The organism is Streptomyces sp. NPDC005962 (genome assembly GCF_040629205.1).
Taxonomy (GTDB): Bacteria; Actinomycetota; Actinomycetes; order Streptomycetales; family Streptomycetaceae; genus Streptomyces.
The window spans coordinates 574600-632270 of the sequence record NZ_JBEXVE010000002.1; the positions used below are offsets into that span (position 1 = coordinate 574600).

Annotated in this window: 50 protein-coding genes (2 of these 50 only partly in view); 32 read left to right on the forward strand and 18 right to left on the reverse strand. The window is 72.0% G+C overall.

All coding sequences use genetic code 11. The features are described 5' to 3' along the window. The 4 genes from ABZ370_RS06055 to ABZ370_RS06070 all read right to left on the reverse strand — a co-directional run. On the reverse strand, positions 1-415 hold the start of the coding sequence (locus ABZ370_RS06055) for a SpoIIE family protein phosphatase (protein ID WP_358617059.1). 2096 nt of this gene lie to the left of the window's left edge; only the first 415 of its 2511 coding nucleotides appear in the window; it begins with the start codon at positions 413-415; its stop codon lies off the left edge, out of view. Between the two features lie 200 nt (positions 416-615). After that, positions 616-972 carry a hypothetical protein gene (locus tag ABZ370_RS06060; RefSeq protein ID WP_358617061.1) on the reverse strand — a complete coding sequence of 119 codons (357 nt, stop codon included), beginning with the start codon at positions 970-972 and terminating at the stop codon, positions 616-618. 54 nt (positions 973-1026) lie between these two features. Next, positions 1027-1887, reverse strand: coding sequence for an SAM-dependent methyltransferase (locus ABZ370_RS06065; protein ID WP_358617064.1), 861 nt, complete (start codon positions 1885-1887; stop codon positions 1027-1029). Between the two features lie 164 nt (positions 1888-2051). Further along, positions 2052-2717: a hypothetical protein gene (locus ABZ370_RS06070; RefSeq protein ID WP_358617067.1), complete on the reverse strand. Its 666-nt coding sequence runs from the start codon at positions 2715-2717 to the stop codon at positions 2052-2054. Positions 2718-2811: 94 nt separating this feature from the next. Here ABZ370_RS06070 and ABZ370_RS06075 point away from each other — a divergent pair, with 94 nt between their 5' ends. After that, positions 2812-3423, forward strand: a complete 612-nt coding sequence (locus ABZ370_RS06075) for a GPP34 family phosphoprotein (RefSeq protein ID WP_358617069.1) — start codon at positions 2812-2814, stop codon at positions 3421-3423. 22 nt (positions 3424-3445) lie between these two features. Here the strand turns inward: ABZ370_RS06075 and ABZ370_RS06080 are convergent, their stop codons facing one another. Both ABZ370_RS06080 and ABZ370_RS06085 read right to left on the reverse strand, forming a co-directional pair. Next, positions 3446-4597, reverse strand: coding sequence for a carboxylesterase family protein (locus tag ABZ370_RS06080; RefSeq protein WP_358617071.1), 1152 nt, complete (start codon positions 4595-4597; stop codon positions 3446-3448). Next, the gene (locus ABZ370_RS06085; protein WP_358617074.1) at positions 4588-5481 is read right to left on the reverse strand and encodes an MBL fold metallo-hydrolase; all 894 of its coding nucleotides are present in this window, start codon (positions 5479-5481) and stop codon (positions 4588-4590) included. Before ABZ370_RS06085 ends, ABZ370_RS06080 begins: the two co-directional genes overlap by 10 nt. 73 nt (positions 5482-5554) lie before the next feature. On the opposite strand from ABZ370_RS06085, the gene ABZ370_RS06090 reads away from it, so the two are divergent. Further along, positions 5555-8272: an AAA family ATPase gene (locus ABZ370_RS06090; RefSeq protein WP_358617077.1), complete on the forward strand. Its 2718-nt coding sequence runs from the start codon at positions 5555-5557 to the stop codon at positions 8270-8272. Positions 8273-8283: 11 nt separating this feature from the next. Here the strand turns inward: ABZ370_RS06090 and ABZ370_RS06095 are convergent, their stop codons facing one another. Continuing rightward, positions 8284-8919 carry a helix-turn-helix domain-containing protein gene (locus ABZ370_RS06095; protein WP_358617079.1) on the reverse strand — a complete coding sequence of 212 codons (636 nt, stop codon included), beginning with the start codon at positions 8917-8919 and terminating at the stop codon, positions 8284-8286. A 50-nt stretch (positions 8920-8969) separates the two neighbouring features. On the opposite strand from ABZ370_RS06095, the gene ABZ370_RS06100 reads away from it, so the two are divergent. The 7 genes from ABZ370_RS06100 to ABZ370_RS06130 all read left to right on the forward strand — a co-directional run bounded on the left by ABZ370_RS06100 (position 8970) and on the right by ABZ370_RS06130 (position 18593). After that, positions 8970-9530, forward strand: coding sequence for a hypothetical protein (locus ABZ370_RS06100; RefSeq protein WP_358617081.1), 561 nt, complete (start codon positions 8970-8972; stop codon positions 9528-9530). A gap of 137 nt (positions 9531-9667) precedes the next feature. Beyond that, entirely contained in the window at positions 9668-11992 is a 2325-nt protein-coding gene (locus ABZ370_RS06105; RefSeq protein WP_358617084.1) for an ATP-binding domain-containing protein, read from the forward strand. Between the two features lie 494 nt (positions 11993-12486). Next, positions 12487-13248 (forward strand): GNAT family N-acetyltransferase, encoded by a 762-nt coding sequence (locus ABZ370_RS06110; RefSeq protein ID WP_358617086.1) that lies wholly within the window; start codon positions 12487-12489, stop codon positions 13246-13248. A gap of 404 nt (positions 13249-13652) precedes the next feature. Beyond that, entirely contained in the window at positions 13653-14441 is a 789-nt protein-coding gene (locus ABZ370_RS06115; protein ID WP_358617089.1) for a CAP domain-containing protein, read from the forward strand. Positions 14442-14678: 237 nt separating this feature from the next. Further along, positions 14679-16265 (forward strand): phospholipid carrier-dependent glycosyltransferase, encoded by a 1587-nt coding sequence (locus ABZ370_RS06120; RefSeq protein WP_358617439.1) that lies wholly within the window; start codon positions 14679-14681, stop codon positions 16263-16265. Between the two features lie 262 nt (positions 16266-16527). Next, the gene (locus tag ABZ370_RS06125) at positions 16528-17415 is read left to right on the forward strand and encodes a hypothetical protein (protein ID WP_358617091.1); all 888 of its coding nucleotides are present in this window, start codon (positions 16528-16530) and stop codon (positions 17413-17415) included. Beyond that, the gene (locus ABZ370_RS06130) at positions 17412-18593 is read left to right on the forward strand and encodes a S8 family serine peptidase (protein ID WP_358617094.1); all 1182 of its coding nucleotides are present in this window, start codon (positions 17412-17414) and stop codon (positions 18591-18593) included. Before ABZ370_RS06125 ends, ABZ370_RS06130 begins: the two co-directional genes overlap by 4 nt. Positions 18594-18660: 67 nt before the next feature. Here ABZ370_RS06130 and ABZ370_RS06135 read toward each other — a convergent pair whose 3' ends face one another. Further along, positions 18661-19326, reverse strand: coding sequence for a helix-turn-helix domain-containing protein (locus tag ABZ370_RS06135; RefSeq protein WP_358617097.1), 666 nt, complete (start codon positions 19324-19326; stop codon positions 18661-18663). A gap of 91 nt (positions 19327-19417) precedes the next feature. On the opposite strand from ABZ370_RS06135, the gene ABZ370_RS06140 reads away from it, so the two are divergent. Beyond that, positions 19418-20491: a DUF3533 domain-containing protein gene (locus tag ABZ370_RS06140; RefSeq protein WP_358617099.1), complete on the forward strand. Its 1074-nt coding sequence runs from the start codon at positions 19418-19420 to the stop codon at positions 20489-20491. 4 nt (positions 20492-20495) lie between these two features. Here the strand turns inward: ABZ370_RS06140 and ABZ370_RS06145 are convergent, their stop codons facing one another. Then, positions 20496-21272 carry a class I SAM-dependent methyltransferase gene (locus ABZ370_RS06145; RefSeq protein ID WP_358617101.1) on the reverse strand — a complete coding sequence of 259 codons (777 nt, stop codon included), beginning with the start codon at positions 21270-21272 and terminating at the stop codon, positions 20496-20498. A 335-nt stretch (positions 21273-21607) separates the two neighbouring features. Here ABZ370_RS06145 and ABZ370_RS06150 point away from each other — a divergent pair, with 335 nt between their 5' ends. The 6 genes from ABZ370_RS06150 to ABZ370_RS06175 all read left to right on the forward strand — a co-directional run bounded on the left by ABZ370_RS06150 (position 21608) and on the right by ABZ370_RS06175 (position 28514). Beyond that, positions 21608-22756, forward strand: a complete 1149-nt coding sequence (locus ABZ370_RS06150; protein ID WP_358617442.1) for a sensor histidine kinase — start codon at positions 21608-21610, stop codon at positions 22754-22756. A 73-nt stretch (positions 22757-22829) separates the two neighbouring features. Next, positions 22830-23492 carry a response regulator transcription factor gene (locus ABZ370_RS06155; RefSeq protein WP_358617103.1) on the forward strand — a complete coding sequence of 221 codons (663 nt, stop codon included), beginning with the start codon at positions 22830-22832 and terminating at the stop codon, positions 23490-23492. Positions 23493-23981: 489 nt separating this feature from the next. Then, positions 23982-25199 (forward strand): sugar ABC transporter substrate-binding protein, encoded by a 1218-nt coding sequence (locus ABZ370_RS06160; RefSeq protein WP_358617105.1) that lies wholly within the window; start codon positions 23982-23984, stop codon positions 25197-25199. 143 nt (positions 25200-25342) lie between these two features. Then, the gene (locus ABZ370_RS06165; protein ID WP_358617107.1) at positions 25343-26269 is read left to right on the forward strand and encodes a sugar ABC transporter permease; all 927 of its coding nucleotides are present in this window, start codon (positions 25343-25345) and stop codon (positions 26267-26269) included. Positions 26270-26315: 46 nt separating this feature from the next. Next, positions 26316-27194 carry a carbohydrate ABC transporter permease gene (locus tag ABZ370_RS06170; protein ID WP_358617109.1) on the forward strand — a complete coding sequence of 293 codons (879 nt, stop codon included), beginning with the start codon at positions 26316-26318 and terminating at the stop codon, positions 27192-27194. Positions 27195-27227: 33 nt separating this feature from the next. Continuing rightward, positions 27228-28514, forward strand: a complete 1287-nt coding sequence (locus ABZ370_RS06175; protein ID WP_358617111.1) for an alpha-L-fucosidase — start codon at positions 27228-27230, stop codon at positions 28512-28514. 58 nt (positions 28515-28572) lie between these two features. Here the strand turns inward: ABZ370_RS06175 and ABZ370_RS06180 are convergent, their stop codons facing one another. The 3 genes from ABZ370_RS06180 to ABZ370_RS06190 all read right to left on the reverse strand — a co-directional run bounded on the left by ABZ370_RS06180 (position 28573) and on the right by ABZ370_RS06190 (position 34945). After that, positions 28573-29496 (reverse strand): endonuclease/exonuclease/phosphatase family protein, encoded by a 924-nt coding sequence (locus ABZ370_RS06180; protein ID WP_358617113.1) that lies wholly within the window; start codon positions 29494-29496, stop codon positions 28573-28575. A gap of 113 nt (positions 29497-29609) precedes the next feature. Next, positions 29610-31007, reverse strand: a complete 1398-nt coding sequence (locus tag ABZ370_RS06185) for a M1 family metallopeptidase (RefSeq protein WP_358617115.1) — start codon at positions 31005-31007, stop codon at positions 29610-29612. Beyond that, positions 31004-34945 (reverse strand): Pls/PosA family non-ribosomal peptide synthetase, encoded by a 3942-nt coding sequence (locus ABZ370_RS06190; RefSeq protein WP_358617117.1) that lies wholly within the window; start codon positions 34943-34945, stop codon positions 31004-31006. The genes ABZ370_RS06185 and ABZ370_RS06190 overlap by 4 nt, the downstream gene beginning before the upstream one ends. A gap of 622 nt (positions 34946-35567) precedes the next feature. Between ABZ370_RS06190 and ABZ370_RS06195 the strand changes: the two genes are divergently transcribed. Together ABZ370_RS06195 and dapE are read left to right on the forward strand one after the other, a co-directional pair. Then, complete coding sequence (locus ABZ370_RS06195; RefSeq protein ID WP_358617120.1) at positions 35568-37004, forward strand: amino acid permease; 1437 nt, start codon at positions 35568-35570, stop codon at positions 37002-37004. Beyond that, on the forward strand, positions 37001-38074 hold the full coding sequence (gene dapE / locus ABZ370_RS06200) for a succinyl-diaminopimelate desuccinylase (protein ID WP_358617123.1): 1074 nt from the start codon (positions 37001-37003) through the stop codon (positions 38072-38074). The genes ABZ370_RS06195 and dapE overlap by 4 nt, the downstream gene beginning before the upstream one ends. Before the next feature lie 15 nt (positions 38075-38089). On the opposite strand, the gene ABZ370_RS06205 is transcribed toward dapE, so the two are convergent. Next, on the reverse strand, positions 38090-39676 hold the full coding sequence (locus ABZ370_RS06205; RefSeq protein WP_358617125.1) for a helix-turn-helix domain-containing protein: 1587 nt from the start codon (positions 39674-39676) through the stop codon (positions 38090-38092). A gap of 125 nt (positions 39677-39801) precedes the next feature. On the opposite strand from ABZ370_RS06205, the gene ABZ370_RS06210 reads away from it, so the two are divergent. Together ABZ370_RS06210 and menC are read left to right on the forward strand one after the other, a co-directional pair. Beyond that, positions 39802-40677, forward strand: a complete 876-nt coding sequence (locus ABZ370_RS06210) for a chorismate synthase (protein ID WP_358617127.1) — start codon at positions 39802-39804, stop codon at positions 40675-40677. Beyond that, positions 40674-41795, forward strand: a complete 1122-nt coding sequence (gene menC, locus ABZ370_RS06215) for an o-succinylbenzoate synthase (protein WP_358617129.1) — start codon at positions 40674-40676, stop codon at positions 41793-41795. The genes ABZ370_RS06210 and menC overlap by 4 nt, the downstream gene beginning before the upstream one ends. A gap of 1 nt (position 41796) precedes the next feature. On the opposite strand, the gene ABZ370_RS06220 is transcribed toward menC, so the two are convergent. Further along, on the reverse strand, positions 41797-42807 hold the full coding sequence (locus ABZ370_RS06220; RefSeq protein WP_358617131.1) for a LuxR C-terminal-related transcriptional regulator: 1011 nt from the start codon (positions 42805-42807) through the stop codon (positions 41797-41799). A gap of 339 nt (positions 42808-43146) precedes the next feature. On the opposite strand from ABZ370_RS06220, the gene ABZ370_RS06225 reads away from it, so the two are divergent. From ABZ370_RS06225 to ABZ370_RS06275, 11 genes are read left to right on the forward strand one after another with little or no spacing between them, the layout of a single operon-like run. Beyond that, complete coding sequence (locus tag ABZ370_RS06225) at positions 43147-44502, forward strand: FAD-binding oxidoreductase (protein ID WP_358617134.1); 1356 nt, start codon at positions 43147-43149, stop codon at positions 44500-44502. Between the two features lies 1 nt (position 44503). Further along, positions 44504-45859 (forward strand): AMP-binding protein, encoded by a 1356-nt coding sequence (locus ABZ370_RS06230; protein WP_358617136.1) that lies wholly within the window; start codon positions 44504-44506, stop codon positions 45857-45859. Next, a complete protein-coding gene (locus ABZ370_RS06235) occupies positions 45856-46125 on the forward strand; it encodes an acyl carrier protein (protein ID WP_358617139.1) in 270 nt (89 codons plus the stop codon). The genes ABZ370_RS06230 and ABZ370_RS06235 overlap by 4 nt, the downstream gene beginning before the upstream one ends. After that, on the forward strand, positions 46122-46499 hold the full coding sequence (locus ABZ370_RS06240; protein WP_358617141.1) for an ectoine synthase: 378 nt from the start codon (positions 46122-46124) through the stop codon (positions 46497-46499). The genes ABZ370_RS06235 and ABZ370_RS06240 overlap by 4 nt, the downstream gene beginning before the upstream one ends. A 12-nt stretch (positions 46500-46511) precedes the next feature. Next, entirely contained in the window at positions 46512-47672 is a 1161-nt protein-coding gene (locus ABZ370_RS06245) for an acyl-CoA dehydrogenase family protein (protein WP_358617144.1), read from the forward strand. Then, entirely contained in the window at positions 47662-48423 is a 762-nt protein-coding gene (locus ABZ370_RS06250) for a transglutaminase-like domain-containing protein (protein ID WP_358617147.1), read from the forward strand. Before ABZ370_RS06245 ends, ABZ370_RS06250 begins: the two co-directional genes overlap by 11 nt. Further along, a complete protein-coding gene (locus ABZ370_RS06255) occupies positions 48410-49777 on the forward strand; it encodes a TrpB-like pyridoxal phosphate-dependent enzyme (RefSeq protein ID WP_358617149.1) in 1368 nt (455 codons plus the stop codon). The genes ABZ370_RS06250 and ABZ370_RS06255 overlap by 14 nt, the downstream gene beginning before the upstream one ends. Beyond that, positions 49774-50784: a DMT family transporter gene (locus tag ABZ370_RS06260; protein WP_358617152.1), complete on the forward strand. Its 1011-nt coding sequence runs from the start codon at positions 49774-49776 to the stop codon at positions 50782-50784. Before ABZ370_RS06255 ends, ABZ370_RS06260 begins: the two co-directional genes overlap by 4 nt. Further along, complete coding sequence (locus ABZ370_RS06265) at positions 50781-52028, forward strand: ATP-grasp domain-containing protein (RefSeq protein WP_358617154.1); 1248 nt, start codon at positions 50781-50783, stop codon at positions 52026-52028. The genes ABZ370_RS06260 and ABZ370_RS06265 overlap by 4 nt, the downstream gene beginning before the upstream one ends. A 3-nt stretch (positions 52029-52031) precedes the next feature. Then, on the forward strand, positions 52032-52541 hold the full coding sequence (locus ABZ370_RS06270; RefSeq protein WP_358617156.1) for a hypothetical protein: 510 nt from the start codon (positions 52032-52034) through the stop codon (positions 52539-52541). A 47-nt stretch (positions 52542-52588) separates the two neighbouring features. Continuing rightward, a complete protein-coding gene (locus tag ABZ370_RS06275) occupies positions 52589-53413 on the forward strand; it encodes a methyltransferase domain-containing protein (RefSeq protein WP_358617158.1) in 825 nt (274 codons plus the stop codon). A 15-nt stretch (positions 53414-53428) separates the two neighbouring features. On the opposite strand, the gene glpK is transcribed toward ABZ370_RS06275, so the two are convergent. Both glpK and ABZ370_RS06285 read right to left on the reverse strand, forming a co-directional pair. Further along, positions 53429-54928, reverse strand: coding sequence for a glycerol kinase GlpK (gene glpK, locus ABZ370_RS06280; protein ID WP_358617160.1), 1500 nt, complete (start codon positions 54926-54928; stop codon positions 53429-53431). Between the two features lie 67 nt (positions 54929-54995). Further along, entirely contained in the window at positions 54996-55763 is a 768-nt protein-coding gene (locus ABZ370_RS06285; RefSeq protein WP_358617162.1) for an IclR family transcriptional regulator, read from the reverse strand. Between the two features lie 153 nt (positions 55764-55916). Here ABZ370_RS06285 and ABZ370_RS06290 point away from each other — a divergent pair, with 153 nt between their 5' ends. After that, a complete protein-coding gene (locus tag ABZ370_RS06290; protein ID WP_358617164.1) occupies positions 55917-56351 on the forward strand; it encodes an ATP-binding protein in 435 nt (144 codons plus the stop codon). Between the two features lie 23 nt (positions 56352-56374). Here the strand turns inward: ABZ370_RS06290 and ABZ370_RS06295 are convergent, their stop codons facing one another. Both ABZ370_RS06295 and ABZ370_RS06300 read right to left on the reverse strand, forming a co-directional pair. Then, on the reverse strand, positions 56375-57520 hold the full coding sequence (locus ABZ370_RS06295; RefSeq protein WP_358617166.1) for a PP2C family protein-serine/threonine phosphatase: 1146 nt from the start codon (positions 57518-57520) through the stop codon (positions 56375-56377). Between the two features lie 2 nt (positions 57521-57522). After that, on the reverse strand, positions 57523-57671 hold the 3' portion of the coding sequence (locus ABZ370_RS06300; protein ID WP_358617445.1) for a ferredoxin. Its footprint extends 64 nt past the window's final position; only the last 149 of its 213 coding nucleotides appear in the window; its start codon lies beyond the right edge, outside the window; the stop codon is at positions 57523-57525.

A 57671-nucleotide genomic window follows, 5' to 3' on the forward strand; every position in this document is an offset into this window, starting at 1 on the left:
GCAGAAAGCCCCGCTGCTCCGCCTCGAAACCGTCCGCGGCGCTGCCCACGATGAGCAGACAGCCCAGCCTGCCGCCCTCGGCCCCGAGCGGCAGCGCGCCCAGCGAGGCACCGGGCCACCGCGCCGCCGACCCGTCCCGCTGGTACGCGGCCACGCCGTCGGAGTCCAGCCACAGGGGGCGCCCGGTGCACAGGGCGTCGGCGGCGGGGGAGCGGTCGGAGAGCGCGTAGTGCTTCGGCAGGGCATCCGGAGCCGTGCCGGTCCCGGCCGCCCTCGCGGTCTCGACCAGCCGCAGGCCGTCGCTCCCCTCGCCCAGCACATAGACGGCCGCCAGCGACACCCCGGCGAACGCGAGAACCCGCTCCCTCCCGGTGGGTTCCGGCGCCGGGGACATCGCACCGGCGTTGTGGGGCATGTTCCCGTCTGCCTCCCCTCCGTGCCGCAGGTACGGGCAGGTGGAAGTCCCCGGAACACGGGCGGCGGGGGCAGGGGTGCCGTATCCGGCGATGCCGGACCGCGCCGCCCAGGAGTGGCAGGGCACCCACCCACCAGAATGTCACAGCTCAGGGAAGCCGCAGGGCGGGCCGGACGGCGGGCCGGAGGGCGGCGAGCGGACTACAGCATGTGGACGATGCTGGGCGGTGCGAAGAGGTGGCGGGCGCGGTGCTCCAGGGCGAGCACGGCGGGAAGGCTCCCGGACGCGTCCGACACGCACCGCTCGCAGTTCTCGTCGGCCTCGGGCAGCTCCGCGACATGGCGGGTGGCGATGTGCCGGGCCAGCCGGATCTGGGTCGACACGATGGAGTCGTGGGGATCGCAGTCGGTCCCCGGCCCCAGCTCCTCCAGCGCGGCGTCCACCAGCTTGGGGGCCTGCTTCATCGCCCGGTACAGATCGGTGCACTTGTCGCACCCCCACATCCAGGGCGGAGGCAGCGGCCACTCGTCGGCGGGGTCCACGTTCCTGGCGCTCATGTCGTCACAGTAGCGAACTGCGGGGGCACGCACAGTGACTTGACGTAAATCCCCTCACTTACGGGCGACACCCGCCCAGAAGGACACCTCCTCGTCGGTCACATCGCCGGTCTCCACCCCCGGGTCCCCGGCGGCCAGGTCGGTGCGCCAGCGGTGCGGCACCACCAGGCCGGGCTCGACCATCTCCAGACCGGTGAAGAACCGTTCCACCTCGTCCCGGGTACGGATTTTCCCCTGAATGCCCCCGCTGTGGTAGATCTGCACGGTCCGCTGGGTGGCCTCGGGGTCGAAGTCCGGGGTGATGTGGCTGAGGACGAGATACGAACCGGGCGCGAGCGCGTCGACCAGCTTGCCCACGATCCCGTACGGCTCCCAGTCGTCCGGCACGAAGTGCAGCAGCGCGCACAGGCTCAGGGCCACCGGCTGGGACAGATCCAGCACCTCGGTGACGCCGGGGGAGGAGAGGATCGTGTCCGGGTCGGCGACATTCGCGTCGACATACGCCGTGCGCCCCTCGGGGCTGCTGGTGAGCAGCGTCTGCGCGTGGGCCAGCACGATCGGGTCGTTGTCGGCGTACACCACCCGGCTCTCCGGGGCCACCGACTGGGCGACCTCGTGCAGATTGGGCCGGGTGGGAATGCCGGTGCCGATGTCGAGGAACTGGCGGATGCCCCGCTCGGCGGCGAGGAACCGGACCGCGCGCTGCATGAACGCCCGGTTGGTGCGCGCCGCGACCATGACCCCCGGCCACAGCGTGAGCACCTTGGCGGCGGCTTGGCGGTCGGCGACGTAGTTGTCCTTGCCGCCCAGGAAGTAGTCGTACATCCGGGCGCTGTGCGGACGTCCCTGGTTGAGCGGGGTGTTGGGGGGCTCCGGCCCGCTCCCGGTCTGGGGTGCTACACCTTGCGTGGCCACGTGGCGTCCTCCTCCGTTTCCGGGCGCGATGCGGGGCGATCGCGGCGCCTCTCCGCAAGGATCGTAGGCTGCCCGGCACGGCCGGTTACTCGCGGGTCCGGATAACTGTTCGCGGTGGAGCGGTCATTGACGGGCCGTTCATCATGTCCCCGGCGCGCATCCCGTCAGCGGACGCGCACGCGGCCGCCCGAGAAGTGGCCGAGCGCCTGGTCGATCTCGCTCTCGCTGACCGGCTGGAGGGGAGAGTGGACGGCGAGGTGGAGGCGCGATACGCCCTTCCGGTTCCGCCGCGTGCGGCTCTTCACCTCGGGCTGGTTCAGCCCGCTGACCCCGGGGGTGGTGGGGGCGCCGGGGGCGAGCGCCACCAGCAGCACACTGAGGCGACCGCGGCCCTTCACCTGGACGTTCGCGACTGCGGCCCAAGGAAGGAAAACGGGCTCGGGCGCCGCGTCGACGACACACCACAGCCCCTCATCGGTCACCCGCATCGCGACCGGGGAGATCTCCTTCACCGCCCAGGTCTGCTTCAGCCGCCGTAGCGCGGCGAACCGGCGTGTGGAGTCGCGCAGGTAGATCGGCACGAAACACGTGATCATCAACAGGGTTATCAGCAGGGTGGTGGTGGCGTGGACAGCGGTGGTGTAGACGAAGTAGACGGTGCCGACCATGACCACGAGCATGAACACGGAGCCGACCACCCCGCTCCACGCGGACCACGGCAGGCTGCGCAGCGATGCGGCCCGCATCCGGGCCACCGCTCCCGGGTCGGTCGTGACGACGTACTCCTGGCCCGTCCCCTGCTCCATGTCCATGACCACAGTCTCGATCACCGTTCCAGGGAAGCCAAGTCCCGACCTGGGAGGATGCATCCGTACGACACCGGGAGGACACTGGTCGTAACGGACGCCTGACAGGGAGCCCTTCATGACCACATCCCGGGACCTGTTGATCGTCACCATGGACGGGGAGCCCAGCCGCCTGGTGGAGCGGGGCGATCTGTCGCTCGGGCTCGCCGGGGCCGAGCTGATCGACCTCTTGGGCGCCCAGGAAGCAGGGCTGCACGGCGAGCGCGTCGTGCCGGGGCTCGCGGGCATGCCGGACGACCCGCTGCTGCGCCAGGCCGCCTCGTCGCTCGTGCGGGAGGAGCCGTACGAGTCCGTCGGCGACTGGCTGTGGCGCAGGGGCCGCGGGCTGTCCGCCGCCTATCTGTCCGCGCTGGAGGCGGACGGACAGCTCGTCCGGCAGCGCAACCGCCGCTGGAAGGTGTTCTGGACCCGCGAACTCGTCCTCGTCGACACCGAAGCCCGCCGCCACGCGGCGAACCGCTATCGGTCGGACGAGCCGGTCCTCGCCGCGCTGACGGAGGCCATCGGCGTCCGGGAGCCGGGCGGCGAGCCCCCGAAGGTGTCCGACGACGCGGTGGAGCGGGTGCTCGCCGCCCTTGAGGACGCGCTCGCGGAGCTGGCGGCCGAACGGCAGCGGCGGGACCGGCGCCGCGGCGAGGCGGCCGTGGACAACGTCCGCCGCGGCTACTGAACTCCGGTGGCCGCCGACGCGGTTAGCCGAACCGGTGCGTCCCCGACCAGCCGGGCTCGCCGGTGGTGGCGAAGCGCACCCACGCGCCGTGCATCTCCGCGGCGAGCGACGGCGGGATGTCCGGCCCGAGCAGCCCCTCGGGCGTACGGAGGGCGGGCAGGGCGGTGTTGTCGAACACGAACGGGAGTTCCGCGGTGTGGCAGGCGCCGTATGGACCGTCCCGCCAGTCGAAGTCGTAACGGAACGCCTTGCCGTGCAGGGACACCAGCCGCTGACTGCCGCCCCGGAACATCGCGTCGATGGCCGCGCTGTACCGCGGCTGCTGGTAGAGCCGTGATTCCTGGCTGTTCGTGCCCACCAGCAGGTCCACCGGACGCGCCTCGGGTACGTCGTCGAGCACCACCCCGAACGGGGTCAGCCGGGCCCCGACGGGCAGATCGGCCACCGCGGACAGCAGCCGTTCGTCGGGGATGTCGGCGAAGCCCGCCACCGTCGCCGGAACGCCCAGCCGGTCGGCCAGCGCGCGGGTCGTCTCCGCCGCCTGCTCGCCGGTCAGCGTGTGCAGTCCGCCGCTCTGGCTGATGGCGCGCCGGAACAGCCCGGCCGCCTCGGGCGTCACCAGCAGCGCGCTGACGATCATCGCGCCCGCCGACTGCCCGAACACCGTGACCCGGTCCGGGTCCCCGCCGAACTCCGCGATGTGGTCCCGCACCCACCGCAGCGCGGTGACCACGTCCAGCAGGCCACGGTTGCGCGGCGCGTCCGGCAGATCGAGCCAGCCGGGCGCGCCGAGCCGGTAGTTGAGCGTGACGAGGACGACACCGTCGCGGGCGAAGGACGTCCCGTCGTACAGGGGCGCCTGGCCGGTGCCGGAGAGGAAGCCGCCGCCGTGCACGAAGACCATCACCGGCGCGTCGGCCCGCTGCCCGGCCCGCTCCTGCCCGGCCCGCTCCTGCGGGGCCCAGACGTTGAGGGTCAGATAGTCGTCGCCGCGCACCCAGCCCGAACCCATCACCGGGCTCAGGTCCAGCGGGAAGCGCCGCGCCGGGGCGGGGGCGGTCGGGCCCGGCCCGTCGGAGCCGCGTACGCCGTCCACCGGCGTCGGCGCCGCGAACCGCGCGGCACCGGTCGGGGCGGCGGCGTACGGGATGTTGCGGAAGACCGTCACCGCCATGCCGCCCACTCCTTCACCGCGAACCGGTCGCCGTCGCGCCGTACTTCGGCCGCGCCCGCGCCGGGGAAGTGCGCGGGGAACAGCAGGGCGCCCTCGTCCGCCGCCGACTCCAGCACTCGGCGGCGGGCGATCCGGGCCTGGTCCTCGTCCTCGTCGAAGCAGGGGCTGTCATGCGGTTCGGCGAACTGCAGCGGGCTGTGCAGCAGATCGCCCGCGAACAGCGCCCGGTCCGTGCCCGACCGCAGCCGTACGACGGTGGAGCCGGGCGTGTGGCCGGGGGCGGGTTCGAGGCGCAGCTGGGCGTCGATGTCGTAGTGGTCGCCCTCCCACAGCACGGTCTGCCCCGCCTGGTGGACCGGGGCCACGCTGTCCTCGAAGACGTTCGCCATGCCCGGGCCCGAGCGGGTGCGGTGGCCGTTCTCCGGGTTCCAGTAGTCGAAGTCGGCGCGTGAGATCACGTACCGCGCGTTCGGGAAGGTCGGCCGCCACTCGCCGTCGACCAGCGTGGTGTTCCAGCCGACGTGGTCGCCGTGCACATGCGTGCAGATCACCGTGTCGACGTCCTCCGGGCGCACGCCCGCCGCGGCCAGCTCGCCGAGGTAGTTGGTGTCCAGGTGGTGGAAGAGCGGCATGTGCCGCTCGCGGCCGTTGCCGATGCCGGTGTCGACGAGGATGGTCCGGCCCTCGCTGCGCAGCACCCAGGTCTGGATCATCGTGCGCACCGTGTCGGCGGCCAGGTCCAGAAACTCGGGAGCCAGCCAGCTCTCGTGTGCGCGCCAGTGCTCCATGGGTACGTCGGGAAAGATGATGTCGCGGGGGAGGCCCGTGGAGGGCAGCTCGACCACGCGGGTGATGCCGACGTTGCCGAGTGTCATGGTGTCCATGCGTCCAGCCTGCTCCCCGGTCCCGGTCCGGCGGTATCCGTCACATGACTGCACCGGCGGATACAGTCGGGTGATGACCATCGTGGGGAGGGAGAGCGAGAGCGCGGCCGTGCTCGGCCTGACCAGCGGCGTGCTCATCGTGACGGGAGAACCGGGCGTGGGCAAGAGCACCCTGCTCGAGCTGGCGGCGGACCGGCACCGGGGGCGGGTGCTGCGGATGACGGGCAGCGAGAGCGAGGCGAACCTGCCGTTCGCCGGACTGCACCAACTGCTGCGGCCGGTCCTCGGTGACACCGCCCGGCTGCCCGCCCGCCAGCGGTCGGCCCTCCTCGGCGCCATCGGCGCGGGGAGCGAGGGCGACGGGCCTCCCGACCGGCTGCTGCTCGGGGTCGCGCTGCTCGCCCTGCTGTCCGACCTCGCCCAGCGGTCGCCCCTGCTCGTGCTCGTCGACGATCCGCAGTGGATCGACACCGGCTCGCTGGAGGCGCTGGCTTTCGCCGCCCGGCGCGTCGACGACGAACCCCTCGCCGTCCTCGCGGGGGCCAGGGACACGGGGGCCAGGGACACGACGGGCGCGGCCCCGGCGGCGTTCTCCGGGTTTCCCACGCTCGCCCTGGGCCCGCTGGACGGCTCCGCCGCCGCCCGGCTGCTGGACCGGCAGCCCCATCCGCCCACCGGCGGCCGCCGGATGCGCATCCTCGGCCAGGCCGCCGGAAACCCCCTGGCCCTGGTCGAACTGGCCCGCGCGTACGGGAGGGACGAAGCGTACGGTGTGGACAGGGCGTACAGCGCGAACGGGGCGTACGGCGTGGACGTCCAGCACATCCAGCACATCCAGCACGTTCCGGACGCCACCGGCGAGGAGCTGCTGCCGCCCACCGACCGTCTGACGCGGCTCTACGCCGCCGACCTCGACGCCCTGCCCGAGGCCACCCGCCACGCCCTGCTCCTGGTCGCCGCCGACGAGCGGGCCGTGGCGGGCCGGATCGAGGCGCTGGCCCCGGCCGAGGCCGCCGGACTGCTCCGGATCACCGGCGGCGGCAACGCCCGGCGGGCCCGCTTCCGGCATCCGCTGATCCGGTCCGCGGTCTACCACTCCGTACCGCTGGCCGCCCGGCGCCGGGCGCACCGCGACCTCGCCGCGTCGCTCACCGGGGAACCCGACCGCCGCGCCTGGCACTTGGCCGCCGCCGCGGAGGGCCCGGACGAGGAGATCGCCGCCGCGCTGGAGGAGTCCGCGGGCCGGGCCCGGACCCGCGGCGGATACACCGCCGCCGTCACCGCGCTGGAGCGCGCCGCCGAGCTGAGCCCCGCGACCCACGACCGCGCCCGCCGCCTGGTGGCGGCCGCCCGCGAGGCCGTCGCCACCGGTCAGCCCCACTGGGTGCGCGAACTCGCCGCCCGGGCCCACGCCCTCACCGACGACCCGGCGCTGGTGGCCGAGGCGTCGCTGCGGGTCGGACAGGTGCTCACACTGAGCGCCGAACACGACACCGCGCTGACGCTGCTGACGCGCGCGGCGGAGGACCCCCGGCTGCGCCGGACCGCCACCGTCCTGGCCTCCGTGGCCGTCTTCTACTCCGGCGACGAGGACCACCGGCGCGCCATACGGGCACGGGCGCACGGCGATCCCTGGACGCTCACCGTGACCGACCCCGCCGACGCGCGCTCCGCCCACGTGGCCGCGCTCCCGGAGCTGGTGGAGCGGGCGGACGGCGACCCGGCGCTGCTCAACTCGCTCGGCGCGATGGCCTGGCTGCTCGACGAGACGGCCCTCGCGGTACGGATCTTCGACGACGCCCTCGACCGCTGGCGGCTGCGCGGCGCTCTGCCCACCGGCCTCGGCTGCACCGCGGGGTGGGCGTACCTGGACCACGGGCTATGGGCGCAGGCCCGGCTCGCCGCCGCCAACACCTCTTCCTCCGTCGCCGGGCTGCCCCACCTCGAAGCCGCCGTGCGGTCCCTCGAAGCCGCCCCGCTGGCCCTGACCGGTCGGACCGCCGAGGCCCGCACCGCCGCGTCGGCCGCGCTGTCCCTGGTCGACCCGGACCGCAGCCGCGCCGTCGCCGTCCGCGCCCGCTGGGCGCTCGGCATGGCCGCCGTCGCCGAGGGCGACCAGGTGACCGCGTACGAACAGTTCCGCCTGCTGTTCACCGCCGACGGCGACCCCGTCCACTACGCGTGCTCCCACACCGGCCTCGCCGAACTCGCCGCCGCGGCCGTACGCACCGGCCATCACGCGGAGGCCGCCGCCATCGTGGAGCGCACCGAGAAGCGGCTCGCCGACGACCCTTCACCCCGGATGCGCGCACTGATCCACCGCGCCCACGCCCTGCTCGACCCGTCCCGAGCGGAACCGCACTTCGAAGCCGCCCTGGCCGACCCCGCGGGCCGTCAATGGCCCTTCGAACGCGCCCAGATCCTCCTTGACCACGCCGAATGGCTGCGCCGCGCCCACCGCATCACCGACGCCCGCCCCCGCCTGCACACCGCGCTGGAGACGTTCCGCCGCCTCGGCGCCCACCCCTGGACCGACCGCGCCCAAGCCGAACTCCGCGCCGCCGGTGTCGCCCCGGCCCCCGCCGCCCCGGACGCCCTCACCTCCCTCACACCCCAGCAGCAGCACATCATCCGCCTCGCCGCGAAGGGCCTGAGCAACCGCGAAATCGGCGAACGCCTCTTCCTCTCCCCCCGCACCGTGGGCTCCCACCTCTACCGCAGCTTCCCCAAACTCGGCGTCACGGCCCGCTCCCAACTCCGCGACGTCCTGGAGGCTTCCGGGCGGACGTAGACCCCGGCATCTCAGGGTCGAGACGTCAGCAGTTCGCGGGCCAGGGCCTCGCCCCACCATCGCTCGACGGCGTCGGGGAGCCAGCCGCGTTCGACGGTGAGCGTGGTGTAGACGTCGATGCTGCACAGCGCCGCGTAGACGTCGACCGCGGTCGCGATGCCCAGGCCGCTGCGCAGCGTGCCGATTGGCCAGGACGAGAACACCCGCACCCGGGTCTCGTCGCCCCGGGCCCGGCCGTCGCGGTACGCCGTGGCCAACTCGGTCTCGGTGCGCGCCGCTTCGCGCATCAGCGTGATCACATCGCCCGCGCGCTCGAACAGCCGCCGGTCGTAGCCGGCCATCGCGGCGAGCTGCCGGGCGGGCCCGGTTCCCGGGGCCTCCAGCTCGGTGAGCATCCGCGTCGCGTCGGCGGAGAGACCGGCCGCGTCCGCCACCGCCCGCATCAGGCCCGTCTTGTTCCCGTACGCCGCGTACACCGTCGGCACCGAGACGCCCGCCTCCCGGGCCACCTCGCGCACGGTCGTCCCGGACCAGCCCTGGGCGACGAAGCAGGTGCGGGCGGCGCGGGCGATCTCCGCCCGGGTCTGCTGCGCCTGCGCCGTACGGCGGATCGACTCGTAACGGCGTCGGCCCGGCTCTGAACTCACGGCTTCCCCTTCGGTGTTGCCACTGACTTGTCGCTACCTATAATGAATATATGCTGCGTAAAATCAATGAGGCAACCACCATGGGCTTCCCCCGTATCTGCGGTCTCGCCGCCCTCGGGTTCGCCGCGATGATCAGCCTGAGCAATGTGATCCAGGTGCCCGCCGGGCTGCCGGTCGCCGGCGCCGGGCTCGGCGAGGTCATCGCGTTCTTCGGCACCGAGAGCCGTATCGTCGGCATCGGCTCCGCCCTCACCCCCGCCGCCTGGGTGCTGGCCACGATGTTCGGTGCGGGCGTGGTCTCCGTGCTGTGGCGGTCCGAGCGCCGCCGGGGCGAGGCGTGGTCCCTGCTCGGCCTGGCCGGTCTGGTCCTGCAGAACGCCGCGTTCGCGGGCGTCATCGCGATCCGGCTGGCGCTCACGTCCACGGCCTCGGAGGACACGGCCCCGGACGGCAATGGCACGGCCGCCTCGGACTGGTCTCGGCCGCGCTGCTCTTCGGCTCGGCCACCCTCACCACGTGGTTCTTCGGCCGGAGTGACGCTTTCGGGCTGCTCGGGCTCGTCGGGTGGTTGCTGTGGGTGGTCTGGCTCGTCGCGTACGGCGTCACCTTGATCCGGTGGAACCCACGGCCGGGAATTACGTGAGGATAAGAAAAGGAAAAATCCCCGGCCGCCTTGACGACCAGGGACTTCCGCTGAGTATATTGGGGATTTGTGTGCCTGCACGCATTCGGGGCACATGGAAACTCGATGAAGTCATCATATCCAGCGGGAGTTGAATTGTCAAACGCGGAATTGCGTCAGGAGCAGGAATTCATCGACCTGCTTCACGCGCGTCTCGCCGAACTGCGGGCCGGGGCCGAGGAGGCGGTGGGTGACGCCCTGTCGATGGAGGGGCGGAACTTCCAGGCGCGGCTGGAGCGCGATGTGCTGGTGGCCGAGCGGTCCGGGCTGCTCGCCGCGTTCGACGCGGGGGAGAGGGGGCTGTGCTTCGGGCGGCTGGCGTTCCGCGACGGCCGCGACCACCACATCGGGCGCATCGGCATCCGGCGCGACGACGTGGAACGCACCCCGCTGGTCATCGACTGGCGGGCCGATGTGGCGCGCCCGTTCTACCTGGCGACCGGGCACACCCCGATGGGGCTGCGCCGCCGGCGGCACATCACCACCGAGCGCGGGCAGGTCACCGCCCTGCACGACGAGATCCTGGACCTGTCCGACGCCGTACGGACCGGGCATGAGAACAGCGACGCGGACGCCGTGCTGCTCGCCGCGCTCGACTCGGCCCGAACGGGCCGGATGCATGACATCGTGCAGACCATCCAGGCCGAGCAGGACCGGATCATCCGCGCCCCGCACCACGGTGTCCTCGTCGTCGAGGGCGGCCCCGGCACCGGGAAGACCGTGGTCGCCCTGCACCGCGCCGCGTATCTGCTCTACGCGCAGCGCGAGCTGCTGGCCCGCCGCGCGGTGCTGGTCCTGGGGCCCAACCCGGCGTTCCTCGGGTACATCGGCGAAGTGCTGCCCGCGCTCGGCGAGACCGGTGTGCTGCTGGCCACGCTCGGCGAGCTGTTCCCCGGCGTGACCGCCACCGGCACCGACACCCCGGCGGCCGCCGAGGCCAAGGGCCGCGCCACCATGGCGGATGCCCTGGCCCGCTTCGTACGGGACCGGCAGGCGCTGCCCGACCCGGCGATCGTGATCGACCACGACGACGGTGAACTGATCCTGGACGCGGACATCGCGAGCGACGCGCTGTGGCGGGCGCGCGAAACCGGGCTGCCGCACAACCTGGCCCGCCCGCACTTCGCCTTCAGCGTCATCGACGGGCTGACCGCCCAGCTCACCGACCGGATCGGCGCGGACCCCTACGGCGGCCCGAACCTCCTTGGCCCGGACGACATCGCCCAGCTCGGCAAGGCCATCGCGGCCAGCCCCGAGGTGCACGCCGCCATCGACGAGCTGTGGCCCGAACTCACCCCGCGGCAGCTCGTCGCGGACTTCCTCACCGACCCCGTCCACCTCTCCGACGCCGACGCCGACGCGATCCGCCGCACCGGCGGCGAGTGGACCGCGGCGGACGTACCGCTGCTGGACGAGGCCGCCGAACTGGTCGGCGAGGACGACTCCGCGGCCCGCGCCGCCGCCGAGGGCGCACGGCTGGAGCGCATCGAGTACGCGCAGGGCGTGCTCGACCTCTCCTACGGTTCCCGCACCCAGGAGTTCGAGGACCGCGAGGACGACGACTCGGAGGTGCTGGCCGCCCACAACCTCATCGACGCCGAACGCCTGGCGGACCGCAACGAGGAGGCCGACCACCGCACCGCCGCCGAACGCGCCGCAGCCGACCGCACCTGGGCCTTCGGCCACATCATCGTGGACGAGGCGCAGGAGCTGTCCCCGATGGCGTGGCGGCTGCTGATGCGCCGGTCCCCGACCCGTTCCATGACGCTCGTCGGCGACCCGGCGCAGACCGCGGAGCCGGGCGGCTGCGGCTCCTGGTCCTCGATCCTCGCCCCGTTCGTCGAGGACCGCTGGGAACACACCCGGCTCGGCGTGAACTACCGCACCCCGGCCGAGATCATGGCGGTCGCGGCGGAGGTGGCCCGGTCCGCGGACCCCGCCTTCGAGCCGCCGAGTTCGGTCCGCGCCACCGGCGTACGGCCCTGGGCGCGGCACACCGCCGACCCGGCCGACCTGCCGGGCGCGGTGGCCGACGCCGTGGCGCGCGAGTCGGGGACGGAGGGCCGCCTCGCGGTGATCGCCCCGCCCGCCCACCACGACGCCCTCGCGGCCGCGCTACCGGACGCGTCCACGGGCCGGTCCCCGGACCTGACCAGCCCGGTGGTGCTGCTGGACCCGCGGCAGGCCAAGGGTCTGGAGTTCGACACGGTGATCGTGGCCGAACCGGCGGAGTTCGGGACGAGCGACCTGTACGTGGCGCTGACCCGGGCGACCCAGCGGCTGGGCGTCGTACACACCGGGACGTTGCCGGGTGCCCTGGCCGGGCTGGCAGAGCCGGCCGGGTTGCCCGAGCCGCAGGACGCGGCCGCCGCGCCGGAGCCGGAGCGGTGAGCCGGGCCGCGGTGCGGCGGCGTGCAGGTGCGGTGGCGCGCGGGTGCGGCGGTGCGGTGACGCGACGGCCACGGCCCCGCCGCACCGCGCCGCCACCGACGTACGCCGTGGGCGGCGTCCGCCGCCGCCCCACGCCGCGTTCCGGCAGACGGCCGCACCGGGTCGGTACGCGTCGGTGGGCGGCGAACCGCTTCCGGTGCGGATCGCCCGTAACCGTCGGGCAGTTGACCCCGCCCCGTACAGGGGGACACGTGGCAGCGGAATCCTGAACGGCGGGGGACACTTCCGCGGCGGCTCGGCGAACCCCTGGTAGGCGCCGCCGCAGATTTGCCCCGGGCCGGGGGCCGTGTGCGACAGTAGAGCGCCCCGATCGGCCGGGCGCGCCCGCGCGCGCAGCCGCCGACGGGCCCCCATACCCCAGTAGGACAGTCTCCGGTCGCGCCCGCGCGTGTCCGGGCTGTCGCCGTCCCTCCACTACGTCCTTCCTGAGAGCGATGCTGGCAACGACTCTTCCTCCCCGGACCGCGGACCTGTTCGAACAGGGCCTGGAGTTGCGACCCGGTGCCGCGCTGCTGCGTTTCGGCGCGGCGCGGCAGCGACCGGTCGGCCGTTTCGGCTGGTCGGGCGATGGCGCGGCGGCGTGGCTCGACGACGTCCGCGGGCATGTGTGGACCGTCGGCGCCGCCGAGGCGGCCGCCGGGCTCGTGCTGCGCGCCGCGCAGCGCCGTCCGGAGCAGGTGCGGGAGTTCACCGCGCCGCGCGGCACCGACGCGCTGGTCGCCCGCCATCTGCCGGTGGACGACATCGTCGAGTGGGTGTTCCGCTGGACGCTGGAGGAACCGCCCGTGCAGCGGGGTGAGGAGCGCGTGGTCGTCCTCGACGAGAGCCACCACGATGAGCTGCTCGCCTTCCTCGGCGAACACAGCCCCGCCTACTCGACCGGCCCCGACTCCGCGGATGTGAGCCTGTGGTGCGGAATCCGGGGCGACGACGGCCGACTGGTGGCCTGCGGCGCCATGAGCAGCCTGCGGGACAGCGGGGCTCCGCTGATGGCGTCGGTCGCGACGGACGCCGCCCAGCGCGGCCAGGGGCTGGGCGCGGCGCTGACGTCGTGGCTGACCCGGTACGCGGTGCGCCGCCACGGCTTCTGCACCCTGTGGCAGCTCGCCGACAACACCCCCGCCGAACGGCTCTACACCCGCCTCGGCTACCGCAATGAGGACCCCTGCGTGGCCGCCCGGATCGCCTCCGACTGAGCGCGGCGAACCTCATGACAACAGTCACACCGGCCCCCGGAACGAACGGGGCGCAATAGTAGATACCCGCTCGGCGAAATCGGAGACTTTTCGGCCCTTGCCGACATGTCGTATCCGGTTTCGCCGCAGGTCCGGAGTCCCGCCCGGCCACAAGGCCACCAGGCGTTCTGACGGCGGGACACCGTCACATCTCCTTCACGAGACCTGCGCAGCACACCTCGGTATCCCTCCGCAAGCGACCCCGCACTACGACCCACGGTAGTAGCGAACATTTGTTGCATTGGCTTCGCCACGGCCCTAAGAATGACGGCCCACACCGCGCCTCGGCAGTTCTGGCATCGCTCCGCGCAGAGTCAGCCGTACACGGGGGAGGGCGTGCCGCGATTACCGAGTGAGGGACACGCATGAACAAGCACCGCAGCACGAACACGCACCACCGGAAAATAGCCGTCGCGGCCGTCGCGGTGGCCGCCGTGGGTGTGCCGTCCGTCGCCATGGCGTGCTTGGACGGGCCGGACGACAAGGGCACCGAGGCCCGTGGTGTGACGGCGTCCGCGTCGGCGTCGCAGCGGTGGGAGGAGAAGGGCCACCACCGGGACGCGGAGAAGACGGAGAAGGCGGCGGCGCCGACGAAGCGGGCGAAGGTGACGGAGCGGTCGTCGCGCTCGTCCTCCGCCACCCCGAGACGAACCTTCACCACCTCCGCCCCCGCCACCACCCTGTCCGCCACCGCCCCGGTGGCGGCGAAGTCCAAGGCCCCGGCCACCACCGCCGCCCCCGTCACCAAGGCCGCCGACTCCGCGTCGACCACCGCGTCCAGCGCCCAGGACGAGGTCGTGGACCTCGTCAACAGCGAGCGCGCCAAGGTGGGCTGCTCGCCGGTGAAGGTGAACGCGAAGCTCACCAAGGCCGCCCAGGACCACAGCGCGGACATGGCCGAGCACAGCAACATGTCCCACACCGGGTCCGACGGGTCGCAGCCGGGCGACCGGATCGAGCGGGCGGGCTACTCGTGGAGCACCTACGGTGAGAACGTCGCCTACGGCTACAGCTCGGCCAAGAGCGTGATGGAGGGCTGGATGAACAGCTCCGGTCACAAGGCCAACATCCTGAACTGCGACTTCAAGGAGATCGGCGTCGGCCACTCCGGGTCCGGCAACTACTGGACGCAGGACTTCGGCACGGCCCGCTAGCTCGCACACCCGCGCTCCCGCCCGCACTCTTTTCGCGGTTCGCGCCGAGTTCGCGTTCCTGGGCCCGTTCGCGGATGCGCACCATTATGGTCTGGTGCCATGCACGTGGCAGGTGTCCTCGACAGGGTGACCCGAGGGACCCGGGTGGCCGTCGGTCCGATGGCGCGGACCGGAGAACCGCGGGCCGGAGGGCCGTGGCGGCCGCGGCGCCGGGTGGCCGTGCTCGTCGTGGTCGTGATGGCCGTGCTGCTCGCGCAGATGGCCGTCGCGATGGTGACCACGGCCGTGGAGCAGACGCCGACCATCGACGAGCCGGTGTACGTGGGGACGGCGAAGACGTATCTGCAGGAACACAGCCTGCGGTTCAACCCCGAACACCCGCCGCTGGGCAAGCTCATCATCGCCGCCGGGCTGCTGTTCGCCCATGCCCGCCTCGCCCCCGGGTTCGCCGGGGACCAGGGGGCGCTGGGGCGGCGGCTGCTGTACGAGTCGGGCAACGACCCATGGCACGTGATGCTGTGGGCGCGGCTGCCGGTGATCGTGCTGACGCTGCTGTTCGGGCTGGTCGTCTTCGCGTTCGCAACGGAACTGGCCGGTCCCGTGGGCGGAGTGGCGGCGCTCACGCTGTACGCGTTCTCGCCCGATGTCATCGCGCACGGCTCACTCGCCACGCTCGACGCACCGATGGCCGGATTTCTGCTGACCTCGGTATGGCTGCTGTGGCGGGCGCGCCGCCGCCCCCTCACGCATCTGCCACTCGCCGGGGCGGCGCTCGGCGCGGCCGTGGCCACCAAGATGAGCGCGCTGCCCGCGGTTCCGGTGCTGATGCTCCTGGCGGTGCTGTCGTACGCGTACGCCCGCCGCGCCCCCGGCACCGGATGGCGCGGCAGGGCGCGGGTCCTGGCCCTGGGCGCGGCGGGTGCGGTGGGCATGGCGCTGGTCGCGCTCGCCGTGGTGTGGGCCGCGTATCTCGCCGTTGACCCGCGGTTGCGCTGGACCACGCCCGGCGGCGTACCGGCCGTCCACGGGCTGCGCGGGCTCGTCGTCGACCTGCTGCCGGTCCCCGAGCCGTTCCAGGACGGGATGCGCGTCCAGTTCGGATTCGAGAACCAGCTGTGGCGCGGCTTCCTCTTCGGCCACCAGTACCACGGCTCGCTCTGGTACTACCTGCCCGCCGCGCTGCTGGTGAAGACGCCCCTGGGCATGCTCGCGCTGTGGGCCGCCGGTGCCGTCGCGATGGTGGCGGCGCCCCGGCTGCGGCCCGCGGCGCCGTACGTCCTCCTGCCCGCGGCCGTGCTGCTGGCCGTGGCCATGGACGGAGCCCGCGACCTCGGTGTGCGCTACGCGCTCTTCCTGCCCATGTTCCTGGCGGTCGCCGCGGCCGGGGTGGTCACGCTCCGGTGGCGAGGGGCCCGCGGCGTGACGGTGGCCCTGGCCGTATGCGTGGCGGTCAGCTCGCTGCACACCTTCCCGTACTACCTGCCGTACGCCAATGAGGCGTTCGGCGGCCTGGCCGGGACCCATCGGTATCTCCACGATTCGAACGTCGACTGGGGCCAGGACCTGGGGCGGCTGGCCGACCGCCTCCGGGGGCGCTACCGGGACCAGCGGGTGTGGCTGGTGTACAAGGGCAGCGGTGTGCCGTCCGCGTACGGCATCCACGCCCCCGACCCGCGCAGAGTGTCCCCGGACCGGGTGCACGGGCTGCTCGCCGTCTCGGACTCCTCGGTCGCCGGGGCGCGGGGCAGGCTGGCGGCGCTGATCGAGCACAGTCGGCCGGTCGGCGAGGTCGGCCACTCCATCACCGTCTACCGCCGGACGTAGCTCTCACAGCCAGGGCCGGTTGCTCTGTTTCCGGCCATGATCGGTAAGGTTCACCTCTGCACGTGCGGGGGCGTGTGCGTCGGAGGTCGTCTCCTCGGTTGTTCTGCGCCCGCTCGCCGATCGCCGACACCGAGGAGGAGTGCCCATGTCGTACCCGAGGCCGCCCGAAGGCCCAGGACATGCCGGGCCCTACGGACAACAGCATGGGCAACAACACGGGCAGCAATACGGGCAACAACAGCCCCAGCAGGGCCCGCCGCCCATGCCACCCCAACCCCCGCCCATGGCCCCGCCGTACCCCGGGCAGGGCGCACCGTACCCCGGGCAGGGCGCGCCCTACGGCGCCATGTACGCCCCGCAGCCGCCCACGCAGCAGCCGCCCGCGCCGCAGCGGAAGAGCACGGGGCGCACCTGCCTCTCCGCCTTCCTCGGCATCACCGGCGCGCTCGGGATGCTGGGCGGTGGCGCGCTGACCGCGCACGCCTACTCCAACCACAGCCAGAACATCGCCAACCACAGCGAGTACGGCGCCTCGATGTGGCGCAACGAGCCCGCCGACAAGCTCTTTCCGGACACTCTCGCGCCCAGGGAGAACGCCCAGTCCGCGGGCAACGACCGCAAACGCGCGCAGTGGCACCGCATCGGGATATCCGAGCAGACCGGCTGTGACGACGGGCTGAGCGGAGCCACCGCGACCGAGGCGGAGAAGCTCGGCTGCAAGGCCGTCCTGCGTGCTACCTACGTGGACCCGACGGGCAACACCGTGGCGACCGCGGCGCTGATCGTCCTGCCCGGCGGCGACTCCGTGAAGAACGAGATGGGCACCTTCTTCGACGGCGAGAAGGAGAAGCACAACCCGGGCCCCGGTGTGAAGGCGTACGCCGTCCCCGGCACCGTCGCGGCCCGGTGGAGCGACGCGCGGTCCAACGCCTCGGCGGGGGCGACGGTGACCGAGATGTACGTCCCGTACGCCCTCATGGCCTCCACCGGCGCGGTCGACGGCCGCAAGGCGGGCGAGCTGCCCGGCGAGTGGGGCAGGTACAGCTCCGACGCCGAGCAGGACCGTGCCCCGTGGCGGGGCGCGGCCAGTGGACTTGTCGACGCCCTGAACACGCACCTCGGCGATCTGCTGTTGGAGGAGACCTCATGAGCACCCGGCGACACACTCGCGCGCGCGTCGGCACGGCCATGACGGCGGTCGTCCTCGGCTCGGTGCTGGGCGTGGTGGCCGCGCCCCCGGCCGCCGCCGCGCCCCCGACGCCCACCAGCTGGGAGGCGAAGGCGCTCGGCCTGGCGTCGGCGCAGCGCACCGCCCAGGGCAAGGGCGTCAAGGTCGCGGTCCTGGACAGTGGCGTCATGACCAACCATGTGGCGCTCCACGGCAAGGTGACCACCGGCCCCGACTTCCTCAAGGACGGTCTGCAGCCCGGCGATTCACGCTGGGGCGGCCATGGCACCGCGATGGCTTCGGACGTCCTCAAGGCGGCCCCGGAGGCGAGCATCCTGTCGGTCCGGGTGATCGACGACAAGCAGTATCACGACCCCGAGGACTGGAAGCAGGGGCCCAGCCCGGTCGGCCAGGGCATCGACTACGCGGTCGACCATGGCGCCGATGTGATCTCCATGTCGCTCGGTGGCGAGATGTTCGGCGACAGCGTCGACGAGGACGAGGTCGACGCCCTGGCCCGGGCGGCACAGAAGGGCATCCCGGTCATCGCCTCGGCGGGCAACGACGGCGACATGTTCAACGACGCCTCGTACCCGGCGGGCTACCCGGGCGTGATCGCCGTGGCCGCCACCCAGCAGAACGGCAGCCGCGCCGAGTTCTCCACGGTGCGGACGTACAACTCGGTGGCCGCGCCGGGCGTGGCCATCGTGAGCGCGAAGAACACGGGCGGCTACGAGCCGGTCAACGGCACCTCGCCCGCCGCCGCGCTCACCTCCGGCGTGGTGGCCCTGATGCTGTCGCACAACGGCAAGCTGACCCCGGCTCAGGTCCGCACCCTGCTGACGAAGACCGCGCACCATCCGTCCGGCGGGCGCGACGCGCTGGTCGGGTACGGGCCGATCGACGCCGCTGCCGCCGTCCAGGCCTCCTCGAAGCCGCCCGCCGACGGGACGGGCCCGGTGAAGTACACGGGCAAGGAGCATCTGGCCACCCCGGACGGTACGCCGAAGACCCAGCATCCGCCCCTGGAGACGGACCTGGTGACGATCGGCCTCGGCGCGGCGGGCGCGGGGCTGGTGATGGTCGTCGGCGCGGTGCTGATCACCCGCGCGGGCCGCCGCCGCGCGGCAGCGGCTGCCGCGGGCGTTCCGCGCGGCTGAGAGGGACCCGCGCGGAGGGGGTGGCGGGCGCGCTCGCCACCCCCTCCCGTGCGTTCTGCCCGACCGCTCAGCGCCGGGGAGTGAGCAGGGCGGTGAGCATGTCGCGCAGCCAGATCCGCAGCGCGTCGAGGTCCGGGTCGAGCAGCAGCCGCCCGGCCGCCGCGTCGTGGATGGTGAGGACCGCCGCCGTCAGGGACTCGGGGTCGCGCAGCCCGGGCGGCATGGTGTCGGGGTCGACGAAGGCGGTCACGATCGGCTGGAGCGTTTCGCGCAACGCCTCGCGGTGCCGGATCAGGGCCGCCGCGGTGTCCGGGTCGCGCGCCGCATACAGCATGAAGTCGGTGCGTACCAGGACCCAGGTGCGGTCGATGAGCAGCGCGCCCACCACCCGGTCCAGCAGGGCCGCCAGCCCCTCGTCGGGGGCGGCGCCGTCCAGCGCGTCCCGCACCTGGTCCGTCATGAGCGTGGCCTGCCGCTCGTAGAGCGCGAAGAACAGCTCGTCGAGGCTGTCGAAGTTGGAGTAGAAGGCGCCGCGCGTATACCCGGCGGCCTCGCAGACCTCCTCGATCCCCACGCGGCCGAAGCCGCGCTCCGCGAAGACCGTGAGCGCCGCGGCCAGCAGCCGTTCCCGGGTCTCGGCCCGGCGCCGGGTGACGCGCGTGGGGGTGCCGTCCGCGCGCCGTCCGCTGCGCAGCGCCCGGCGGTCGAGTGCGCTGTTACTGGCTTCCGTCATGCCCCCCATCCTAGTTCGATACACTCGTGTATCCGATACAGTGCTGTATCGAACTTGTTCGTGATGTCGGTGATTGAGGAAGTGCGGATCAGTGAGTCAGGTGGAGACGGACCAGGTGGATACGGACCAGGTGGAGACCCCGGCGCGAAGCGCGGAGCCGGTGCGGGACCGGTTGCGCGGCGCGGTTCCGCCGCGCGTCGCGGCGATGCTCGTCGGCGCGCTGCTGCTGCAACTGGGCTTCGTCCTGTCGTACGTGGGGGCGTTCCACAACCCCCAGCCGCACCGCATCCCGATCGCGGTCGCGGCGCCGCAGCGGATGGCCCCAGACGCGGCGGAGAAGCTCAACGGGATACCCGGTCAGCCCCTGAAGGCCACCGCCACCGATGAGGCCACGGCCCGCGAGCGGCTGCGTACGGGGGAGATCAGCGGCGCGCTCATCGTGAAGCCCGGCTCCCGTACGGACACCCTCCTGGTCGCCGGTTCCGGTGGCGCTTCCACGGCCACCGCACTGGAAACGGTGATCGAGAAGGCCGAGAAGGCTCAGTCCCGCACCGCGTCCGTCGTCGACGCGTTTCCCGCCCAGGCGGGTGACGCCCGCGGCTTGAGCAGCTTCTACCTGGTGGTGGGCTGGACGGTGGGCGGCTATCTGTTCGCCGCGCTGCTGGGCATGTCCCTCGGCGCCCGCCCGGCCACGGCGCGCGGCGCCGGGCGGCGACTGCTGGCCGCCGTGCCGTACGCGGTGCTGTCCGGTCTGGGCGGCGCGGCGATCGTGGGCCCGCTGCTCGGAGCCCTGAACGGCCACTTCCTCGCCCTGTCGGCGATCGGAGCCCTGGTCGTCTTCGGCGCCGCCGCCATGACGATCGCCTTCCAGGTGCTCTTCGGCGTGCTGGGCATCGGCGTCACGATCCTGCTGTTCGTGGTCCTCGGCAACCCCAGCGCCGGTGGCGCCTACGGCCCCGAGCTGCTGCCCCCGTTCTGGCGGGCGCTGAGCCCCGCCCTCCCCAACGGCGCCGCCACCCATGCCGTACGCCACACCATGTACTTCTCCGGCCACGGCATCACCGTCAACCTGGCCGTGCTGACCGCCTACGCCCTCGGCGGTGCGCTGGTCAGCGTCCTGGCCGCCGCCCTGATCCGCCGACGGCGCGCAGCCGCCGCCGCATGACGTCTCAGCTGCCGTGGGTGACGCGGATCTTGGACTGGCCGTGCGGAAGGTCCTCCCAGTCCTCCATGAAGCGGGCCGCCAGACCGTGTTTCCGGGCGAGGTCGACGAGGGTTTCGGTGCGGTAGTAGAAGTCCTCCCTCAGGACCTGGTGCTCCTTGCCCTCGGTGCGGTCGAAGGTGAAGTCGAACCAGCCGCCCGGCGCCAGGACCCGGCCCACGTTGGCCAGGCACTCGTCGATGACCGGCAGCGGGGAGTGGGAGAACACGCTGTGGGCGTGGACGACGTCGAAGTGTGCCTCGGGCAGGAAGCGCAGGGTGAGGTCGAGGACGGGGGTGAGGGTGGGAAGCCGGTCCTGCAGCTCGGTGTGGACAAGGGTTTCCTGCGCGGCGACCAGGATGTCGGGGGAGATGTCGATGCCGTAGTAGTGGCCGGGGTCGAGGTGCCGGATGAAGCGCCACCCCGCGCGCAGATTGCCACAGCCGATCTCCAGCATGCGGTGCTCGGGGCGCAGCCCGTGCTTCACCAGATAGTCGAACTGCATCGCGCCCAGCGCCAGCCACCGCTCCCGGGTACGGCCGCCGACCGCCAGGTCCGCGTTGACAGCGGTGTCGGAACGCATCACGGCGCGGTAGTAGGAGACATGGTCCGGCCAGCGGTAGCGCAGCCAGGCGTCCCGGGTGGCCCGCACCACATAGCGCGGTACGCGCTCGGGGTGACGGAGCGCGTACGAGACGCGGTGGCCGAGGCTGGCGCGGTTGACGGTGACGTTCTTGGCGGGCATGAACGATCCTTTCCACGGGAGGCGGGGTGCGTGTCGCGGCCCCTGGACTTCAGCATCCGTGCGGGTGACGGCCGTCGGCGTCGGCAGACCGGCCACCGGCCGGAGGCGGTTCGGGTGAGGGCGGGGTCAACCGATCGGATGATGCGGAGCGCGGTACCTCGTAATAGGACTGGCTGGGGGATGGCCGGTGCGAAGGGACGGGCGAGGCAGTGAGGGGTGCGGCGATGTGGTGCGGTCCGGCGGGGGAGGCACCCGAGGGGAGGGCTCCGGCGGGAAGGGCTCCGGTGGGGGAGGGCGAGTGGGCCGATCCGGACGCCCGGTGGCTGCGATGGGTCATGGACGGGGCGTTCCTGCTGCTGCTCGGCTCGTCACTGATCCGCTTCCTGACCCGCGACCAGAGCCAGACCCGCACCGGATACGCCGTCGCCCTGTTCGTCGCCTTCGGGCTGCTGTACGTGCTCGGGCGGCTCCTGGCCCCCGCGCCACGCCCCGGCGCCCGGCCGAGCGCACGGCATCTGGCCTGGCTGGGGGCGGTGTCGGTGGTCTGGGCCGGGCTGCTCGCCCTCGCCCCGAGCGCCACATGGTGTGCCATGCCGCTCCTGTTCACCGGACTGCAGACGCTGCCCGTGCGCACCGCGGTGCCCCTGGCCGCCGTCCTCACCGTGCTGGTCGTCGCCACCGAGCTGCGGCTGTCCCACGCGGGGCTCAACCCCAATGTGGTGATCGCCCCGCTGGCCATCAGTGCCGTCGCCACCGCCGTCCTGGTCCATCTGCAGCGCCAGGCGGCCCGGCAGCGCGTCCTGATCGACGACCTGGTCCGCACCCGCCGCGACCTGGCCGCCACCGAGCGGCGGGCGGGCATTCTCACCGAACGGCAGCGGCTGGCGAGCGAGATCCACGACACCCTCGCGCAAGGCCTGTCCAGCCAGCAGATGCTGCTCCAGGCCGCCGACCGCACCTGGGGGACGGACCCGGACGCCGCCCGCCGCCATATGCGGGACGCGGCCGAGATCGCGTCCCGCAGCCTCGCCGAGGCCCGCCGGTTCGTCCATGACCTGGCACCCGCCGACCTCGCCGACCGCACCCTCGCCGAGGCGCTGCGCGCGCTCGCCGACCGGGAGTGCGGCGACGGGCTGACCGTCGGCTTCCGGCTCGACGGTGTGCCGGGCCCGGTGCCGGAGCGGGTCGAGGCGGCGCTGCTGCGCATCGCGCAGGGCGCCCTGGCCAACGTACGGGAACACGCCTGGGCGACCCGGGCCGCCCTCACCCTGACCTGGCTGGACGATCAGATCTCCCTGGACATCGCCGACAACGGCCGCGGCTTCGACCCCGAGCGCCCGCGGGCAGCGGAGACCGGCCGGGAGCGTGGCCACGGGCTGCCCGCCATGCGGGTGCGGGCAGGGCAGCTGGGGGGCACGCTCACCGTCGAATCCACCCGGGGGGAGGGCACGGTCGTATCGGCGGCCGTCCCCCTCGCCACCTGACGTCCACCCCGCCACCTGACATCCCCCGCCACCTGACGCCCAGAGCCACTCGCCCATGGAGGACCGCCGTACCATGACCGCCACCGACGCCACCCCGCCCATCCGGCTGCTGCTGTGTGACGACCACGCCGTGGTGCGCGCCGGGCTGCTCGCGCTGCTGTCCAGCACCGCGGGCATCGAGGTGGTCGGCGAGGCGGGCAGCGGCGAGGAGGCGCTCGCCATGGCCGCCCGCGTACGGCCCGATGTGGTGCTCATGGACCTGCAGCTCGGAGACGGTATGGACGGGGTGGAGGCCACCCGCCGACTGGCCTTTGGCGCCGGGGCGGCAGCCGAGGACCCGGCCCCGCGGGTGCTGGTGCTCACCATGTTCGACACCGACGCGGACATCGCCCGGGCCATCGAGGCGGGCGCCACCGGCTATCTGCTCAAGGCCGAGCGCCCCGAGGAGCTGTTCGCGGCGATACGGAACGCGGCGGCCGGGCGCACCGCGCTGTCGGCGCCGGTCGCCGACCGGCTGATGGCCCAGCTGCGCACGCCCCGCCCCGCCCTCTCCGAGCGTGAGCGGGACATCCTCCAGCAGCTCGCCCGGGGGCTGGGAAACCGGGAGATCGCCCGGGCCCTGTTCATCAGCGAGGCCACGGTGAAGACTCACCTCGGACGGATCTACGGCAAGCTGGGAGTGGACACCCGGGCGGGCGCGGTCGCCGTCGCCACCGAGCGGCGGCTGCTGGGCTGACCGTCCGAGGGAAACCGTCCGAGGGAACACAACCGTCCAAGGGACCACAACCCGTCCGAGGGAACACATCGGATGTTCCGCCCCCGCGCAGGGTGGTCCTCCCCGGGCCCGCCCGGCAGGGGTAAGGCACCGGGCCCCCGGCCCGTCGGAACCCCCGCGAGCGGCGCGAAGAGACATCCCAACTATGGCCGTCCACCCGGGGGACGATCGCCAGGGAAATAGGGCCGTACGACGCCTTGACACCCCAATACATCGGATGTTCTGATGCCGATGCGTCCTGGTAAATGGGACCGGCCGAAGGAGTCACAGTGGGTCGGATCAACGCCTTACCCGGCATCTGACGTTCCTCACCTCATCTCGTCACGCCCCGCGCCCCCGCAGCGGTCGGCGGCTTCTCTCCAGCATCCGCACGCGCGTTCCGTGCTGCCGGAGTACGTCCATGTGAGCACGGAAAATGAAGTGGACACTGTTATGAAAAGACGACTCCTGGTGAGTGCCACCGCGGCGGCTGCCGCTTTGGGTCTCACCTTGTCGGGATGTTCCTCCGGCGGCGGTACATCCGGCCAGTCGAAGGACAAGCTCACCTGGTCGATGTGGATCGCCGGTTCGGCGGACAAGGCGGCCTGGCAAAAGGTCGCCGACGCGGTCAAGAAGGACGGCGGCGCGAAGGTCACCATTCAGGGTGCGCCGTTCGAGGATTACTTCACCAAGCTGCGCACGCAGCTCAGCGCGGGAACCGCGCCGTGTATCGTCAGCATCCAGAGCATTCGCGCCGCGAACTATACGGATGTCATGCTGCCGCTCGACTCCTACGCGAAGAAGGACGGAGTCAATCTGTCGGAGTTCGACAGCACCGCCCTCAACGGCATGAAGGTCGACGGCAAGCTGTACGCCCTGCCGTATGACACCGGGCCCATGCTCCTTTTCTACAACAAGGACCTGTTCAAGCAGGTGGGAGCCAAGGACCCGAAGCCGGGCTGGACTCTTTCCGACTTCAAGGCGACCGCGGCGAAGTTCAAGGCGGCGGGAAAGAAGATGTTCGGCTCGACGATCGCGGACATGAACCTCGAATCGATGATTCTCGGGTACAACGGCGGCCGCGTCGTCAAGGACGGCGGAACCCTCGACCCGACGAACGCGAAGTTCGCGAAGGGCCTCGACTGGCTCTCCTCGCTCGTGAAGGGCGGCGTCGCCACTCAGGCCAGCTCGGACACGTCGGTCCCGGCCAGCGACTTCGTCTCCAAGAAAGTCGGCATGTACACCGACGGGCCCTGGTCCCTGCTCAGCCAGAAGGGGAAGGCAAAGTTCCCCATCGGCGTGACGACCATCCCGGTGGGCAACTCCGGCGGACCGTCGACCTTCTCGGCGGGGTCCGGCTTCGGCGTCTCGAAGCAGTGCAAGTATCCCGACGCGGCGTTCAAGGCCATCAAGACGATGACGAGCCAGCCGGTGCTGAAGTCGCTGGCCGAACAGGGCCGGGCCTTCCCCGGGCGCACCGCGGCGCAGCAGGCCTGGTACGACAACGCGCACATCGCCGGCGTCGAGAACGTCCTCAAGACGGCGCAGAAGGCCTCGACCCCGCTGCCGAGCACCAAGCAGGGCGATCAGCTCGGCCAGCTGTTCGCGCAGTACGGAATCCAGGCCGTCAACGGACAGCAGTCGGGTGCGCAGACGATGAAGTCCATCGCGAGCCAGCTCGGTCAGTGAGGCAAGTGACGCTTCGGCGGGCGCCGGTGAGGGCGCCCGCCGACGGCGGGGACGAAAGAGGTCACGGAATGCACGAATCGGCGCCCCGGCGGTCCGCCGCGCGGAAGCCCACCCTGGCCGAGGCGGCAGTGGCGACGGTACCGGTGGCGGGCGCGGGCGGCCCGGCCGAGGCGGACGGGGAGCGGGAGGGAGGAGGCCGGGAAGTCGGCCGCCGGTCCTGGTGGGGAGCGGCGTTCGCCACCCCGCACTCGGTCGGGCTGGCGTTGTTCACGGTGGTCCCGATCCTCGCGTCCCTCGTCGTGAGCTTCATGAACTGGCCGATGATCGGCGAGCGTTCATGGAGCGGATTCGCGAATTACAGCAAACTCTTCTCCGACCCCATCTTCTGGGTCGTGGTGCGCAATACGGCCCTGTATGTGGTGCTGTACGTACCGCTGAATCTCGTGGTCTCGCTCGGGCTCGCGGCCTGGCTGACACCGCGTATCCGGCACCGGCATATCTTCCGGGTGCTGTTCTTCATTCCGACGATCACCCCGCTCGTGGCGAACGCCGTGGTCTGGCGGATGCTGTACCAGCCCGACGGACTCATCGACGCGACGCTCCAGTCGACGATCGGGATAAGTGCCCCCAATTTCCTCGCGGACCAGCAGTGGGCGATGATCGCGGTCGTCACGATGAGTGTCTGGGCGGGATTCGGCTATAACATGCTCATCTTCTCCGCGGCGCTCGACGCGGTGCCGGAGAATCAGCTCGAAGCGGCGCAGCTCGACGGCGCGAACGCGTGGCGCACCTTCTGGCTCGTCAAATTCCCGGCGATCTCGCCGTCGATATTCTTCGCGACGATGATGACGCTCATCACCTCGTTCCAGGTGTTCGTCCAGCCCTTCCTGCTGACCAAGGGCGGTCCCGGAACGGCCACCGAAACGCTCGTCCAGTACATCTACAACACCGGCTTCCAGAATCAGCAGCTCGGACTCGCCTCGGCGGGCGCATGGGTGCTGTTCGTCATCATTCTCGGCATCACAGCGGTCCAATTCCTCGGTCAGAAGCGTTGGGTGCACTATGAGTAGCAGCACGCGGGTGTTCCGGCCGGCCGAACGGGTCATCGGAGGACACGTGGGACGTCACAGCGCGGGGAAGCGTGTACAGCCCGCACAGGCCGCGGGGCTCGTCCCGCGGGTGCGGCACGCCATCGGCTACGCGATCCTGTGCCTCATCGCGCTGATCTTCATGGCTCCCCTCATCTACATGGTCGCCACGAGCCTCAAGCCCGACGCGGACGTGTTCACGACCCCGCCGACGCTGTGGGGCTCGGAACTGAGGTGGCAGAACTACGCCGACGTCTTCAGCTACCAGCCCTTCGGCCGCTTCATCCTGAACGGGATCGTCGTCGCCGCCGTCGGAACGGCCATCAACGTCTCGGTCGCCGCCTTCAGCGGCTACGCCTTCTCGCGGCTGCGCTGGCGCGGCAGCGGCCTCGTGTTCATGCTGTTCCTGGCCACCCTGATGATCCCGCAGGACGTCCTCGTCATCCCGATGTACGTGATGATGCAGAACCTGGGCTGGGTGGACACCTTCCAGGCGCTCATCATCCCGTGGGCGTTCACCGCCCTCGGCGCGTTCCTCCTGCGCCAGTTCTTCCTGACCGTGCCGCAGGAACTCGACGACGCCGCCCGGGTCGACGGCGCGGGCACTGTACGCACCTTCTTCGAGGTGATGGTCCCGCTGGCCCGTCCCACCCTCGCGGTGCTCGCGGTCTTCACCTTCATCAACTACTGGAACTCGTTCCTGTGGCCGCTGGTCATCGTCAACGACGTCAACGCACACGCCACCATCCCGCTCGGTCTGCAGGCGTTCTTCGGCCAGCAGGGCAGCGAGTGGAGCCTGGTCATGGCGGCGTCGGTGATCTCGATGCTGCCGACTGTGGTCATCCTCGTCCTGCTGCAGAAGCACCTCGTCCGCGGCATCGTCACCAGCGGCCTCGGCGGCCGCTGAACCGCAGCCCTTCCCCGAAAGGAACCCGCTTCAATGGCCATCCCCGCCTGGTTCACCGAGGACCGCTTCGGCATGTTCGTCCACTGGGGCCTCTACGCGCTGCCGGCCCGCCACGAGTGGGTGAAGAACCGTGAGCGGATCACGGAGGAGGACTACGACCGCTACTTCCGCCACTTCGAACCGGACCTCTACGACCCCCGTGCGTGGGCCCGGTCCGCCAAGCGCGCCGGAATGAAGTACGTGGTGCTCACGACCAAGCACCACGACGGCTTCTGCCTGTGGGACTCGAAGCTGACGGACTACACCTCGGTGAACACCCCCATCGGCAAGGACCTGGTCCGCGAGTTCGTCGACGCCGTGCGCGCCGAGGGGCTGCGCGTCGGCTTCTACCACTCGCTCATCGACTGGCACCACCCCGACTTCGTCGTCGACGGCCTCCACCCGCGCCGCGACGACCCGCCGGAGGACATCGAGCGGCTCAACGAGGGCCGCGACATGGCCCGGTACCGCGCCTACCTGCACGGCCAGGTGGAGGAGCTGCTGACCGACTACGGCCGTATCGATTACCTGTTCTACGACTTCTCGTACAAGCGGGGCCGGCACAGCGAGGTGTTCAACGCCAAGGGGGCCGAGGAATGGGGCTCCGAAGAGCTTCTCGCGCTCACCCGCCGCCTCCAGCCCGAGATCATCGTGAACGACCGGCTCGAAATCCCCGGCGACCTCGTCACACCCGAGCAGTACCAGCCCGACAAGCCCATGGAGGTCGACGGCGAGCCGGTGGTCTGGGAGGCGTGCCAGACCCTCAACGGCAGCTGGGGCTACGACCGCGACAACCTCAACGTCAAGAGCGTCGAACTCCTCCTGCGGATGCTCATCGACGGTGTCGCCAAGAACGGCAACATGCTGCTGAACGTCGGACCCACCGGGCGTGGTGAACTGGACCCGATCGCCGTCGCCACGCTGGAGGGCATCGGGGAGTGGATGTCCCGCCACGACCGCTCGATCTACGGCGCGGGACCCTCCGCACACCCCGCCCCGGTCGACACCCGCTACACCCAGCGCGGCAACCGCCTCTACCTCCACCTCTTCTCCTGGCCGTTCACCCATGTGCACCTCCCCGGCCTGGCGGGCAAGGTCGAGTACGCGCAGCTGCTGCACGACGCGTCCGAGATCCACTACCGCGAGATCGACCCCTCGGCCGCGGCCCAGAACACCACGCTCGGCGGCCAGCCGCCCGGCACCCTGACCCTGTCGCTGCCAGTGGTCCGGCCCGATGTCGGGGTGCCGGTCGTGGAACTCTTCCTGCGCGAGGGCGCCTGACACATATAAACGCCGCCCGCCGCCCGCCACTTCTCGGGTGGGCGGCGGACGGCGCGGGTCACAGCTCCAGCACCGCGTGCACCGGCAGATGGTCGCTGGGGAACTGCCCGCCCCGGGAGTAGGTGTTGATGGCGGCGTAGCGGGTCCGTACGCCCGGCGAGGTGAGAATCCAGTCGATGCGGTCGCCGTCCGGGACCAGTGGCTTGTAGCCGTGGAAGGTCGCGTACAGCTTGCTGCGCCCGTCGGCGGCCTCCCACGCGTCGGCCAGCGCGCCGCCGTTCAGCATGGTGTCGTAGACCGGGTTGCGGTGGGCGGCCACGTTGAAGTCCCCGGTGACGACGCGGGGGAGGGCCGGGTCCAGCCCGCCCAGCCGCTCGGTGATCAGCCCGGCGGCGCGCTCCCGGGCGTACTGGCTCAAGTGGTCGAGATGGGTGTTGAGGGCGTAGAACTGCCGGTCGGTGGCCAGGTCGTGGAAACGCACCCAGGTGACCATGCGCACCACCGCGCCGCCCCAGGTGTTCGAGCCGATCACATACGGGGTGTCGGACAGCCAGAAGTGGTCGTACTCCAGCGGCTCCAGCCGTCTGGTGTCGTAGAAGACGGCCATGAACTCGTCGCGGCTGCCACCCGCCCGCCCCGTGCCGAGCCAGTCGTAGCGCGGGCCCAGATCGGCGGCGATATCGCGCAGCTGGCCGTACAGCCCCTCCTGGGTGCCCAGCAGATGGGGCTCCGCGCGGTGCAGCAGCTCCCGCATGACGGGGCGCCGCTGCGCCCAGGTGTTGGGCGCGGTGTCGCTGGCGTAGCGCAGGTTGAAGGTCATGGTGTGCAGCCGCGAGCCGCTCACGGGAAGGTCGAAGCCAGTGGCCTCGGCCGGTCCCGCGGCCGCGGCCCGGGCCTCCGGCGAGGTGGCGAGCGGAAGTCCGAGGGCCGCGGCGGCCGCGGCGCGCATACCGTGGCGACGGCTGAACAGAGGTGCGGGCATGGCTCCTCCAGGTGTCCGGCGATGACACCAGTATCAGGCCGTCCGGGAGGAATGAAGTGGCCTGCGGGAGCCGTGAGTTGAAACGTCACGAGACCTGAAGCGAAACGGACGCCTTACACCGGACCGCCGCCACCGGGGAGTTCCGGCAGCCGGGGAGTGCGGAGCCACGCGGTGAACAGCGCGTCCAGGGGCTGCGCCGTGTGGCGCTGCGCCAGGGCCGTGAACTCCTCGGTGGTGACGGTGGCGTGGCGGTGGGTGGCCGTCCACTCCCGCAGCACCGCGAAGAAGGCGTCGTCCCCGACGACCGTACGCAGCGCGTGCAGCGTCAGGGCACCCCGGTGGTAGAGCCGGTCGTCGAACATCCGGGGCATGCCCGGGTCCGCGACCAGCAGATCCTGCGGCTGCTCCGCCATCGCGGCCCGGAACCGGGCGGCGTGGACGGCGGCCGGGGCGCCGCCGGAGACCTCCGACCACAGCCACTCGGCGTACTTGGCGAAGCCCTCGTTCAGCCAGATGTGGCGCCAGTCGGCGAGGCTCAGGCTGTTGCCAAACCACTGGTGGGCCAGCTCATGGGCCACCAGCCGCTCACAGCCGCGCTGCCCGTCGACATGGTTGGAGCCGAAGACGGACAGCGTCTGCGCCTCGACCGGCACCTCCAGCTCGTCGTCCGTCACCACCACCGCGTACTCGTCGAACGGATACGGGCCGAAGAGGTCCTGGAAAGCGGCCATCATCCGGGTCTGCCGGGCGAAATCGTGGTCGAAGCGGTCACGCAGCCTCGGCGGGACGGCAGCCCGCTGCGGCACCGCGCTCACCGCCGGGTCCGTCAGCTCGACCAGGTCGTACAGGCCGATCTGGACAGTGGCGAGATAGCTGGACATCGGCGCCGGATGCTCGTACACCCAGGTCGTGGTGGAGGCGCTGACCGTGCACGAGTCCAGCGTGCCCGCCGCGACCACCGTGTACGGTGACGGCGCGGTCACCGAGACCCGGTACGACGCCTTGGCCGCCGGGTGGTCGTCGCACGGGAACCAGGACGGCGCGCCGATCGGCTGGCCCGCCACCAGCGCCCCGTCCTCCAGCTGCTCCCAGCCCAATTCGCCCCAGTGCCGGGTCTTCACCGGCCGGGGCACCCCGACGTACCGCACCTCGACGGTGAACGGCTCACCGGCGGGCAGCGGGCGGGCCGGGCGGACGCGCAGCTTGTCCGCCCGGTGGGTGTAGCGGGCCGCGCGGACCCCGTCGACCAGCACCCCGTCGACCCGGAACGCGCCCAGGTCGAGGCTGAACCCGGACAGCGGCTCGCCCGCCGCGCCCGGCTCGGCGACCGCCGAGATCCGGGCCCGGCCCGAGAGCCGCCCGGTGCTCGGACGGCAGGTCAGCTCCAGGTCGTAATGGGTCACCCGGTAGCCGCCGTTGCCGTGCCCGGGCAGATACGAGTCCCCGGACCGGTCCGCGCCGGTCACGCCGCCGGGCGCCGCCTGCGCCCGGCCGCCCTTGCCCCTGCTCACTTCGCCGTGCCCTCCGTCTTCCGCATGTCCCGCTCCTTCTCCGGCTGCCACGCCGCGATCGGGTTGCCGAGCCACCGGGTACCCGCGGGCAGTGCCTCGCCGCGCATCACCAGCGACGCCGGACCCACCGTGGCACACGCGCCGACCGTGGCGCCCGGCAGCACGATGCCGTGCGGGCCCAGAGTGGCGCCCTCCTCCAGCACCACCTTGTCCATGCGCATGATCCGGTCGTGGAAGAGATGCGTCTGCACCACACACCCCCGGTTCACGCTCGCTCCGGCGCCGATCCCCACCAGGTCGGCTTCGGGCAGCCAGTACGTCTCGCACCACGCCCCGCGCCCGATGCGCGCGCCGAGCCCCCGCAGCCACCAGTTCATCAGCGGCGTACCGGACACGGCCCCCGCCAGCCACGGTACGGCCAGCACCTCCACAAAGGTGTCCGCCAGCTCGGTACGCCACACGAACGAGCTCCACAGCGGCCGTTCGGTGGCCCTGAACCGGCCCACCAGCAGCCACTTGGCCAGCACCGCCACGACGCACGCCACCACGCCGCCCGTGAACAGCAGCACGCCGCCGCCCGCCAGCGCGGCCGGGAACCCCCACCGTCCGGCGACCGCCGCGAAGGCGGCCAGCACCAGCACCGCGAGCGCCGCGCTACCCATGACGGGGACGATCCGGCACAGTTCGACGGCGCCGCGCGCCCACTTCAGCCGCCGCGCCGGACGGTACGTACGGCTCTGGTCGCCCTCCTCGGCCGCCCGCGGCAGCCTCATCGGCGGCATCCCCAGCCACGAGCTGCCCGCCTTGGCGCCCTTGGGCGCGGCGGAGAGCACACCGACCAGACCCCGCTTGGGGACCGAGCTGCCGCCCGCGGCCATACCGGAGTTGCCGAGGAACGCCATCTTGCCGACCCGCGACTCGGCGATCCGCAGCCGGCCGCCGCCCAGTTCGTAACTGGCGATCATGGTGTCGTCGGCGAGGAACGCGCCGTCGCCGACCGTCGTCATCGACGGCAGCGCCAGCACCGTGGACGCCTCGACGTCGCGGCCGACCTTCATCCCCAGCGCCCGCAGCCACACCGGGGTGAACAGGCTCGCGTACAGCGGGAACAGATGCACCCGCGCCATGTCCATCAGCCGTTCGGTGGCCCACGCCTGCCAGGCGATCCGCCCGTGGACGGGGTGCCGGCCCGCGCGCAGGCCGATGCCGAGCGCCCGCACCCCGGCCAGGATGAGCAGCGCGTAGCCGAGCATCCCGGCCACGGTCGCCACTGGCACGGCGGCCAGCGCGTGCAGCAGCGCCGGACCCGCCTCGTGCGTGCCCCGGACGAACAGCGCGATGACGGCGAGCGCGGGCAGCAGCGCCAGCGTGGGCAGCAGGGTCAGCCCCAGCGAGGTGACCCCGTACACCATGGACCAGCGGCGGGTGCGCGGCGGCCGGTCCTCGGGCCGGTGCTGCGCCGCCTTGCCGGACTTGGCGGCCGGTACGCCCGCCCAGCGGCGCCCCGCGGGCACCGCACCGGTCACCCCGGACCCCGGGGCGATCTCGGCGCGCTTGCCGATCCGGGCGCCGGGGAAGAGGGTGCTGCGCGCGCCGACCGTGGCGCCCGCACCGATCCGGATGCGGCCGATCCGCAGCCGGTCGCCGTCCAGCCAGTGGCCGGACAGATCGACCTCGGGCTCGACCGCGCTGCCCTTGCCGAGCTTGAGCATCCCGGTCACCGGCGGCAGCGCGTGCAGATCGACGTCCGAGCCGATCCGCACGCCCAGCGCCCGGGCGTAGTGGGTGAGCCAGCTGCCCGACAGGCCGGTGGCACCGCTCAGTTCGGACAGCCGCTCGGCCGTCCACAGCCGCAGATGGACGCCGCCGCCGCGCGGGTACGTCCCCGGCCTCAGCCCCCGCAGCAGCAGCCGCGCACCGCCCGCGGCGATCGCGATCCGGCCCGGCGGCGATACGAAGAACAGCCAGCCGAGCGCGATCCACCACCAGGACACGGTGGGCGCCCAGGGCGCGGAACCGAGGAGGTGGAGCACGTTGAGGACGGCGGCCGCGGCCACGCCCCAGCGCAGCCCGGCGACCGTCAGCAGCGGCAGCGTCAGCAGCGTCTGCGCGACCCCGGTGCGCCGGGGGACGGGCCGTACGGTGCGCGGGGCCGTCGCCTCGGCGCGCAGCGCGTCCAGCGTCCGGGCGAGCGCGCCCAGCCGCGGGTTCTGGTAGATGTCACTGACCGAGCCGCTGGGGTAGCGGTCCCGGATGCGCGAGACGAGCTGCGCGGCGGCCAGACTGCCGCCGCCCGCCGCGAAGAAGTCGGCGTCCGGCCCGCTCGCCGGGGTGCCCAGCACCTCGCCCCACAGCCCGGCCAGCCAGCTCTCGGTTCCGGTCAGCGCGTCCGCGGCCGCGGCCGTGCCGATACCCGGCAGCGGCCAGGGCAGCGCGGCCCGGTCCACCTTGCCGGAGGTACGGGTGGGCAGCGTGCCGACCACCGCGAGCAGCGGCACCAGCGCGGCGGGCAGCACCTCGCGCAGCCGGTCCAGCGCGTCCGCCTGGTCGAAGCCGGTCTCTTCTTCGGGAACGACGTAGCCCACCAGCAGCTGGTGGCCCGCCTTCGTCGTCCGCACCGCGGCCGCGGCACCCGCCACGCCCGGCAGCGCCTGCAGCGCGGCGTCCACCTCGCCCAGCTCGATCCGGCGGCCGCCCAGCTTGACCTGTTCGTCGGCCCGGCCGACGAACAGCAGCCCCTCCTCCTCGGCGCGCACCAGGTCACCGCTGCGGTACGCCCGCGACCAGCCCAGCGCCGGGAGCGGGGCGTACTTCTCGGCGTCCTTCGCCGGATCGAGGTAGCGGGCCAGACCGACCCCGCCGATCACCAGCTCGCCGACCTCGCCCATGGGGACGACCTCGCCCCGGGAGTCCACGACCGCCAGCTCCCAGCCGTCGAGCGGCAGCCCGATCCGCACCGGGTCCTCGCCGGTCAGCTGCGCGGCGCACGCCACGACGGTGGCCTCGGTCGGGCCGTAGGTGTTCCACACCTCACGGTCCTCGACCGCCATCCGCTCGGCCAGCTCCGGCGGGCACGCCTCACCGCCGAAGATCAGCAGCCGTACGTCGTCCAGCGCCTCCACCGGCCACAGCGCCGCCAGCGTGGGAACCGTGGAGACCACGGTGATCTCCTGCTCGACCAGCCACGGGCCGAGGTCGACACCGGTACGTACCAGCGACCGGGGCGCGGGCACCAGACAGGCGCCGCTGCGCCACGCGAGCCACATCTCCTCGCAGGACGCGTCGAAGGCCACCGAGAGACCGGCCAGCACCCGGTCGCCCGGGCCCATCGGCTCATCGGCCAGGAAGAGCCCGGCCTCGGCGTCCACGAACGCGGCCGCGCTGCGGTGGCTGACGGCGACGCCCTTGGGCTTGCCGGTCGAACCGGAGGTGAAGATGATCCACGCGTCGTCGCCGGGCCCCGGGCGGCCAGGGCCGCCGTGCGGCTCGGCGCGCACCGTCATGTCCAGCCCGGCGCCGAGTATCACGCTCACCCCGGCCTCGGAGAAGACCAGCTCGGCGCGCTCGTCCGGGTCCTCCGCGTCCACCGGCACATACGCCGCACCGGCGGCCAGCACGGCGAGAATCCCGACGTACAGATCGGCGGTCCCGGACGGCACGCGGATGCCCACCCGGTCGCCGACGCCGACTCCCTCCCCGGCCAGCCGCCGCCGCACCCGCTCCACCTCGGCCAGCAGCGCCCGGTAGCTCAGCGCGGACCTGCCGTCGTCGACGGCGGGGGCGTTGGGGTGGCGGCGGGCCGTCGCGCCGAGGACGTCCATGAGGGTGCGCTCGGCGTGGGTGCCGCGCCCCGGGAACAGGGCGGGCGGCGCCACGGGCTCCGCGGCGGGTGCGGGCGGCGGGTCGATCAGCGTCTGGGACTCGTCTACTACAGTCATCCGGCCTCTCCGGCTTCGGTGGACCGAATGTTCGGCGACACCGTCCGGACCACCGGACCATCGGCCTCCGCCATACCGGCTCCACACTGAGCCGGGTCCCGAACACCCGCTCGCGGCTGAGGGATGCCGCGAGGGCGAACACCCGGCACGGCCCGTGAGCGGCCGACCCGAATCCGCGGCCACCGATAGCCGGACGGGCTTGTTCCGCCCCCCAACCGAACCGGCGCCGCATACGCCGAACAGGCAGTTTACCCAGTGTTAACAGGAGCCGCAGGTCTCACGGAACGTCAAAAGCCCCGGTCAGCGGCTGTGCGGCCCGGTCGCCTGCCGCCCGCGCCCGCCCCCGCTTCCGCCCTCGCCCCCGGACAACGTGCCTGGTGGGAGCCGGTTTTCCCGACGGTTTCCGCCGCTCGCCGCACACCCGCTAAGTGGCCGGTGATCCTGTGTCCGGACTCACAGCGGTTCCGGCCGGGGCGGACCACCTCCGACCGTGGCATCCCGCCGGGCGTCGCTTGGCCGATCGTGCAAACCGCGCGAGGGCATCTTGGCCGATGCGCGCACCCCCGCGCCCACCCCGCTGCCGCATGATCAGGGGCCATGCGGCAGCGGAAGGAGCGGGTCGGTGCACACTGAGAACAAGCTGACGAGGCGCCGGAGTGTGGCGGGCCTGGTCGCCGACGCGAGCGGCGGCCCGCTGCGGCGCACCATGGGGCTGAGCCAGCTCACGCTGCTCAGCGTGGGCGCCACCCTCGGCACCGGGATCTTCGTGGTGCTCGGCGAGGCGGTGCCCGAGGCCGGTCCGGCGGTGGTGGTCTCCTTCGTGCTCGCCGGGATCACCGCGCTGTTCTCGGCGCTCTCGTACGCCGAGCTGGCGGGCATGATCCCGGGCGCCGGGTCCTCGTACAGCTACGCGTACGCCACCCTCGGCGAGCTGGTGGCCTGGGTCTGCGGCTGGTGTCTGATCCTGGAGTACGGCGTGTCGGTGGCCGCGGTCGCGGTCGGCTGGGGCCAGTACGTCAACGAACTGCTCCAGCTCACCGTCGGCTGGACCCTGCCCGACTCGCTCGCCGCGCCGCCGGGCGCGGGCGGGGTGCTGAATGTGCCCGCCGCCGTGATCGTCGTCCTCGCCATGGTGGTGCTGCTGCGCGGGGCGCGGCAGAGCGCGGTCGCCAACGCCGTCATGGTGACGGTGAAGATCGTCGTGCTGGTGATGTTCTGCGCGGTCGCCTTCACCGCCTTCCACGCCGGGAACTTCCGCCCGCTCTTCCCGCTCGGCACCGCCGGGATGACCGCGGGCGCCGCCTCGCTGTTCTTCTCCTACATCGGCTTCGACGCCGCGTCCACGGCCGGTGAGGAGGCGAAGAACCCGCAGCGCGATCTGCCGCGCGCCATCATCCTCTCGCTCGCCCTGGTCACCGCCCTGTACTGCGCGGTCGCGTTGGCGGCGGTCGGGGCGATGCCCTGGCAGCGGTTCGCGGGCACCGAGGCCACGCTGAGCCAGGTGCTGGTGAGCTCGGTCGGCGGCGGCGCCCTGTGGCCGGTCCTGCTGTCCATCGGGGCGGTCATCGCCACCACGAGCGTCGTGCTGACCGTGCAGTACGGCCAGATCCGCATCCTCTTCGCGATGTCCCGCGACGGGCTCATACCGCCGCTCTTCTCCAGGGTCCACGCGCGGACCGGGGTGCCGCGCGCGGGCACCGTCATCGTCACCGCCTTCGTCACGGTCCTCGCCGCGCTCATCCCGCTCGGCGCCCTCGCGGACGCCACCAGCATCGGCACCCTCTTCGCCTTCGCCCTGGTCAACCTGGCGGTGCTGATCCTGCGGCGGCGCAGCCCGGAGGCGCCCCGAGGCTTCCGGGTGCCCTTCGCGCCGGTGACCCCGCTGCTCGGAGTGGTCTGCTGCGTTTACGTCATGTACGGGCTCGGCACCGACACCTGGATCGCGTTCGGCGCCTGGATGGCGGTGGGACTCGCGGTCTACGGGCTCTACGGCATCCGCCACTCCGCGCTGGGCCGGACCACCGCCCCCGAGAAGACCGTTCAGGAGACCACCTCATGACCACGCCCGTGACCGCCCTCGACCCGGCCGCCGATGTCGTCGCGCTCACCCGCGCCCTGGTCGACATCCCCTCCGAGAGCGGCGAGGAGGCCCCGCTCGCCGACGCCGTCGAGAGCGCGCTGCGCGCCCTGCCCCAGCTGACGGTCGAGCGGATCGGCGACTCCGTGGTGGCCCGCACCGGGCTGGGCCGCGACCGGCGCGTGATCGTCGCGGGCCATCTGGACACCGTCCCGGCCGCCGGGAACCTGCCCGCCCGCCTCGACGCCGAACGGCTCCACGGACTCGGCGCCTGCGATATGAAGGGCGGCGTCGCGGTGGCCCTGCGGCTCGCGGCCACCCTCACCGCCCCGGTCCACGACGTGACGTACGTTTTCTACGCCTGCGAAGAGGTCTCCGGCGACCGCAACGGTCTCGCGCGGATCGCCGCCGAGCGCCCCGAACTGCTCCACGCCGACCTCGCGATCCTCATGGAACCCTCCGACGCCGGGGTCGAGGCGGGCTGCCAGGGCATGCTGATGGCCGACATCACCGTGCGCGGCGCCCGCGCGCACACCGCCCGCGCCTGGCAGGGCGTCAACGCCGCCCACCGCGCCGCCGCCGTGCTGCGGCGCCTTGACGACCACACCGCCGAACGTGTCGTCATCGACGGCCTGGAGTACCGCGAGGGGCTGAGCGCCGTCGCCGTGCGCGCGGGCGTCGCCGAGAACGTCGTCCCCGACAGCTGCGTGATCACCGTCAATCTGCGCTTCGCGCCCAGCCGTTCGCCCGAGCGGGCCGAGGCCTACGTACGGGACCTCTTCCCCGAGTACGAGGTGGAGTTCACCGAGGTCACCCCCGGCGCCCTCCCCGGCCTCGACCGGCCCGCCGCCGCCTCGTTCGTGGCCGCCGTGGGCGCGGTGCCCCGGCCCAAACTGGGCTGGACCGACGTCGCCCGCTTCACCGCGCTCGGCACCCCGGCCCTCAACTACGGCCCTGGCGACCCGTCCCTGGCCCACACCCCGGGCGAGTACGTGCCCCTGGCCCAGCTGCGCGCATGCGAGACACGGCTCGCGGACTGGCTCGGCGGCTGACGGGAGACGAAGCTCCTACGCCGCTCCGGTGCCGCGCAGGCCCGCCAGCGTACGCAGCTGGAGCCACAGCACCAGCCGCTCGTCCGGGTCGTCCAGGTCGATGCCGAGCTGGGAGCGCACCTGGCGGAGCCGGTAGCGGCAGGTGTTGGGGTGCACGGCCAGCAGCTTCGCCGCCCGGGCCATGTCGCAGCCCGCGTCCAGCCAGCACACCAGGGTGCGGGCGTAGTCCGTAGCGTGGTCGGCGTCGTACGCGAGCACCTCCCGCCACGCCCCGGCCGCCAGCTCCCGCCGCTCGCCGAGCAGTCCGGCCAGCCGGAACAGCACGGCCCGGGCCCGCACCTCGGACACCGCCGCGACCGTCTCGTCCGGCCGGAGCACCCGCAGCACCAGATCGGCGTCCTCCCGTGAGCCGGGCAGCTCCGCCGGGTCCGGCACCACCTCGCCGAGCCCCGCCCGCACCGGCGCCCGCAGCGCCTGCCCGGCGCGCCGCACGATGTCCTCGGCGAACCGCCGCTGCCGCTCCCCGGCGGCCCCGCCCCGCTCCCCGGCCACCGGCAGCAGCGCGTACACCACCCCGTCGACCAGGACACACGCCTGCCGCCCGTAGCGGGCCTCGCACTGGAGCCGTACGAGGTCCAGCAGCCGCAGCGCCGCCTGTTCGCCATCCGGCGCGGACGCGGCCGAATCCAGCGCGAACGCGGCCACCCGCAGCGGAACGCCGGGGGTGAGGCCCAGGCGCTGGGCGGCGGTGGCGGGGTCGGCGGTGCCGTCCAGCAGCCTGCGCAGCAGATCACCGGTCAGATGCCGGGACAGCTCGGCCGCCGCCCGCGCCCGCAGCAGCAGGAGGGCGGCGGTGGACGCGCCCTGGGCGAGCTGCGCCTCGGCGTCGGGGGCGAGCGTCCCGTCGTCCACGACCCACAGGGAGCCCAGGGTCTCGCCGCCCGCCCGGACGGCGACGGCCAGCCGCGGCAGCTCGCCCTCGCCGAGCGCGGCGAGCCGGACCGGGCCCCGGGCGGCGAACAGCACCCGGTACTGCTCGGTGTTCTCGGGGCTGTCCGGCACCTGACGGCCGAGGATGCCCTGCCGCCGGGCCTCGTCGACCGGCTGCCCGGACACGGTGGAGTACGCCAGGACGCTCTGCCGCGGGTCCTCGATGACGGTGGCGCCGCCCACCGCCGCCGCCACCGCGCCCGCCAGCGAGAACAGATCCCCGAGCGCGGCCCCCTCGCCCGCCGGGGACGGCCGCGCCCCGATGGCCTGGGCGAGCAGCAGATGGACGTGGTGCCAGGCGGCGTCCTCGTCCACGGCGAGCAGGGCCGTACCGCACTCCGCCGCCTCGGCGACCGGCCCGGCCGCGCCGCGCACCACGACCCCGGCCATCCCGGCGGCGGCCGCCTCCCGCACCAGCGGCCCGGCCGCCTCCGCCCGCACCCCGACGGCCAGCAGCAGGGCGCCGGGCGCCCGGGACGGCAGGGCCGCGTGCGCGTCGTACAGCAGCACCTCGGTGACGGGCGCGGTGAGACCGGCCGGGGCGGGGTCGAGCGGGCGCAGGGTGGGCTCGCCGAGTACGGCGAGGATGTCCCCGAGGGTGCGGGCGTCCATGGGTGCGGCGTCTTTCGTGTGATCAGCGGGCGATCGCGTCTGTTGGCCGATCGTCACAGGACCCTAGGACGTCTTTGTGTATCTGGACAAGGGGCGTCCGGGGGCGGCCCGGGAGACTCGGTGCCATGACACCAGCAGTGACGATGGACGCCGGTGCGCTCGCGTCCGCCGCCGCCCACACCGCCGGGGTCGGCGTCCGCACCGTGGACGACGTGGCCGGTATCCGGGCGGTGGCCGACTTCCTCGCCGACGTATGGCAGCTGCCGCACAGCAATCCGCCCTATCCCAGCGAGGTGCTGCACAGCCTCGTCCACGCGGGCGGCGCGGTGCACGCCGCGTACGGCGCCGGGCCACGGGGCGAGCGGCTCGCGGGGGCGGCGGTCGCGGTCTTCGGACCGCCCGCCGACGCCGACACCTACTCGTTCGTGGCGGCGGCCACCGCCTCCGACCGCGGGGTCGGCTTCGCGCTCAAGCAGGCCCAGCGGGCCTGGGCACTGGAGCGCGGCGCCCGCACCATGCGCTGGACCTTCGACCCGCTGGTGCGCCGCAACGCCCGGTTCAACCTGGTCAAGCTGGGCGCCGTCGGGGCCGAGTATCTGGTCGACCTGTACGGGCCGATGAACGACGGGGTGAACGACGGCGACGAGAGCGACCGGCTCACCGCCGCCTGGGACCTCGGCCGGGGGACAACGCACACCACCGAGGAAGCCGAAGCCGACGAGGCCCGGGCGCACGCCGCGGCGGTCCGACCCGCCCCGGACGGCGGCCCGCTCGCCGTACGGGACGACCGGCGGCTGTGGTGCCGGATTCCCGAGGACATCGTCGCGCTGCGCGCCGCCGACCCCGCCCTGGGCTTGCGCTGGCGGCACGCCGTGCGGGAGGTGTTCACCGCCGCGTACGCCGAGGGGCTGCGCGCGACGTCGATGTCCCGGGACGGCTGGTACCTGCTCACCTCCGACACCTCCGACACCTCCGACACCGCAGAGGAGCCGCGGGCATGAGGCTCGAACGCGTCGAACTGCTCCATGTCGCCCTTCCGCTCGTCACCCCCTTCCGCACCTCCTTCGGGACGATGACGGCCAAGGACACCTTCCTGCTGCGTGTCGTCACGGACGAGGCCGAGGGCTGGTCCGAGTTCGCCGCCGATCCGGAGCCGCTGTACTGCTCCGAATTCGTCGCCGGTGCCGAGACCGTGATCCGCGACTTCCTGCTGCCCCGCGTCGCCGCGCTCCCCGAGCCGACGGTGGCCGCTCTAGCGCCCGCCATGGCCGCCGTCAAGGGGCATGAACTCGCCAAGGCCGCACTGGAGACGGCCCTGCTGGACGCCGAACTCCGCTCCTACGGCATGCCGATCGCCACGTTCCTCGGCTCGGTGCGCGACCGGGTGCCCGCGGGTGTCTCCGTCGGCATCAAGAACTCCCTCCCCGAACTGCTCGACGACGTCGAGCAGTACCTGGAGGAGGGGTACGTCCGCATCAAGCTCAAGATCGAGCCGGGCTGGGACCTGGAACCGGTGCGCGCCGTACGGGAACGGTTCGGCGACGCGCTGCCGCTGCAGGTCGACGCCAACACCGCGTACACCCTCGCCGACGCCCCCCACCTGCGGAAACTGGACGCCTTCGACCTGCTGCTCATCGAGGAGCCGCTGGCGGAGAACAACCTCCACGCTCACGCCCAGCTGCAGCGGCGGATCACCACCCCGGTCTGTCTGGACGAGTCCATCCACACCGCGAGCGACGCCGCCTCCGCGATCGCCCTGGACGCCTGCCGGGTCGTCAACGTCAAACCGGCCCGGGTCGGCGGCTATCCGGAGGCCCGCCGCATCCATGACATCGCCACCGCCCACGGCGTCCCGGTGTGGTGCGGCGGCATGCTGGAGACCGGTATCGGCCGGGCCCCCAATCTGGCTCTCGCCGCCCTCCCCGGATTCACCCTGCCCGGCGACACCTCGGCCTCGAAGCGGTACTTCGCCGAGGACATCACCGAGCCGTTCGTCCTGGAGGACGGCCATCTGCCGGTGCCCACCACGCCCGGCATCGGCGTCACCCCGCTGCCGGACGCCCTCGCCCGTTTCACCACGGCCACCCGGGTGCTGTACCGGGGCCCCGGTACCCCGTAGATCAGGCCTGCTGGAGGTCGCGTAGCAGATAGCCCGCCTGGAAGCGGCTCTTGGCGCCGATGTGCGCCATGATCTCGGAGATATGGCGCTGACAGGTCCGTTCCGACATGCCCAGCCGCCGGGCGATGGCCTTGTCGTTCAGGCCCTCGGCCAACAGGCTCGTGATCACCTGGCGGAGCTGGTCCGAGATGGCCTTGGCCTGTTCCCGGGAGATGGAGGAGGCGAAGGGGATGGACCGCAGCCAGGTCTGGTCGAAGACGGCCCGCATGAACTCGATGATGTTGGCCTCGCGGATCACCAGGGCGGCGTCGGAATCGTCCTGGACCTCGATGACGGCGATGATCCGGTCGAAGATCAGCATGCGGCGCAGTCTGTCCTCCGAGGTCCGGACCTTGGCGCCGAGCTGGGTGACCCGGTCGACGTAGGTGAGCGTCGGCCGGCTGTAGCGCGCGGTGTGCTGATAGACCGTGCGCATCGACACACCGCGCTCGAGCATCTCCTCGTCCCGCGCCATGGCCTCCTCCAGAACCTCGATGCGCCGGCCGCCGCCCGGCTGGATGGTGAGCACTTCGGAGACACAGCGCCGGGCCGCGTCCTGGATCACCCCGCGCACCGAGGTCAGATCGGTGATCAGCTCGACGCCCTCGGTGCGGCGGCGGTGGGCGGCCCCGGCCTCGTACTGGGGGACGAGGTCCCGCAGTTGGCGGCGGATCGCGTCGACCGCGAGTTCCCGTCTGTGTAACTCCTGTTCCATCGGGGGCAGGAGTTGGGATGCCGCGGATTCCGGCGGTACCGGGGTCAGTTCACGGGGACTGTCCAGGACTCTCGTCAGCAGCCGAAGCGCCAGCAGTTCCGCGATGGCCTGGTCGGCGGCCTCCACGTCGAGCCCGGTGCCCTCGGCGAGTTCCTCGGGATAGAAGCGAATCCGGTCCACCGCGTAGGCGTACGCACGCAGTGCGCCATCGGTAAGGCGCAGGGTCGCCGGGAATCCCACTTTATCCGTAAGGGTCATAGCAAACTCACCTCTCGTGTATACGACGTGCGTGAACCCGTCGCCCTTGCGCGCTCGATCCTGACTGAGCGCAGTGCGATTGTGAGCCTGTTGGCCGCTAAATGACTGGATCTGGCGGGATACCCGCAGCACGACACAGAAAGTTCACAAAAGCATGAAGATCAACCGCGTCTGCCTCCCGTTCACACACCAGACCACCGGAGGCCGGGGACCCGTAGCCGATGACGACACCGGCTGGGGCTGACCCGAAGATGCGCCGGCACCAGACCTCTTCGGCCGACGAGGACGATCCACCGCTTCCGGCACACCGGAAGCCGGACCCGCGTATGGGGAGAGTGCATGGATACAGCGGCACTTCGCGCCGCCTTCACCGGGCCGCTCATCTTTCCCGGTGACCCCGGTTACGACGAGGCACGGCGCATCTGGAACGGAATGCACGACCGCCGCCCGGCGCTGATCGCACGCCCCCTCGGTGCGGCCGACGCCAGCGCCGCCATACGGTACGCGAGCGGGGCCGGCCTCCCGGTGACGGTGCGCGGCGGCGGCCACAACGTCGCGGGCACCTCCATCGCCGACGAGGCGGTGCTCATCGACCTCTCGCTGCTGCGCGAGGTCACCGTCGACCCGGAGGCCGAAACGGCCGAGGCGGGCGGCGGGGCACTGCTCAAGGACGTCGACTCGGCCACCGCGCCCCATGACCTCGGCTGCCCGTCCGGAGTGGTCGGCCACACCGGACTGGCCGGTCTCGCCATCGGCGGCGGCTACGGCTGGATCACCCGGAAGTGGGGCCTGACCTGCGACCACATCCTGGGCGCCGAAGTGGTCCTGGCCGACGGCTCGATCGTCCAGGCCTCGGAGACCGAACACCAGGACCTGCTGTGGGCGCTGCGCGGAAGCGCCGGCAACTTCGGTGTGGTGACCAGGTTCACGCTCCGGCTGCGGCCGGTCGGCCCGATCCTCTACCGCACCGCGCTGTATCCGCTGAAGGACGCCCCGGCAGCGCTGCGCGCCTTCCGGGAATTCACCGTGAAGCAGTCGGACGATCTGCGGGTCTTCGGCTCCTTCCAGTTCGCGGGCGACGGCGAGGCGATTCCCGCGGAACTGCGCGGCGAGCCGATCCTGGAACTCGCGGTGGCCTGCTCCGCCGACGTTCCCGAGAGCGTCGCGCAGAGCGCCGAGATCTACGCCTCCGTTCCGCCCGCCGCCCAGGCCGAGGAAACGATTTCCTACTACGACCTCCAGTCGAAACTGAACGAGGCGGCACCGGCCGGGCGGCGCTATTTCACCAAGGCGTGCTATCTCACCGACCTCACCGACGGTGTTCTGGAACGTATCGTCGAGGCCGCCCGCGCCAATCCGTCCGGGCTCTCCTCGATCGACGTGGAGTATCTGCGCGGCGCCATCACCGACGTCGACCCGGCCGGCTCCGCCTTTCCGCACCGGGAGGCGCCCTTCTTCCTCGCGGCCTGGGCCTCCTGGACCGACCCCGCCCACGACGGCGAGAACATCGCCTGGTCGCGCGGCACGGTCGCCTCCCTCAAGGAATGGCACTACGAGGGCAGTTACGCCAACTACGCCCCGGAGGACGACGAGTCGGCCCCCGCGGGCGACCCCCGGCTGCCACGGGTGAAGCACACGTACGACCCCGGCAACCTCTTCCGAGGCGAACGCCATGCCGCCCCGGCCGACGTCTGACATGGCGGACCCCCACACACTCGGCGGTGCCGTCCTGGCCCATGCCGCGCGGCGGCCCACCGCCCCCGCGCTGCTGTGGCGCGACGCCACCGTGACCTACGCCGAACTCGCCGAGGCCGCCCGCACCGCCGACCTGCCCGACGGCGGCGGTGACACCGGGGGAGTGGCGGTGCTGCGGGCGGAGAAGTCGCCGCGGACCATCGCGCGGATCCTCGCCTGTCTGCTCGCCGGGCGCCCCGCCCTGCTGCTCTCCACCGACCTCGGCGAGGTGACCCGCGAGCTGCTCACCGAGCGGGTCCGCACGGCCCCGCCGCCCGACGGCACCGCGCTGCTGCTCACCACCTCCGGCTCCACGGGCGTTCCCAAGCTGGTGCCGCTGGGCGGCGGCGCGGTGGACCGCTTCACCGAATGGGCCGTCACCGCGTTCGGTATCGAACCGGGCACCCGGGTCCTCAACTACGCGCCGCTCAACTTCGACCTGTGTCTGCTGGACATCTGGGCGACCCTGCGCGCCGGGGGCACCGCGGTGCTGGTCGACTCCGACCGGGCCGTCACCCCGCGCTATCTGCTCGACCTGCTCGCCGCGACCGAGCCCGAGGTGGTGCAGGCCGTGCCGATGTTCTTCCGGCTCCTCGCCGAAGCCGCCCCGGAGGGCACGGAGTTCGACTCCCCGCGTCATGTGCTGCTGACCGGGGACCATGCGCCGCCGCGGGTACGGGCGGCGCTGCCCCGGCTCTTCCCCAAGGCCGCCTACCACAACGTCTACGGCTGCACCGAGACCAACGACAGCTTCCTCCACACCGCCGACGCCACCGAGGTGGCCGGCCGCGAGGTGCTGCCGCTGGGCCGCCCGCTGCCCGGGGTGCGCACCCGGATCGAGGACGGTGAGCTGCTGGTCGCCACCCCCTTCCAGACCAGTGGCTATCTGCACGAGGACGGTCCCGGCGAGCGCTTCGCGGACGGCTGGTTCCGCACCGGCGATCTGGTGTCCCGGGGCGAGGACGGTGCCCTGGTACTCGTCGGCCGCACCGACTTCCAGGTCAAGGTGCGGGGCGTACGGGTCAACGTCGAGGAGGTCGAGCGGGTCCTCCTCGCACACGACGGCGTCGCCGAGGCCGCGGTCGTCGCCCTCCCCGACCCCGAGGCCGGACAGCGGCTGCACGCCGTCGTCCACCGCCATCCGGGGCGCCTGGGCGGCCTGGAGCTGCGCAAGCACTGTTCCGAGCGGCTGACCCGGGCGGCCGTCCCGTCGGCCTTCCGGATCACCGATGAGCCGCTGCCCCTGACGTCCACCGGAAAGGTCAACCGCAACCGGATCAAGGAAGACCTGCGGAATCCGCGGAAAGGGAACGAGTGATCAGCACCGCTTCGTCCAAAGCCATCAGGGAATTCATCGTCACCACCTACGCGCCCGATGTCTCCGCCGAAGAGCTTGACCCGTCCTACGACCTGCTGGACAACGGTCTGGTGGACAGTCTCGGTCTCCTCCAGCTCATCAGCTGGATCGGTGACCGCTATGACATCGACATCGACGACGTCGAGATCGCACCGGACGACTTCCGTTCGGTGAACGCGATCAGCGCCTTTATCGAGAAATCCAAGAACGGGGGATTGGTACAGTGATCGTCAGAGCCATGGATGAAGTAAAGGTCGTCGACTGGGGAAACGGGACCAGTCACCGCTACCTGCTGGCGAGCGACGGAATGGGATTCACCATCTGCCGCACGGTGGTCAGGGCGGGCACGAAATCGCGTCTGGAATACCGCCGTCATCTCGAGGCGTGCTACTGCGTCTCCGGCGAGGGGCAGGTGATCACCGCCGACGGCGCCGATAGCTTCGAGATCCGCCCCGGCATGATGTACGCCCTCGACCAGCACGACGCGCACTTCCTGATCGCCGCGCCGCACACCGACCTCGAACTGATCAGCGTGTTCAATCCGCCGCTCAGCGGGGACGAGCGGCACATTCTGGACGGCGACAAGTTCTCCCACTACTAGAACGGGACCCCCATGGAGTGGAACGACGAACAGCGCGCCCTGCGCGCCGCCGTCGTCGCCCTGGGCCCCGTTCTGAGCGACGGCCACATCGAACGCGACGGCACCGGTACCTTCTCCCGCGACGGCTGGAAACGGCTGGCCGACACCGGCCTGTTCGCCCTGCCCTTCGCATCCGAGCACGGCGGCCTCGGCCAGTCCCTGCTGACCACCATGTACGTCCTGGAGGGCCTGGGCGAGAGCTGCCGGGACGCCGGGCTCAACTTCTCCGCCTCCACCCAGATCGTCAGCGCCGGGGTCCCGCTGGCGCGGTTCGGCTCCGCCGCGCTCAAGGAGCGCTACCTGCCCAAGATCGCCGCCGGCACGGCCATCGGCGCCCACGCCATCACCGAACCCGGGGGCGGCTCGGACGTGATGGGCATGCGCACCTCGGCCGTCCCCGACCCCGCGCCCGGCGCGGACGGCTTCGTGCTGAACGGCAGCAAGGCGTTCATCAGCAACGGCCCCATCGCCGATCTGATCGTGGTCTACGCGCGCACCGGGCCGCCCGGCAACCCGGCCGCCATCACCGCGTTCCTGCTGGACCGGGAGACCCCCGGCCTCACCATCGGCAACCCCATCGGCAAGATGGGGCTGCGCACCTCGCCCCTGTGTGAGGTCTTCCTCGACGACGTCCGGGTGGGAGCCGACCGGATCATCGGCAGGGCGGGCTCCGGATTCCTCATCCTCGACCATGTGATGAAGTGGGAGATCCTCTGCTCCTTCGTCATCAACGCCGGGGAAATGCGGCACCGGCTCGCACAGTGCGTGGAATACGCCCGTGGCCGTACCCAGTTCGGGCAGCACATCGGCGCGTACCAGTCCGTGTCCAACAAGCTCGTCGAGATGCGGATCGATGTCGAGACCGCATGCAAATGGCTCTACGACACCGCGGAAAAGCTACTGGCCAAACAGAACGTCTCGGTCGACATCGCCATCAGCAAACTGGTCACCAGCGAGGCCAATGTGCGCTCCGCGCTCCACGCCGTCCAGATATTCGGCGGATACGGCTACATGACCGAGACCGGCCTCGAAAAGGAAGTGCGCAACGCGGTCGCCGGCACCATCTACTCCGGTACGACCGAAATCCAGCAGCAGCGCATCGCGACCCTGATGGGGCTGAACCGTGGGAAATGACCTGGACCGACTGCTCGAACCGACGGAATTCCTCGACCACCAGTCGCCGGTGGTCGCCAAGTTCGTCGAGACCGCACTGCCCGACGGCCCCGGAGCCCTGACCGACATCGAGCGCGCCGTCGCGCTCTACTACGCGGTCCGCGACGGCATCCGCTACGAGGTCTACGGCGCCGACCTCTCCCGCACCGGACTGCGTGCCAGCTCCATCATCGAGCAGGGCTTCGGCTTCTGTGTGCACAAGTCGATCGTGTACGCCGCGGCGGTGCGCTCCGTCGGCATCCCCAGCCGGATCGTCTACGGCGACGTGCGCAACCATCTGGCCTCCGAACGGCTGCGGCAGCTGGTCGGCGGCGACATCTTCCGCTTCCACAGCTGGACCTCCGTCCACCTGGACGGGCAGTGGCTGAAGGCCACCCCGGTCTTCAACAAGCTGCTGTGCCGGCTGTACCGGATCAGACCGCTGGAGTTCGACGGCCGGTCCGACAGCGTCTACCACCCCTTCGACGAGGCGGGCCGCCGCCACATGGAGTTCCTCCAGCTGCGCGGCGAGTTCGACGACGTCCCCTACGACACCGTCGTGGGCGGGATTCGCGAGGCCCACCCGCGGCTGTTCGACGGCTCGCACACCACCGCCGCGGGCTCGCTCGCGAACGAGGCCGACGCCGCCCCCACAGCCGATGCCACAGCCGAACCCGCAGCCGACCCCACCGCAGACCACACCACCGGAGGATCTCACCGTGGACAGGGTTAAGTTCCAGCTGGACGAGAAGGACATCCCCACCACCTGGTACAACCTGGCCGCGGACCTGCCGGGTGAACCCCTCGCCCCGGCCCGCAACCCCGCCACCGGCGAGCCGCTCACGCTCGATGAGATGACGCAGACCATGCCGGAGCCGCTCATCGAGCAGGAGACCGGCACCGAGCGCGAGTTCGAGATCCCCGAGCCGGTCCGCCAGATCTACGCCATGTGGCGGCCCTCGCCGCTGCACCGGGCCCGCCGGCTGGAGAAGGCGCTCGGCACCCCCGCCCGCATCTACTACAAGTACGAGGGCGTCTCCCCGGCGGGCAGCCACAAGCCCAACACCGGTATCGCCCAGGCGTACTACAACAAGCAGGCCGGGAAGACCGGGCTCATCACCGAGACCGGCGCCGGTCAGTGGGGCAGCGCCACCGCCCTCAGCGCCGCCTTCTTCGACATGACCGCCAAGGTCTACATGGTCAAGGTCAGCTTCCAGCAGAAGCCGTACCGCCGCGCGCTGATGGAGGCATACGGCGCGGTGTGCGTGCCCAGCCCCAGCCCCGAGACCGCCGCCGGGCGGGCCATCCTCGCCGCCGACCCGGACTCTCCGGGGAGCCTGGGCATCGCCACCTCCGAGGCGCTGGAGACCGCCCTCGCCAATCCGTCCCTGGGCTATGTCCTCGGCAGCGCCGCCAACCACGTCCTGGCCCATCAGACCGTGATCGGCCAGGAGGCCGTGCGGCAGATGGAACTGGCCGACGACTACCCCGACATCGTGATCGGCTGCGCGGGCGGCGGCAGCAACCTCGCCGGTCTCACCTTCCCCTTCCTCGGCGCCCAGCTGCGCGGCGGCCCGGACGTACGGATCATCGCGGTCGAACCCGCCTCCTGCCCCACCCTCACCCGGGGCCGGATCGCGTACGACTTCTCCGACACCGGCGAGGTCGGCCCGCTGTTCCGCATGCACACCCTCGGCCACGCGTTCGTGCCCCCGCCCGTGCACGCCGGGGGCCTGCGGGCGCACGGCATCGGCCCGCTGATCAGCCGTACCGTCGAGGACAAGCTGATCGAGCCGGTCGCCGTGGGGCAGACCGGCTGCTTCGAGGCCGGGGTGACCTTCGCGCGCAACGAGGGCATCCTGCCCGCCCCCGAGTCCACCCACGCGATCCGGGTCGCCATCGACGAGGCGATCCGCTGCCGCGAGGAGGGACAGTCCCGGGCGATCCTCTTCGGCCTCTCCGGGCATGGCCACTTCGACCTCGTCGCCTACGACAAGTACTTCGCGGGGACCCTCGAAGACGACATTCTGGACGACGATGTGCTGGCACGCGCAGCGGAGAGTATCCCCGAACTGAGGAATGCATGACCCAACGTCACACCAACAGTCTCCACCAGGGCGTCGCCCCCCTGGTCGCCTTCGCGGCCCTGACCGCCCTGGTCGACGTCTACGCCGGAAACCGGCTCCAGTCGCTCAGCCCGCTCAGCATGGCCGCGGTCTCCTTCACCCTGACCGCCGCGTTCTTCGTCGGCCTGGACGTGGTCCGGCAGGGCGCGGCCGCCACGTTCCGGCCGCTGACCCGCCAGACGGCCGATGTCATCGCGATCAACATCTCGACCGCGGTGACCTGGCTGTCCATGCTGTACGCGCTCAAGTACCTGGAGCCGGCCGTGGTCAACGTGGTGGGCCTGGCCATCGGGCCGGTGTTCACCGTGCTGCTCAACCCGTACTTACGTAAAGAGAGTTCGGTGCTGCGCTCCGAGACCGCCGTCTCGGTGGGCATCACCGCCGTCATCGCCATCCTGGTCTGGGGCTCGGTGACCGGCCGGACCGGCGTCGGCTCGGTCGGCGCCGCGGACGCCTTCCTCGGCATCGGGCTGACCCTGCTCACCGGGATCGGCTCGACGGGGAACGTGATCTACTCCAAGCGGCTCAGCGAGGCCGGTCTGGTCCCGCAGTCCGTCCTGTCGGTCCGGTTCTTCCTGACCATCGGCGTGACCTGGGCGATGACCGCGATCAGCGACAATCCGCGGCTGGGCGAGGTGTTCCTGCCCGCGGCCATCGTCGCGGTCATCGGGGTGGGCCTGCCGCTCTATCTGCTCCAGGTCGGCATCCGGCACACCGAGCCCATCACGGCCTCACTGCTGTGCACCCTCTCGCCGCTCTTCGCCTTCCTGCTGCAACTGCCCGACAAGCGGCTCGACGTCTCTGTCCTCACCCTGGTCAGCATCATCGCCATCACCGCCTTCGTCGGCGTCGGCACCCTCACGCGCGGCCGCCACGACCGGCGCGTGCGGCAGACCGCGGCGGCGGACGCCGCACCCGAGGCGGAACGCGCCGCCACCACCACCCTGAAGGAAGGTGACAGCCAGTGAAATGCGCCGTCGTCGACGCCTACGGCATCGGGCGCTTCCTGCCGGAGGCCCTGGCCCGGCACGGAGTGGAATCCGTGCACGTACGCTCCGAACACCCGGACATCCACCTCGAATACCGGCCCGGGGACTTCTCCGTCGACATCCCGCACGACGGCGACACGGCGGCCACCGCCGCCCGGCTGCGCGCGCTGGGCGTCGCCTTCGTGGTCGCCGGGGCCGAGTCCGGGGTGCTGCTCGCCGATGCCCTCTCCGAGGCTCTGGGCACCCCCGGCCACGGCATGTCCCGGCCCACGGCGCGCCGTGACAAGTACGAGATGGCGCGTGCCGTACGGGACGCGGGGCTGGCCGCCGCCGACACCATCGCCTCCCCGGACCCCGACGAGGTGGTCGCCTGGGCCACCGCAGCGGGGCAGTGGCCGGTGGTCCTCAAACCGGTGGCCAGCGCGGGCACGGACAATGTCATCTTCTGCCGCTCGGAAGACGAGATCCGCGCCGCCCACGCCACCATCCTCGGCGAGAGCGACCGCTACGGCCGCCGCAACCGGACCGTGGTCGCGCAAGCGTTCCTCGACGGTGACGAGCACTTCGTCAACACCGTCAGCCGCGACGGCGTTCACCACATCGTGGAGATCTGGCGCTACCACAAGCGCCCGGCGGGCGACGGCCGTTCCATCAACGACTACGAGCACCCGCTGCCGCCCGACGACCCCACCGCCCGCCGCCTGGGCGAGTACGTCCTGAAGGTCATGGACGCGCTGGAGATCCGCAACGGCTCCGCCCACACCGAGGTCATGATGACCCCGGACGGTCCGGTGCTGGTCGAGTCCGGAGCCCGGCTCGGCGGCGCGCACCTGCCCGACGTCGTCAACCGCTGCATCGGCACCGACCAGATCGAACGGCTCGCCCTGGCCATCGCCCGCCCCGAGGAGATCACCGGCCACCGGCTGCCCCCGTACCGGCTGCTGACCCATCTGCGGTATGTGAACCTCATCAGCCACGGCGACGGTTTCGTCCCCACGGCCGAGGGCTTCGCACCGGTCCGGGCCCTGCCGTCGTTCCTCGACATGGTGCTCACCACCCCGGAGGGCAAACCGGTCACCCGCACCCTCGACCTGGTCACCTCACCCGGCTACCTCTACCTCAGCTCCGACGACGAGGCGCAGGTGGAGGCGGACTACCGCCGACTGCGCGAGCTCGAAGAGAACGGCCTGTACCAGTCCGACAACGCGAGATTGGGTGGATGAAACATGACGCAAGCGCTTCCGCACCTGGACGGCCTCGGCGACATCCCCGCGGACTACGAGCACGTACAGAAGAACATCAGGCCGGGCGACGAACTCGCCGTGCCCGGCGCCCTCTTCAAGTGGTACGACGTCTACCTCGACGGCTCCGACGTGCCGAAGGACGTCCGCGAGGAGGCCCGCGAATACCTCCGTGACGAGGCCGCGGCCGGCCGGCTCGGGCTCCGCGGCGAGCTGGGCTTCATCCTCAACCACCGGGCCGGGGACAAGTACTTCGTGCTCGTCGGCGTCTGGCGCAACAACAACGAGTTCTGGCAGACCCTCTACTTCAAGGACGACGCGGGCTTCCAGCCCTACCCCGTCCCCGACGGCGCCCCCCGCCCCACCCAGGAGGTCGTCGAGCTGGACGCCACCTCCCACGAGCGCCGCGCCTGGTCCCGCTATCTGACCTCCGCCCGCGACGAGGCCGCCAAGCGCGCGTACCTCGAGGACCGCTGCACCGGCATCCTCGTCTGACCCCCTCGACCGGTCCTTCCCGCCCCGTGTCTGCCATGATCGATGGCATGGACGGCGCACACGGCGGGGCGGACCGGGAGCGGGGCTATCTGCTGGACAACCGGCAGACCGAGGCGGGCATCCGGTTCGGTGCCCTGGCCGAGCTGTTCGACCCGGGCACCTTCCGCCACGTCGACCGGCTCGGCATCGGCCCGGGCATGCGCTGCTGGGAGGTCGGCGCCGGAGGCCCCTCCGTCCCCGAGGGGCTGGCGGAACGGGTCGGGCCCACCGGGCAGGTGATCGCCACCGACATCGACGTGTCCTGGACCCGCACCACGGCCACCGGGCCGGACCGGGTGATCGAGGTGCTGCGCCACGACGTGGCCGCCGACCCGCCGCCGCCCGGCCCCTTCGACCTGGTGCACGCCCGCCTCGTCCTGGTGCACGTACCCGACCGGGCACAGGCCCTGCGCCGGATGACCGAGGCGCTGCGGCCCGGCGGCTGGCTGCTCCTGGAGGACGCCGACCCGGGGCTTCAGCCGCTGCTGTGCCCGGACGAGTCCGGCCCCGAAGAGCGCCTCGCCAACCGGCTGCGCTCCGGTTTCCGTGAGCTGATGGCGCGGCGCGGCGCGGATCTGGCGTACGGGCGCACACTGCCCCGGCTGCTGCGCGAGGCCGGTCTGGAGGACGTGTGCGCCGACGCGTACTTCCCCATCGCCTCCCCGGCCTGCACGGTCCTGGAAGCCGCCACCGTCCGGCAGATCCGCGACCGGCTGGTGGCCGCGGGCCTGGCCACCGACGAGGAGATCGACCAGCACCTGGAACACGTGGCGACCGGGCGCCTCGACCTGGCCACCGCCCCCATGATCTCCGCTTGGGCGCGCCGCCCCTGAGCCGTCTCGGAAGCCCTACCTCAGCCAGCCGAACGACAGCCCCACCGCCCGCTGCCAGTTCTCGTACTCGGCCTGCCGCCGCCCCGGGTCCATCGTCGGCAGCCACTGCCCGGCCCGGTGCCAGTTGCGGCGCAGCCCCTCCAGGTCCGGCCAGTAGCCGACGGCGAGGCCCGCGGCGTACGCGGCGCCCAGGGACACCGTCTCCGAGACCATCGGCCGCACCACCGGTACGTCGAGCACATCGGCCAGGAACTGCATCAGCAGATTGTTGGCCGTCATCCCGCCGTCGACCTTCAGCGCCTTCAGCGGCTCGGGCGAGTCGGCGTTCATGGCGTCGACGACCTCGCGGGTCTGCCAGCCGGTGGCCTCCAGCACCGCGCGGGCGAGATGGCCCTTGGTGATGTACGAGGTGAGACCGACGATGACGCCGCGCGCGTCGCTGCGCCAGTGCGGGGCGAACAGGCCCGAGAAGGCGGGCACGATGTAGCAGCCGCCGTTGTCCTCGACCGAACGGGCCAGGGTCTCGATCTCCGGCGCGCTGTGGATCAGGCCCAGCCGGTCGCGGAACCACTGCACCAGCGAGCCGGTGACGGCGATCGGCCCCTCCAGGGCGTAGACGGGCGGCTCGTCGCCGATCTTGTAGCCGACGGTGGTGAGCAGCCCGTGCCGGGAGCGGACCGGGTTGGTGCCGGTGTTGAGCAGCAGGAAGCTGCCGGTGCCGTAGGTGCACTTGGCCTCGCCGGGGGCGAAGCAGGTCTGCCCGAACAGCGCCGCCTGCTGGTCGCCGAGGGCGGCGCCGATCCGCACGCCCGGCAGCACCGCCCGCGCCACTCCGTAGCCCTCGGCGGAGGGGCGGATGTCGGGCAGCATCGCCCGGGGCACCCCGAAGTACGAGAGCAGCTCGTCGTCCCAGGCGAGGGTGCGGATGTTCATGAGCATGGTGCGGCTGGCGTTGGTGACGTCGGTGATGTGCAGCCCCCCGGACGGACCGCCGGTGAGGTTCCAGATCAGCCAGCTCTCCATCGTGCCGAACAGCACCTCGCCGCGCTCCGCGCGCTCCCGCAACCCCTCGACGTGGTCGAACAGCCAGCGGATGCGGGGCGCGGAGAAATAGGTGGCGGGGGAGAGCCCGCAGCGGTCGAGGAAGAAGTCGTCGCCGGTGTCCCGCCGCAGCTCCTGGACGAGCGCGTCGGTGCGGGTGTCCTGCCAGATGATCGCGTTGCCCACCGGACGGCCCGTGCTGCGCTCCCACACCACCGTGGTCTCGCGCTGATTGGCGATGCCGATGGCCGCGATCTGCTCGGGCCCGGCGTTCGCGTCGCGCATCGCCCGGGGCACCACCCGCCGCAGATTGGCCCAGATCTCGGCAGGGTCGTGCTCCACCCAGCCGGGTTTGGCGTAGTGCTGCCGGTGCTCCCGCTGGGCGACGGAGGCCAGCCGCCCCTGGTGGTCGAAGAGGATGCACCGGGTGGACATGGTGCCCTGGTCGATGGACATCACATAGCGTTCAACCATGGCCTTTGCCTGCCTTCGGGTGGGTACGAGGGCGGGTGCGAGGACGGATGCGTGCAGGGCATGGGGGTCACCAGCGGGCCGCGCCGAGGTCCCGGGAGATGGCCCGTGCGGCGTCCCGGGTCAGACCGACCAGGGACGGCTGGGGCCGCCCCTTGCCGTCGCAGACGCGTTCCACGGTGCCGGACACCCCGACGGCGCCCACGACCAGGCCGCCCTGGCCGCGTATCGGCACCGCGATGTCCGCCTCACCCATGACGGTTTCCTGGACCGCGGACGCCCATCCGGCCTCCCGGACCTCGCCCAGCGCCTGGTTCAGCGCCGAGGAGGAGACCAGCGTGTGCCGCGTATAGGCCTCCGGCTCCGCCTCCAGGACCGGTTCCACCGGCGTCGCCCCGAACGCCAGCAGGACCTTGCCCAGGGCGCTGGCGTGCAGCGGCAGCAGCGAGCCGACGTCCAGGGTCTGGAAGGTGTCGTCGGGCCGGAAGACATGGTGGACGATGAGCACCCTGCCCTCCAGCGGCACCCCGATGCGGACCGCCTCACCGCTGCGCGCGGCGAGGGCGTCGGCCCAGTTCAGGGAGCGGGACCGCAGCTCGTTGATGTCGAGATAGCTGGTCCCCAGGTGCAGCAGCGCCGCGCCGAGCTGGTACTTGCCGGTGGCCCGGTCCTGTTCGACGAAGTCCACGCTCTGCAGGGTGCGCAGAATGCCGTGCGCGGTGCCTTTCGCCAGACCCAGTGAGGCGGCCACCTCGCCCAGTCCGAGCCGACCTGAGCCCTGGGCGAGCAGCCGCAGGATCGCCGCTGCCCGCTCGATGGACTGCACCGGGCCGGCCATGACGTGATCGTAGCTCTTCGGGCATGCGTTCACCCCCGCACGGGAACGTTCGGTAATGCCGACCAGGATTCGTTGACCCCGCCGGTCGTCGCCCATAGCGTCCGTACCAGGACATGGGGAACACGACCGGCGGACCATCCGGAAGGAGGAGATATGACGGACCAGCTGACCATGGAGTGGACCGGCGGCGCATACGTCGATCATCACTTTCCGGTGCCGCATCTCCACGAGGCCGTCGCCACCGTGCGGCGGCGGGCGCACGCGCTGCTGGCCGACTGGGGGCTGGCCGCCGACACTCTGGAGGACGCGCTGCTGGTGGTCTCGGAGCTGATCACCAACGCCGTTCTGCACGCCCTGCCCCCGGCCGTTCTGCGGCTGCGCTGGAGCGAGACCCAGGAATGCGGCACCCTGCACATCGCGGTCACCGACGGCGGCCCGGCGCTCCGGGGCGCGGACCGCGCGGAGGACCCCGAACCCGATGAACACGGGCGCGGGCTCGGCATCGTCACCGCGCTCTCGGCCCGCCACGGCACCGCCCCGGGCCATGGGGGAATCGTCACCCGCTGGGCGGAGATGCCCGTCGGCTGACCGGTGCGCGGCGGCGGGCCCGTTCACTGGCGCTCGTGCGGGGAGATGGCGAGGACGGCGACGTCGTCGTGGAGCGCACGGGCGTGGGCGGGCAGATCCGTGTTGAGGAAGTCGATGACGTCGATGGGCCCCGGGGCCGGCCCCTCGCCGAACCGGTCGCGCAGCCGGTCCAGGAGGGGGTAGAAGGCCCCCGTCGCATCGCGGGCCTCGATCAGCCCGTCGGTGCACAGCAGCAGCACGTCGCCGCGGAGGAAGCGGTGGTGCACGGGTACCGGGCGCTCGTCGGCCAGTGAGCCCAGGCCCAGCGGCAGGGACGGCGGCCCGCTCAGCGTCATCACCTCGCCCCGGGAGATCAGGACGGGCTCGATATGCCCGTGGTTGATCACCGTCAGCCGGTGCGCGAGCGGGTCGTACTCGATCAGCGCGGCGGTGACGAACAGCTCGTCGTCCGGGATCTCCGCGGCCTCCCGCGCCATCCGGCTCTCCAGCCGGGCACAGACCTGTGCCAGATCCCCCGGTTCGTAGACGGCCTGGCGGAACCCGCCGAGCACATCGGCGACGGTACGGACCGCCTGCAGCCCCTTGCCCCGGACATCGCCGATGATGGCCCGTTCCCCGGTCCGGGTGGCGCGGATGTCGAAGAGATCACCGCCGATCATGGTCCCGGCCTCGGCGGGGCGGTAGAGCCCGGCCGTCAGTACATGGCCGACCTCGTGCGGCAGTGGCCGCAGCAGGGTGCGCATCAGGGCCTCGGTCACCGAGGTCGCTCGGACCAGCTGCTTCTCCTGGCGCTTGCGGTGCGCGGCCAGCGCGGTGCCGAGGGCGCCGACCAGGGCGGTGGAGAGGTACGAGGCGACATAGTGGCGGTCCCAGAGATAGCCGACGCTGCGGCCCGCGCAGCACGGCGTCCCGGCCAGCACCCCCTCGAAGACCACCGTGAACAGTGTGACCCCGGCGACCCCCGCCGGGCCGAGGGTGAAGGCGGCCACCACCGGCAGGGCGATGAGCAGGAAGCTCACCGGCCACTGGACGGGCGTCACGGGCTCGATCGCCAGGATCGCCGCCACGTAGAGCACCGGCAGCCACCGCAGCCAGACCGGGGGAGCGGGTACGCCCGCCAGCGTGTCCCGGGCCGGTGGCGTCACGCTCCTGAGCGCGTCGGAGCGCACGCTCAGTCCTCGTCCGGCCCGTCGCCCAGGACACGGATGACGCTGTTCGGGCAGAGCCGCGCGGCCAGCCGGGCCTTCCGGTGGAGTGCGGGCGGCGGGCGGTCGTCCAGGACGACGACCATGCCGTCGTCCTCGGACTGGTCGAACAGTT

Coding starts and splice junctions, on each gene's coding strand:
- ABZ370_RS06060 (WP_358617061.1), bottom strand. CDS start 972: ATGAGCGCCAGGAACGTGGACCCCGCCGACGAGTGGCCGCTGCCTCCG.
- ABZ370_RS06075 (WP_358617069.1), top strand. CDS start 2,812: ATGACCACATCCCGGGACCTGTTGATCGTCACCATGGACGGGGAGCCC.
- ABZ370_RS06080 (WP_358617071.1), bottom strand. CDS start 4,597: ATGGCGGTGACGGTCTTCCGCAACATCCCGTACGCCGCCGCCCCGACC.
- ABZ370_RS06085 (WP_358617074.1), bottom strand. CDS start 5,481: ATGGACACCATGACACTCGGCAACGTCGGCATCACCCGCGTGGTCGAG.
- ABZ370_RS06090 (WP_358617077.1), top strand. CDS start 5,555: ATGACCATCGTGGGGAGGGAGAGCGAGAGCGCGGCCGTGCTCGGCCTG.
- ABZ370_RS06100 (WP_358617081.1), top strand. CDS start 8,970: ATGCTGCGTAAAATCAATGAGGCAACCACCATGGGCTTCCCCCGTATC.
- ABZ370_RS06105 (WP_358617084.1), top strand. CDS start 9,668: ATGAAGTCATCATATCCAGCGGGAGTTGAATTGTCAAACGCGGAATTG.
- ABZ370_RS06110 (WP_358617086.1), top strand. CDS start 12,487: ATGCTGGCAACGACTCTTCCTCCCCGGACCGCGGACCTGTTCGAACAG.
- ABZ370_RS06115 (WP_358617089.1), top strand. CDS start 13,653: ATGAACAAGCACCGCAGCACGAACACGCACCACCGGAAAATAGCCGTC.
- ABZ370_RS06120 (WP_358617439.1), top strand. CDS start 14,679: ATGGCCGTGCTGCTCGCGCAGATGGCCGTCGCGATGGTGACCACGGCC.
- ABZ370_RS06125 (WP_358617091.1), top strand. CDS start 16,528: ATGCCACCCCAACCCCCGCCCATGGCCCCGCCGTACCCCGGGCAGGGC.
- ABZ370_RS06130 (WP_358617094.1), top strand. CDS start 17,412: ATGAGCACCCGGCGACACACTCGCGCGCGCGTCGGCACGGCCATGACG.
- ABZ370_RS06135 (WP_358617097.1), bottom strand. CDS start 19,326: ATGACGGAAGCCAGTAACAGCGCACTCGACCGCCGGGCGCTGCGCAGC.
- ABZ370_RS06145 (WP_358617101.1), bottom strand. CDS start 21,272: ATGCCCGCCAAGAACGTCACCGTCAACCGCGCCAGCCTCGGCCACCGC.
- ABZ370_RS06150 (WP_358617442.1), top strand. CDS start 21,608: ATGGACGGGGCGTTCCTGCTGCTGCTCGGCTCGTCACTGATCCGCTTC.
- ABZ370_RS06155 (WP_358617103.1), top strand. CDS start 22,830: ATGACCGCCACCGACGCCACCCCGCCCATCCGGCTGCTGCTGTGTGAC.
- ABZ370_RS06175 (WP_358617111.1), top strand. CDS start 27,228: ATGGCCATCCCCGCCTGGTTCACCGAGGACCGCTTCGGCATGTTCGTC.
- ABZ370_RS06180 (WP_358617113.1), bottom strand. CDS start 29,496: ATGCCCGCACCTCTGTTCAGCCGTCGCCACGGTATGCGCGCCGCGGCC.
- ABZ370_RS06190 (WP_358617117.1), bottom strand. CDS start 34,945: ATGACTGTAGTAGACGAGTCCCAGACGCTGATCGACCCGCCGCCCGCA.
- dapE (WP_358617123.1), top strand. CDS start 37,001: ATGACCACGCCCGTGACCGCCCTCGACCCGGCCGCCGATGTCGTCGCG.
- ABZ370_RS06205 (WP_358617125.1), bottom strand. CDS start 39,676: ATGGACGCCCGCACCCTCGGGGACATCCTCGCCGTACTCGGCGAGCCC.
- ABZ370_RS06210 (WP_358617127.1), top strand. CDS start 39,802: ATGACACCAGCAGTGACGATGGACGCCGGTGCGCTCGCGTCCGCCGCC.
- menC (WP_358617129.1), top strand. CDS start 40,674: ATGAGGCTCGAACGCGTCGAACTGCTCCATGTCGCCCTTCCGCTCGTC.
- ABZ370_RS06220 (WP_358617131.1), bottom strand. CDS start 42,807: ATGACCCTTACGGATAAAGTGGGATTCCCGGCGACCCTGCGCCTTACC.
- ABZ370_RS06225 (WP_358617134.1), top strand. CDS start 43,147: ATGGATACAGCGGCACTTCGCGCCGCCTTCACCGGGCCGCTCATCTTT.
- ABZ370_RS06230 (WP_358617136.1), top strand. CDS start 44,504: ATGGCGGACCCCCACACACTCGGCGGTGCCGTCCTGGCCCATGCCGCG.
- ABZ370_RS06245 (WP_358617144.1), top strand. CDS start 46,512: ATGGAGTGGAACGACGAACAGCGCGCCCTGCGCGCCGCCGTCGTCGCC.
- ABZ370_RS06260 (WP_358617152.1), top strand. CDS start 49,774: ATGACCCAACGTCACACCAACAGTCTCCACCAGGGCGTCGCCCCCCTG.
- ABZ370_RS06270 (WP_358617156.1), top strand. CDS start 52,032: ATGACGCAAGCGCTTCCGCACCTGGACGGCCTCGGCGACATCCCCGCG.
- ABZ370_RS06275 (WP_358617158.1), top strand. CDS start 52,589: ATGGACGGCGCACACGGCGGGGCGGACCGGGAGCGGGGCTATCTGCTG.
- glpK (WP_358617160.1), bottom strand. CDS start 54,928: ATGGTTGAACGCTATGTGATGTCCATCGACCAGGGCACCATGTCCACC.
- ABZ370_RS06285 (WP_358617162.1), bottom strand. CDS start 55,763: ATGGCCGGCCCGGTGCAGTCCATCGAGCGGGCAGCGGCGATCCTGCGG.
- ABZ370_RS06290 (WP_358617164.1), top strand. CDS start 55,917: ATGACGGACCAGCTGACCATGGAGTGGACCGGCGGCGCATACGTCGAT.